The organism is Microbacterium hanjuni, assembly GCF_043556395.1.
In the GTDB taxonomy this organism is placed as follows: Bacteria; Actinomycetota; Actinomycetes; order Actinomycetales; family Microbacteriaceae; genus Microbacterium.
Window position 1 is genome coordinate 225,216 of sequence record NZ_JBIGIK010000002.1, and the last position, 57,671, is coordinate 282,886.

A 57,671-nucleotide genomic window follows, 5' to 3' on the forward strand; every position below is an offset into this window, starting at 1 on the left:
GGATCTCCTCTGTTTTCGTCGCGCGCGGGGGCGGGGCGCAGCATCCACCCCCTCCACCCCCGGTGCACAGGGGAGGAGATGTGCATTCGGGAGGGCGGATTCAGCCCAACAGCCCTCCCGAGCGCACATCCCCTCCCGAACGCACGGGGCAGGGGGCGGGGCGGATGCTAGGACGCTCAGCCGCGCTCAGCCGCCCTCACGCCCGCCAGACCAGGCCGCCCGCGCCGATCAGGGGCGCATCGCCGCCGAGCGAGGAGCGGTGCACGGTGATGCGGGTGGTGTGCTCGAGTACGTTGTAGCGGGCGAGGGCTGCGGAGACCTCCTCGATGTAGCGGGGATAGCCGAGGGCGAATCCGCCGGCGATGCTCACGGCCTCGATGTCGACGAGCGCGCCCACGGAGGCGATCGCCTCGGCGAGACCGTTCACCGACCGCTGGATCGCGGCGACGGCGGTCGGGTGGCCGCGCAAAGAGTCGGCGACGAGCTCTTCGCCCGTCGTCCCCTCCCACCCGTTCGCCCGCGCCCAGGCGACCGAGCCGGTGCCCGAGGAGATGCGCTCGACGCTGGCTTCGTCGGGATCCTGGCCCGCCGCGACCTCGCGGATGAGCATCTGCCCGAGGTGCCCGGCGTTGCCGGTGCCACCGGAGAGGAGTCGGCCGTCGACGATCAACCCGCTGCCGACCCCGGTGGACACGACCAGAGCCATCGCGTTCCGCGTGCCGACCAGGTTGCCGACCCACGCTTCGGCCAGGGCGAGGCACTGCCCGTCGAGCCGCACCACGGTGGGCAGGCCGGTCAGTGCGGTGACCCGCTCCGCGATGCGGTGACGCCGCCACTGCGGCAGATTCAGCGGCGAGATCTCCCCGTCCGGCGAGAACACCGGACCGGCGGAGCCGACGCCCGCGCCGAGGAGGCGCTGGCGCGGCTGCACCGCGGCGAGCGCGGATTCCACGACGGTGCGCACCGAGGCGTCGAGCTCCTCGGCGGAACGCTCGCGCCCGGTCGGCGCGCGATGGCGGCTGCCCGCGACGAGCTGCCCGTTCGCCGTGACGAGCGCCGCTTCGACCTTGGTGCCGCCGATGTCGACGGCGAGAGCGATGTCGCTATCGAGGAGGGGATCAGTCACCCCGCCATTGTTGCGCAGAGGGCCCGCCGCACCGGCAGGCGCGACGCAGCCGGCCCGCCGCACGGGGCAGGCGCGAAGCGGCCGACCTCACCCCATGTGGAAGAGCGGGACGACGAGGTAGATCCCGTAGAGCGTGGCCACGATCCCGATCGCGAAGCAGACCCCGGCGCCGAGCGTCGCCGCCATCGGACGTGCCTGCGTGCGCGTGTGCACGACGGCGGCCGAGCCCTCGGGATCGTCACCGTCGGCCATCTCGATGTCGGGCGCGCCGACCGAGAGCAGCCGCACGCCCAGGGAGTACGACCCCACCACCACGACCGTCGCGACGAGGGCGACGATCGCCACGAGCAGGATCGACCCCCAGTCGACGCCCAGCCACTGCCCGCTTCCGCCTGCCGCGTGCACGATCATGCGCGCTCACCCGCCTTCTCGGTCTCTGCGTCCTGGGCGCCCTTGTCGGCGTCCGTCGCGTGGTCATTGACGTTCTCGGCGGTCACCGGGCGGCGCCGCGCGAGCAGGTAGAGCCCGACGCATCCTGCCGCCCCGACCACCGCGACGATCAGGAGTCCGATGAGGCTCGTGCTGGCGAGCCACGCGGCGAGCCCGCCCACGAGGGCCGCCGCCGGCAGCGTCACCACCCAGGCGATCACGATGCGACCGACGACGCCCCAGTGCACGGTCGCGAGGCGCTTGCCGATGCCCGCTCCCACGACCGCTCCCGAGGTGACCTGGGTGGTCGACAGGGGGAACCCGAGCGAGGAGGAGACGAGGATCGTCGCGGCCGCGCTGGTCTCGGCCGCGAAGCCCTGCGGCGGCTTGACGTCGGTGATGCGCTTGCCGACGGTGCGCATGATGCGCCACCCCCCGAGGTAGGTGCCGAGGGCGATCGCCGTGCCCGCGCCCAGGATCACCCAGAACTGCGGGCCGGTGCCGGTCTCCTGATACCCCGCCACGATGAGGGTCAGGGTGATGACGCCCATCGTCTTCTGGGCGTCGTTCGTGCCGTGGGCGAGGGAGACGAGCGAGGCCGAGACCGTCTGGCCGTGGCGGAACGCGGCGCTCGATCCGGCGACGGTGGCCATCTTCGTGACCCGGTAGGCGAGGTAGGTCGCCACGATCGCGATGCCGCTCGCGATGAAGGGGGAGAGCAGGGCCGGCAGGACGATCTTCGAGACGACGCCCGCCCAGTTCACCGAGTTGAGCCCGGCACCGATGACGGCAGCGCCGATGAGGCCGCCGAACAGGGCGTGGGTGGAGCTGGACGGCAGGCCCAGCCACCAGGTCCCGAGGTTCCAGAGCACCGCCCCCATCAGGCCGGCGAAGATCATCGGCACGGTGATGCCGGGCAGCCCCTGGTCGTTCTGGTTGAGGATGCCGTCCGAGACGGTCTTGGCCACAGCGGTCGACAGGAACGCCCCGACGAGGTTCAGGACGGCCGAGATGAGCACCGCGACTTTGGGCTTCAAGGCCCCGGTCGCCACGGAGGTCGCCATGGCGTTGGCGGTGTCGTGGAAGCCGTTGGTGAAGTCGAAGAAGAACGCGAGGGCGACGACGAGCAGAACGGGGATGAGCACGTCCATGGGGGCCTCCAAACAGGTCGGCTCAACGTTAGAAGTGCCGTGTCCGCGGCGTGCAGGAACGGCAGGAGAATCCGAGGTGAACACTCCCCCTCGCGGTGCCGACGCCGCGACGATCGCACTCGCTAGGATCCGAAGGCGGTCAGGGCGGCACAGGGGGATACATGGCGGTACCGGGGGAACGTCGTCGCGCGCGTCGACGCGTCGATCGACGATCGCGGCGAGCGCTGGTCGTCGCGCTGGCGGTCGGCGCGGCTCTCGTCGCCGCCGCGGCCGTGGTGAGCGTCGTGGCGGTCAGGGGCAGTTCAGCGGATGCTTCGTCCCCGGCAGCATCCGTTCCCCCTCCTCCTTCGTCCGCGACACCCTCCCCCACCCCACTTTCGGCCGCCCGGGCCCTCCTCGCCACGAGCGCGGACGACAACTCGTGCGCGGTCTCCTTCGCCGGCGCCGGCGTCGTGGTGAAGCCGATGCTGCAGACACGGGGAGCGCTCTACTCCGCGCTTCCGCTCCCCCACCTCGACGGAGAGGTCTTCGCCGGGTGGTACGCGACGTCGGCGGATGCTGCGTCACGGGCGACCGCGGGTCGGGTGAACGGGTCCGACCTCGTCACGTGCACGGATCGCGAGCGCACGCTGTTCGCGGGGTGGACCACGTCCGCCGATAACGCCGCGGAAGCGACCGCTGTGCCGGTGCTGATGTACCACCAGTTCACGACGAAGCCCGAGGGGGAGAGCAACGCGCTGCGTGGCAACTACGCCTACATCGGCGACTTCGCCGCGCACATCGCGTACATCGCCGACACCGGCTTCTACCTGCCGACGTGGGACGAGCTCAGCGCCTTCATCGACGGCGACCTGTACCTGCCGAAGCGCTCGGTGATCGTCACCGACGATGACGCGGACAGCACGTGGCTCGAGCTGGCCGCGCCCGTCGTCGCCGAGCACCACGTGCTGACGACCTCGTTCGTGATCACGAAATGGCGCACCGAAGGGGCGCCCAACCCCTTCGTGCTGCAGCGCTCGCACACGAACGACATGCACGAGGCGGGTGCCGACGGCCGAGGCCGCATGGTCAACTGGTCGGCCGCCGACATCGCCGCCGACCTCGAGACCTCCGCGGCGATCCTCGGAGCGAAGGAGGTCGTGGCCTATCCCTTCGGTCACTACGACGACACCGCGAAGGCGGGGGTGGCCGCGGCCGGGTTCGCGATGGCCCGCACGATCGACCAGGGCTCCGTGCGCATCGGCAGCGACAAACTGGCCCTCCCGTGCGTGCGCGTGGACTACGGCATGACGCTCGACGATCTCGTTCCGCTCATCGGCTGAGCCGGGCCGGCGCCCCATCGCTTTCATAACGATCAACGGCGCGTGCTGTGCAAGTGGTGGACATCAGCAGATCCGCAGGATTCGCTTGTGATCGGCCGTTAGGCTGAAATCTCCCTGGCACCAGCAGATCGAGAGTCCTTCATGGATGTGTCCGTCATCGTTCCCACCTTCAACGAAGGTCCGAACGTCCGCGAACTCCTCCGCCGACTCGATTCGGCGTTGACCGGCACCGCGTACGAGGTCGTTTTCGTGGATGATTCCACCGACGACACCCCGGAGATCATCGCCGCGGCATCCGCCGTGAGCGAGGCTCCGGTGCGCCTCATCCACCGTGATCACCCCACCGGCGGCCTCGGCGGCGCCGTGGTCGAGGGCATGCAGGCCGCGACGGCATCGTGGTGCCTCATCATGGACGGCGACCTGCAGCATCCGCCCGAGGTCATCCCCGACATGCTGCGTCGTGCCGGACGCGGCGATGTCGACGTCGTGGTGGCCTCTCGCTACACCGATGGCGGCACCTCCGACGGCCTGGCCGGCGTGGTGCGCACCGGGGTGTCCAAGGTGTCGACCCTGCTGACCAAGGCGATGTTCCCCCGCAAGCTCAGCGGCTGCTCCGACCCGATGACGGGCTTCTTCCTCGTCAACCGCGATTCGCTCGAGGTCGACTCCCTCCGCCCCCGCGGCTTCAAGATCCTGCTCGAGATCCTCGCGCGTCGCCAGATGCGCGTCGCCGAGGTGCCGTTCGACTTCGCCGAGCGTTTCGCGGGCGAATCGAAGGCCTCGTTCACGCAGGGCATCCGCTTCCTCACCCAGCTGACCATGCTGCGGTTCGGCCGCATGTCGGCGTTCGCCGTCGTCGGCGGCGTCGGCGCCCTCGCGAACCTGGGCATCATGTGGCTGCTCATCGAGTTCGGGATGGAGTACGTCTGGGCCGCGATCCTCGCGAGCGCCGTCACGATCGTGGGCAACTTCCTGCTGCTCGAATACCTCGTGTTCGCCGACATGCGCGAAGACTCCGGGCTAATGCGGCACCGCTTCATCAAGTCGTTCGCGTTCAACGGACTCGAAGCGATCATCCGCATCCCGGTGCTCGCGATCATCGTCGAGCGCACGCACATCCCGAGCGTCCTGGCCGCCGGCCTCACCCTGATCGCCGCGTTCGTGGTGCGCTTCCTCTTCCACGCGCTCGTGGTCTACGCACCCCGTAAGCAGCGCGCCGCCGACCTCGTGGAGTCGCCGACCCCCCTCGCCGACGAGCTCGCCGGCTGACGACCCGACGCACTCACCCGGCGGCGTAACCTGGATCAATGACTTCCACAGACGCTCCCGTGAAGATGTTCGGCGCACAGTGGTGCATCGATTGTCGGCGCACCCAGAAGCAGCTGAACGACCTCGGCATCGCTTACGACTACGTCGACCTCGAGGCCGACCCGGCCGCCGCGGACGTGGCCCGGGAGATCTCCGGCCGCACCAGCATCCCGGTCGTGGTGTACCCCGACGCCACCCACCAGGTGGAGCCGTCGAACGCCGACGTGGAAGCCAAGCTGCGCGAGCTCGCGCTCATCTGAGCGATACCGCACATGCCGCGCCCGACGAAGAGCGCCGCACCCTCGAGCGCCACGCTCGAGGATGCCACCCTCGACCAGCATCTCGCCGCACTCGAGACGGGTGCCCGGTTGTGGTCGCAGTTCACCCTGGACCAGCGAGCGCGCCTGCTGACGCGGGTGCACACCACGGTCGGAGCGGTGGCCGCGGAATGGGCGGATGCTGCTGCCACCGCGAAAGGATTGGCGCCCGCCTCCCCCCTCCGCGGCGAGGAATGGCAGACCGGACCGTACGCGACGCTGGTCGGCCTCGACGCCGCGCGCACGACGCTCGATGAGCTCGCCGCCGGGAGGAGTCCCCTCGACGGGGTGCGCCTCGATGCCGCCCCGGGTGGACGCCTCCGTGCGCGGGTCTTCCCCGCCGACGCCTCCGACCGTCTCCTGCTGTCGGGCTTCAGCGGCGAGGTGTGGTTCGAGCCGGGCGTGACGGCCGCGAGCGCGCGCGCGAGCGCCGGTCTCGCGCAACTCACCCCCGGCACCTCGGGCGGCGTGGGCCTCGTGCTGGGCGCGGGCAACGTGAGCTCGATCCCCGTGCTCGATGTGCTCTACGAACTGCTGTCCGCCAACCGGGTCTCGCTGCTCAAGGTGAACCCGACGCAGGACCCCCTCGTGCCCGTGTTCGAGCGTGCATTCGCGCCTCTCATCGAACTCGGCTTCCTGCGGATCGTGCGCGGCGGCGGGGAGGTGGGCGCGTACCTGACGCAGCATCCCGCGTTCTCCCACGTGCACATCACGGGATCGGCCACGACCTTCGACGCGATCGTCTGGGGCACCGACCGCGATGCGCACACTCAGCCCCGCCTCGCGGTGCCGATCACCGCCGAGCTGGGCGGGGTGTCGCCGATCATCGTGGTGCCGGGGCGCTGGAGCGACGCCGACCTGCGCTTCCAGGCCGAGCACATCGCGACGATGCGCCTGAACAACAGCGGGCACAACTGCATCGCCGGCCAGGTCGTGCTCATCAGCGAGACGTGGCCACAGCGCGACGCGTTCGTCGGGGCCCTCCGCGCCGCGTACGAAGCCGCCCCCTCACGGCCGGTCTGGTACCCGCGCAGCGACGAGAAGCGGGCGGCCGCAGCATCCGATTACCCTGCCGCCGTCTCGAGCGCCGACGGCACCCGTCTGCTCGTCGAGCTCGGCTCCGAGGGCGACGCTCGCGCGCTGGAGACGACGGAGTACTTCGCGCCGGTGCTCGGCGTCGTGGCGCTGCCGGGGCTCGGCGAGGCCTTCCTCGACACCGCGGTCGCGCACGCGAACGAGCGCCTGAGCGGAACCCTCGGGGCCAATGTGCTCATCGACCCCTCGACTGAGGCGGCGCTGGGCGCCGGTTTCGAGCGCGCGATCGCCGAACTGCGCTACGGGGGCATCGCGATCAACGCGTGGACCGGGGTGTCATTCACCGTGCCGCAGCTGAGCTGGGGCGGCTTCCCCGGTGCAACACTCGAGGAGGTCGGCAGCGGCATCGGGGTCGTGCACAACGCCCTGCTGCTCGACCGGGTCGAGCGCTCGGTGCTGCGCGGACCCTTCCGTCCCTTCCCCCGCTCGATCGGCGCGTTGGCGTCACGGCGCGGCGTGTTCACGGTGCTGCCGAAGCCGCCGTGGTTCGTCACCGCGCGCACCGGCACCGCGGTCAGCGCGGGTCTGGCGCGCTTCCGCGCCCGCGGCAAGGTGCTGCCGCTGCTGGTCACGCTCGCCCGCGCCTTCCGCGCCTAGGCCGACCGCCGAATTCGGCTGCTCAGAGCTGGGCGCCCGGCACCGCGAAGGTGTCGCACGCGGTCTCGCCGTCCCGGTACCCGACGCCGAACCACCCCTGCCGCTGCTCGCTCGAGCCGTGCGTCCAGCTCTCGGGGTTCACGAGGCCGCCGGACTCCTGCTGGATGTGGTCGTCGCCCACCGCGGCCGCCGCGTTCAAGGCGTCGCGGATCTCGGTGTCGGTGGGTGGCTGCAGGAACGGCGTACCGTTCTCGTCCACGGCCTCCGTCATCCCGGCGACCCAGGCTCCCGCGAAGCAGTCGGCCTGCAGTTCGGTGCGCACGCCGTTGCTGTCGGGGCCGGTGCCGTTCTGCGGGTGCTGATCGAAGACGCCCGTGATGCCCTGCACGTGGTGGCCGTACTCGTGGGCGAGCACGTAGAGCTGCGCGAGCGGGCCGGCCGTGGCGTCGTACTGCGACCGCAGCAGCGAGAAGAAAGTGGGGTCGACGTAGACGGTCTCCTCCGGAGGGCAGTAGAACGGGCCCGTGGCGTTCGACGCCGTACCGCAGGCCGAGGATGTCGACACGTCCACGATGACCAGCTGCGCCGGCCGGTAGCCCGGCACCGCGTCGGACCAGAAATCGTCCAAGGCGAGGGAGGCCGACGCCAGGCGGCAATCGTCTCGGGCATTCGCATCCTGCCCCGTCTCGCAGTTCGCGATCTCCGAGCCACCCGAATCGGACGCCTGTGGCGACGACTCCCCGCCGAGCAGGGAGGAGAAGTCGCCCCCGGTGAACACGGCGAGCAGCAGCACGACGATCGCGCCGACACCCACGGTTCCGCCGCCGGCGATCACGGCACCTCGGCCGCGCCGGCGGGCCCGGTTGTCGCCGACCCGGGCGTTGTCGTTGAACGTCATGCCCTCACGCTAGCCGCGCAACCGCCCGACACACCTCTTAGGCTCGACTCGTGCTCGACACCATCCTCTTGGTCATCGCCGCGGTCGTGGTGATCAGTCTCGCGACCGCTTTCGGCCCGCGGGTGAAGGTGGCGGGCCCCCTCGTGCTGGTGGCGATCGGGCTGGGAGTCAGCCTCCTGCCGTTCGTTCCGGCCGTCGACGTCCCGCCCGATGTGATCCTCGTCGGCATCCTCCCGCCGCTGCTGTACTCCGCCGCCGTCCAGCTGCCCGCGGTCGAGTTCCGTCGCGATTTCGGACCCATCGGTGGCCTCTCCGTCCTGCTCGTCGTGGTCAGCTCGATCGTGCTGGGGGTCTTCTTCGCGTGGGTCATCCCGGGCCTCGGTCTGGCGCTCGGCATCGCGCTCGGAGCGATACTGAGTCCGACGGATGCTGTCGCCACCTCGATCGCGAGACGCCTGGGCCTCGCCCCGCGCGTGGTGACGCTGCTCGAGGGCGAGAGCCTGCTGAACGACGCCACGGCGCTGGTGCTCCTGCGCACCGCGATCGCGGCCGTCGCCGGCGGCTTCTCCTTCGCCGACACGGCCGGACAGTTCGGCTGGGCGGTGCTGCTCGCCCTCGTCGTCGGCGGCGCCGTCGGGTGGATCAACCTCCGTGTGCGCTCCTGGGTCGCCCACTCCGCGGCCAACACCGCCTTGAGCTTCACCGTGCCGTTCATCGCCTACCTGCCCACCGAGCACCTGGGCGGCTCCGGCCTAGTGGCCGCGGTCGTGGCCGGCATCGTCACCGGCCAAGGCGCCGCCCGGCGCTTCACGCCCGAGGAACGCATGTCGGATCGGCTGAATTGGCGCACGATCGAGTTGCTGCTCGAGGGCGCCGTCTTCCTCGTCATGGGGTTGGAGCTGAAGGAGATCGTCAGTCGCAACCTGGCGCGCGATCTCGGTCTGTGGCAGGGCGTCGGCCTCGCCCTCACCGCGCTGGGCATCGTGCTCGTGGTGCGCGGACTGTACGTCGCCGGACTCATCTGGCTGCAGGGCCGGCGTTCGCACGGCCGACATCGGGCGAGAGGGCGGGTGGAGGCGATGGACGGCCGGCTCGACCGCTTCGAAGCGCGCCTGGAGTCCGATCCCACCCTCGGCGGCCGCACCTCCGCCGACTCGCCGCATCCACGGCGGCGGCTCGAGGCGGGCCGCACCCGCCTGCGGCGGATGGTCGCCGATCTCGACTACTACCGCGATTCACCGCTCGGGTGGCGACACGGCACCGTGATCGTCTGGGCGGGGATGCGGGGCGTCGTCACCCTCGCGGCCGCCCAGACCCTGCCGAGGGAGACGGTCGAGCGACCGCTGCTCATCTTCGTTGCGTTCCTGGTCGCCGTCTTCAGCCTGCTGCTGCAGGGCCTCACCCTGCCCGCGCTCGTTCGCATCCTGGGCCTGCACCGCTCCTCGCACGAGGGGCCCAACGCCGCCGAGCAGCAAGAGCTGAGCAATGAGTTGCGCACGGCCGCCGGCGAGGCGGTCGCGTCCGGTCACCTGTCGCACCGCGACGGCAAGCCCTTCCCCGAGACCATGGTGCGTCTCGTCGGAGCGCGGATGACCGAGGCGCCCGACGATGAGACCGACGCCCGCACCCACGACATGCTCGAGCTGCGCCTCGCGATCATCGGCGTGATGCGCGAGCGCCTCAACGAGCTGACCCGGGACGGGCGGTACAGCACCGCCGCACTGCGCCACGCGCTCGCCGAACTCGACGCCGACCAGCTCAGCCTCGAGTTGCGGGTCGACCCAGAGGGCTGAGCACCTCGGGGTCGAGGGCAATACCGCAGCGTGGCGTGCTGTCCGCTCCGCCAGGCGGCAGAATAGAGCCGCGGAGGTTCTCATGACCGGAACGAAGGATGCTGCGGGGGTGCAGTTCGATCCTCCGACGAGCCCGCTGCACCTGCCGCACGCGGCAGCCGAGTGCCCGAAGTGCTTCACCGAACTGCAGCGCGATCGGGACTGGTGGCTCGCCCGCCCGGCGGGTTCCCGCCTCGTCGGCCTCGTCGTATCGCGCCCCGGGATGCCGTCCGTGACCGAGCAGCGCGACGACCTCTCCCGCTTCGGAGTGCCGATCGAAGGGTTTCGCCACCCGGCCCCCGAGATCCTCGAGGAGTGGTCAGGGCGCCTCGCCCGCTTCTTCGACACGCTGACCCGCGGCGACGTGCTCGTCGTGGCCAACGTGCACGCTCTCGGCACCTCCCTCGAGGACGAGACCCGCGCGGTGGCGGAACTGCACTCCCGCGGCGTCGTCGTGAAGGTGCTCGGTCACGGCGGACGTCACCTCTTCGACATCGGCCGCTGACGCAGCATCCGCTGTCCTGTCACTCCGCCCGCAGCCGCGCGTTGCCGGCCGAGACCTCGACATGAACGGTGCGCGGCGAGTCGGCAGAGGTCCGCAGAGCGTTGTCGACGTCGCCGGCTGAGACGTCGCTGGTAACGGCGTAGGTCTCATCGGGCAGGGTGATTTCGAGCGAACCCGCGCTGACCGACGCTTGGACGTCACGGGGCGCGCTGCCCGACAGCCGGGTGATGAGTTCGCCCGCGCCGAGCGACAGTCGCGCGGTCGCGACGCCGGTCAGCGCGATATCGCCGCGACCCGCGCTGACGTCCGCGCTGAGCGAGCGCGCCGAGGCGTCCACCGTCGCTTCGCCCGCGCCGAGATCGATCGCGAGATCGTCGTAGTCCCCGGCGACGTCGATCGAGCCACCGCCCACGCGGAGGTCGGCGTCCAGGCCGGCCAACCGCTCGGGCAGGATGAGGGTCGCGCGGCCGTTGTCGCCGCCGAACCAGGAGAGGAAGGCCTGGCGAGGCGTCTCGACCCGCAGCACGTCGCCGTCGCGTTCGAACGTCCACCCCCCACTGCCGGTGTTGCCCCGCACCTCGAGCGAGGCGCGGTCGACCTCGGCGAAGACGACCTCGAGCGACATGGCCGAGACGTCGACGTCGAGCGCGCTGACGCCGTCGACGGAGATCGCGCTCTCCTCGTCACGGGCGGCGGCCGTCGCGACGGTGGGGAGCACCCCTCCGGTCACGCTCACCGCGAGCACGCCGACGCCGAGCGCGGCGGTGAGCAGCGCGATCACCCGCGGCGCGGCACCGGGCCGGGGCGGAGCCGGCTGGGGAGGCTGCTCGGGGGCGGGGGGAGAGATGTCGGTGGTCATCGTGATGCTCCTGTCTGCGGCGCGGTGCCGCCGTGCTCGAGATGGACGAGGGCGGCCTGCACCCGACGGTTGCCGGAGAGGTCCTGCTCGAGTTCGAGCTTCTGGAAGATCGCGGTGATGTACTTCTCGACGCTCGCTTCCGAGACGAAGAGCGCGCGGGCGATCGCCTGGTTGGAGCGCCCTTCCGCGATGAGGGAGAGGACGGCGCGCTCGCGCTCGGTGAGGCGCTGCATCCGGGCGTCGCGGCTGCGGCGGCCCAGCAGCTGCGCCACGACCTCGGGGTCGAGCACCGTGGCACCCTCGGCGATGCGCTGCAGCGTCTCGAGGAAGTCCGAGACGTCGGCGACACGATCCTTGAGCAGGTAGCCGAAGGCTCCGTCGCCGCCCGCGATGAGGTCGCTCGCATAGCGTTCCTCGACGTACTGCGACAGCACGAGCACGGGGAGGGCCGGATGCTGGGTGCGCACCCGGAGGGCTGCGCGGATGCCCTCATCGGTGAAGGTGGGCGGGAGGCGGACGTCGAGGATGCACAGCTCGGGGGCGGTGGCAGCGACCGTCTCCTCGAGGGCATCGGCGTCGGGGAGGGCGGCGACCACCTCGTGGCCGGCGTCTTCGAGCAGGCGGACCAGACCCTCGCGCAGGAGCACGGAGTCCTCCACGATCAGGATGCGCACGGGACGCTCACCTCCAGGGCGGTGGGGCCGCCGTTCGGACTGTCGAGGCGGAAGGTGCCGCCCGCGGCGGCCACCCGGTTGGCGATGCCGTCGAGGCCGCCGCCGGCGAGGATGCGTGCCCCGCCGATACCGTCGTCCTCGACCCGGGCCCAGAGCGTGCCGTCGTCGCGGCGGCGGACCACGACGCGCACGCCGCTCGCCCGGGAGTGCTTCGCGGCGTTGGTCAACGATTCGGCGATGGCGAAGTAAGCGGCCGCTTCGGCCGTCCGTTCGCACCGGCCCTCGATCCGCACATCGAGGTGCACGGGAACATGGGATCGGGCCGCGAGCGCGGAGAGCGCAGCATCCAGTCCCCGGTCATCGAGCACGGAAGCGTGGATGCCCCGAGCGAGCTGGCGCAACTCGGTGATGGCCGCCTTCGTCGAGGTGTGCGCCTCTTCGACGAGCGCCTTCGCGGCCGCCGGGTCGTCGTCGATCTTCTGGCGGGCCAGGCCCAGGGTCATCCCTACCGAGACGAGGCGGGGCTGCACGCCGTCGTGAAGGTCGCGTTCGATGCGGGTGCGCTCGACCTCGGAGGCGCGGATGGCGCCCGCTCGCTGAGCGCCCGCTTCGCGCGCCTCGGTGGCGAGTTGGGCCTCGCGGGAGGGTACGAGGATGAGGCGCGAGAGCAGGCCGTGCAGCAGGCCGAGTCCGATGATCGCGGCGAGGGAGGCGAGCAGGAGCAGCACACCCACCACGGGCGCCCAGGCGAGAGCGACATCGATGCCGAAGATGTCGGCCGCGGCGGAGGAGGCGTAGAGCGGGGCGAAGGTGAGGGCGGCCGCTGATCCGACGACGCCGGCGAGGAAGACGACGAGTACGCCGAGGATGGTGGAGATCGCCAGGTTGGCGATGGCGCGCCAGACGGCCGGGTCGATCGCCTGCCGCCAGAACATCCGCATCATGCCGCCGAAGCCCGGGCGCAGCTGCCGTCGGATCGTCAGCCGGGGGATGCCGAAGCCGTAGAGTCCCTCGACGCGCGCGTTCTCCAGGAAGGCGAGGGCGAACAGCACGTACACCAGCGCGATGAGCACCAGCACACCGACGCCGATCAGGAACAGCAGGCCGAGGCCGGCGCCGAGCACGGAGAACAGCGCGGTGAAGACGAAGGGGCCGACGATACCGAGGGCGGCCAGCTGCGCCACGGCGCCCGCGACGTGCAGCGGCGAGGCGATCGAGGACACGCGGCGGCGCGCGGCGGGTGCCGGTGGGGCATCAGCGGTCTGGGTGGTCATGGTTCCACGGTAGGACCGCGGCCGTCGCGCGTCGCCCGAGGCACCCGTACGCGCGCTTCGGGATACCCCTAAAGCGGTGTCTCCGCGAGAGTCGGGCGGCGGGTCAGGGGACGCAGGCGGTGGCCGGCTCCGACGCCTGCCCGCTCTCGCGGCGGGTCAGCACTTGCACGCACGTCTCGCCCGAGGGGTCGGCCGGCACGGTCACGGTCGGATCCGTCACGCGCTCGAGCGCGGGCTCGCCGCCGCCCCGGGGGACGACCCCCCACAGGTACTGGTCGCCTTCGGCGGGGTCGGGGTTCGTCCAGGTGAAGACGATGCCGTCCGGCCCTGCGACGCCGGCGAGATCGGCGGGGCGGGGGGCGGACACCGGCACCACATCGATGGGCTCATCGGTCGGGGCGACCTCGGGCGTCGGCTCGGGGGCGCCGCCGAGCACCGCGGGCAGCGCGAAAGCGAGCACCAGGCCGATCAGCACGACGAACACCGCAGCGCCCACTCCGACCCAGAGGCCACGGCGCGAGCGGCGGGGCTCGGGGGGAAGGACAGCGGATGCCGGAGCCTCGGCCGCGCTCGCGGGAGCGACGGCTGCGGGCGCACCCGGGCGCGGCGGGGGCGGGGACGTGAAGGCGGGAACGCCCGGATCGATCGCCGAGACGCGCACCACGGTCTCATCGGAATCCGCCGGACGCGCCGAGCGCCGGGTCGCTTCGTCGGGTGCCCACGCCTCCGCGGGCGAGGTCGCCACGGGAGGGGCGAACCCCGGGTCGATGCTGACCACACCGCGCACGCGGGTGAGACCGTCGTCCTCGTCGTCGACGACATCGGCCGCGCCGCCGTCGTCGAGGATGTCGATCGGTGTCACCGAGTGCGCCAGCTCGATCTGCACCTTCTGCAGCGCCCGCGCGAACTCCAGCGCCGAGGGGAACCGGTCGACGGGCCGCTTCGCCATCGCCCGTTCGAGGGCGCGCTGCAGCGAAGCGGGCACATCGGTGCGGCCGATCGCGGGAAGCGGGAGGGTGGCGATGCGGTCGATCAGCTCGGCACCGGTGTTGCGCTGCCCGGGCAACTCGAACGGGGAGCGCCCCGACAGCAGGCTGTAGACCGTGGCGCCCAGCGACCAGACGTCGGAACGCGCGTCGCTGTCGGGCGACTCGGCGACGATCTCGGGCGGCGACCAGGGGATCGAGAGCCCGCCCGAGTCGCCGGCGCCCGTCGTCGAGGCGATGCCGAAGTCGGTGAGGGCCGGCCGGTTGTACTCGGTGACGAGGATGTTGGCGGGCTTGATGTCGCGGTGAAGCACCCCCGCGCGGTGGGCCGTCTCGACCGCCGCACCGACCTGCACGCCGACCCGCAGCGCTTCGGCGACACCGAACCGTTCCGAGCGGTACCGCACCTGCAGGTTCGGACGCGGGCAGTACTCCATGACGAGATACGGGCGCCCGTCCGCAGCGACGCCGGCCTGGTAGATCGTCACGATCGCCGGGTGCGTGGACAGCATCGCCATGACGTTCGCCTCGGCGGTGAACTCGGCGGAGGAGTCGCTGGCCATCCGCTCGGGCAGCAGGACTTTCACCGCCACCCGCCGGCGCGGCAGCTGCTGCTCGTACAGGAAGACGTCGGCGAAGCCCCCCGACCCGAGCAGCCCGACGACCTCGAATCCGGGCAGGGCGGGCGGCGTCTGCGGCTCGCGCCGAGCGCTCACGACCAGGCCTCGAGCACCACGGTCACACCGTCGCCGAGATCGAGCGCGTCACCGGGGACGAGCATCGTCGCCTCCCCCGGGTGCAGCTTCACCGCGGGCGATCCTTCACGCAGCAGGGTGGTGCCGTTCGTGGTCTGCAGATCGGTCGCGAGCACGCTGTCGCCTTCCGCCCGGATCTCGACGTGGTTGCGTGAGATGTCCTGCTGCGGGCTGTCGACGGCCACCAAGTGCGGGAGGTCGGCGCCCGAGGCGCGCACGGAACGCGGGCGGCGCCCGATGATGACCGAGCGGTCGAGCACGACGAGCTGCCCGGTCGAGAGTCGGAGTCGGCCGAGGACAGGTGGAAGCGGCGCGGGAACCGCGGGAGCGGCGGCCTCGACCGGGGCGCCCCCCGCAGCGGCACGCAGCCGCCGCGCTTCAGCGAGCGAAATGGTCTCGCCGTCGTGGTCGCCGACGGCGGTCTCTGCGGATGCGGCCGCCTCGCTCGCCGCCTGCCGATCGCGCGCCGATCGCCCGACGATCGTGGTGGCTTCGAGATCGTCGGCGTTGCCGGCCGCCGGAGCGGGGTCGGGCGTCGCGACGGGGACGGCGGCCGTCGGGGAGCCGGTGACCGACAGCGGGATGGAGTCGATGAGCCCCTCGGCGAGAGGCGCAGGTCGAGCCGCCGGTGGCGAGGCAGCGGGCTTCGACGGCGCCGGCGGCACCGAGACGAGGGGGGGAATCGGCGGCAGTACGGGAGGAACCGGCGGGATCACCGGCGGGACGACAGCCGCAACCGGCTCAGCTTCCGGCTCCGGCTCCGGCTCCGGCTCCGGCTCGGGCTCCGGCTCGGGCTCCGACTGCGGCTCGGGTTCCGGCTCGGGTTCCGGCTCCGGTTCGGGCTCCGGCTGGGGCTCAGGCGCGGGCTCCGGCTCCGGCTCGCGAACCTCCTCGACGCGGAGCGGTTGCACGGGCTCCGCGGGCGCGGCCTCGACAGGCGCGGGCTCCGCAGCGACGGGCTCGACAGCGTCCGGCACGACGGACTCCGCATCCAGTTCCATTGCCGAGACGAGCACAATCCCGTCCACGATCGGCAACGACGTCGTCGCCGGACCGCCGATCGTCAGCCGGATGACATCGCGGATGCTGCGCTCCACCCAGGTCGACGCATTCGCGCCGTCGATGGCCTCCGAACCGGAGGGGGTCGCCACCGTCGCGGAGAGGTCTCCACGGACGCTGATCCGCCATCCCTCGTTCTCATCCAGCGCGACGACGAAGGCGGGCACGGCGGACAGCGGTCCGCCGGCGGCCAGCACGTCGACGATCCCGCCGAATCCGTCCCCCGCGAGCAGCCGGTCGCGGACGGCGACGGCCTCAGCATCCGTCGCTCCTTCCCCGAGAACCACGACGCCACGCTCCGCGACGACGGCGCGCAAGGTTCCGCTCGCGTAGTGCACGGTCGTCATGAGTGGGCTCCTCGCGCGCGGGTTCGGGGCAGGGTGTCTTCCCTGACATCTTCGTTCATATCCGCCGAGGGGATCGTCTGCGCACTGTCGCGGCCGCCGCGCACCCGCACGTCGAGGGCGTCGATCACGAGCACCGTCACATTGTCGCGGCCGCCCGCGTCGACGGCCTCTCGGACGAGTCGGTCGGCCGCGGCCTGCGGATGCGTCTCGGTGCGCAGGATGAGGTCGATGCGTGCCTCGTCGATCTCGGTGGGGAGTCCGTCGGAGCACACCATGATGCGGTCGCCCTGCTCGGCCGGCAGCAGCCAGTAGTCGGCCTCGCCGTCGCTGCCCGCACCCAGCGCCCGGGTGATGACATTGCGTCGCGTGTCGCGGGCGGCCGAGGCCGCGTCGAGCTGGCCCGCGTCGATGAGTTCCTGCACCACCGAGTGATCGACGCTGATCTGCTCGAACACGTCCTCACTCAGGCGGTAGGTGCGGGAGTCGCCGACGTTCACGGCCAGCCAGTACCCCTCGCCGTCGATGTCGGCGACGATCACGCCCGCGAGCGTCGTTCCCGCGCCCGCTCCGGCACCGTCGGGGAGGGCGTCCACCCGCCGGCGCGCTTCGTGCAGGGTGGTCTGCACGAGCTCGACCGTCAGACTCGGCCGCCCGATCAGGCGGGCGAACTCGGCGATGACCGTGGCGCTCGCGATCTCGCCGGCCTGGTGGCCGCCCATCCCGTCGGCGACGAGGAAGAGCGGTGGAGCTGCGAGGTGGCTGTCCTCGTTCAGCGAGCGCTTGCGGCCGACGTCGGTGGCGGAACCCCATGCGACGGCCACGGGCACGGCGGTCACGAGTTCGGCCCGTCTGTCAGTTCGGCGGGCGGTTCCTGCGGCGCGGGAGCGGCAACCGGCTTCGACCGGCGCGGTCGGGGTGCCGGGAGCGCGAAGCGCGTGCCCGCGAGAAGGGTGCGCACGGCCAGTCGAGCGCGCAGCCGCTGCCAGAACGACGATTTCCGACGCATCCCGCCCACGATGCCGTCGACTTCGCGCCAGAACGCGTCCACCTCGTCGGGGGTCGGGTCGCTCGGCCCGAACACCTCGGCATCAGCGCGCCGCGCCAGTGTCGTCACCTCAGGTTCGGCGAACGCGGTGCCGACGACGCGTGCGTCCTCGGTGCGGGTGCCGCCCCGGCGCACTGGGGTGCCGTAGTCGGAAGCGCTGTCCACGAGCTCCTCCCACCCGCCGCTGATGCGGTCGGCTGCCCGTTCGGCCTCGCGGCGACGCTTGCGGCGCGCGGCCTTCAATCCCCCGACGACCACGAACGGTGCGAGCAGAAGAGCGAGGATCGCAAGGACGGCGAGGGCGATGAGCAGCACGAGGCCGATGATGCCGGCGAGGTTGTTCTGCTCGTCCTCCGACTCCCGCTCATCCGGCACGGTGGGCGGCAGATCGACGGGTTGCTGCTCGGGCGGCGGGGGCTGCAGCACCTGGGGCTTGGGATCGGCGCGCGGCTTCGTGCTCTGATCGTTGGGCACCTGATCCTCGGGAGGCGTGGGGTCGAAGGCGACCCATCCGGCGCCCTCGAACGCGACCTCCACCCACGCGTGCAGCGAATCGCCCGTCGCGGTGAAGACCGGTCCGCTCTCGTCCTCGGCCGGGTAGAAGCCCATGACCACGCGCGCCGGCATGCCCAGTTGCCCGGCCAAGAGGGCCATCGCGACGGCGTACTGCTCGTCGTCGCCGATCATCTGCTCGCCCCCGAGCAGGGCGGTGATGCGCTCGGCGCCGTGCCCGGCGCGCGAGAGCACCTGACCCTCGAGACCGTGGCTGAAGAAGCCGTCCTGCGCGAGCGCCTGCTGCAGCGCGCGCGCCTGTTCGATCGGCGTCGTCGCATCGGCGACCATGTCGGAGGCGATCTCGGCGAACTCGGTGGGCACTGCTTCCTGCTTCGGCATGCGCACCGAGGCGAACGGAACGTCGGCGAGCTGCTCGTCGCTCGGCACGGCCGGCAGGACGGCGTCGAAGGTGTAAGCAGCTCCCTGGCCGAGCCCGGAGGTCACGACTCCGGTGCCGGTGGTCTCGTTGTAATAGGCCGAGCGGCGCAACTGCTCCGCGTTGTCCCCCTCGAACCGCACCGAGGTGACCTCGCCCGTGTCGGGGAGCCAGACGGTGTTGAGCGCTCCCACCTCGACGTGCACGGTCACGGGCGTGCCAACGGCGTCCGGCGACATGCTGGTGCGCACCGGCGTGAACGCGCTCGAGGAGCCCGCGCCCTCGTCGGCGACGTTCAGCACGACGCCGTCGTACGCGTCCATCGTCGCCAGACGGATGCGTGCCCCTTCGGGGAGACCGGATGCGGTGAACAGCGGCTCGTCGGGGAAGTCGCGCACGTAGGCCCGGAACGACTGGAGGGGGCTGGGGTATTGGCGCAGATCGAACGGCGGCACGACGACGTCGCGCAGGACGTACCGCGGCTCGTTCGCCGCGGCGAGGGCGTTGGTGGCGATACCGGCGGTCGCAGCGATGGCGAGCACGATCGCGCCGGCGACGATCCGTCGGGTCGGCAGTCCGGTCGGGCGGGAGGATTCCCCGATCGACACGACAGCGCGGGCCGGCTGCCACGCCTGACGGACAGCGCTCCACACAATCGCGACGACCGCGAAAGCGAGTCCCTGAACGAGCGGCGCCGCGGGCTGCGCGGTTCCCAGCACGATCTGCACGCCGAGGAAGATCACCGCGGGCACGAGCGCCCACACCGGCGGGTTCACCCGCAGGGCGAGGCTCGCGGTCAGCACGGCCGCGACGAGGGTGAGCAGGAACGGCACGATCAGGTGCCCATCATCGGCGGAGACCGGCGCGACAGTGGTGAGAAGTTGCTTCCACGACGTCACGACCCCGGCCGCGAGCCGGGCAAGGGTGTCGAGGGTGGGCACGAATCCCGCGATCGCGGTGTGCGGGAGGGCCAGCACCGCTCCGAAGACGAAATAGGCGGCGATCGTGAGGGCGGCGAGCACGAGAACGCCCCAGCGGCGCCACGCGCCGACGACGGCGATACCGAGGCCCAGGACGAGTCCGCCGAGAGCGGCGACCAGGTAGGACGGACCATCGAACGTCGGCCAGAAACCGATGATCGGCACCGCCAGCAGGGCGGCGGATGCTGCCAGGTCGAGCGCCCAGCGACGTCGGGGCAGCACGGCGCTCACGCGAGCACCTTCCGCAGGGCTGCGGGCAGTTGTTCGAGCTCGCCGACCGTGATCACGTCGGCCTCGGCGATCCGGCGGAGGGACGGCGATGCCCCCCGCTCGGCGACCACGGCCAGTACCCGCGCCCCGAAGGGGAGTCTGCTGCACGCGACGCGCAACCGCGCAGCATCCACGGAACTGCCGCAGACGAGGATGACGATGCTGGCCAAGGGCATGGCGGCCGCGACCGCTCCGGCGAGTTCCACGATGTCGCCCTCGCGCGGTCGCGCGTAGACGAGTCCGGAGAGCGCGTCGAGGAACTGCTTGCCGGTCGCGGCCCTCAGCGGTCCGCCCTGCGAGCGCACCTCCACCCGCTGCGAATCGCGGAGGGCACGCAGACCGAGGGATCCCGCTGCTGAGACGGCGAGTTCGAACTCTTCGGGATCGCGGTAGTCGGCGGGGTGGCGCGACAATCCGATCACGAAGTGCGAGCGTCGGGTCTCTTCGTACTGGCGCACCATGAGCGAACCGGTGCGCGCCGTCGACTTCCAGTGCACGTGGCGGAGGTCATCGCCGGGCTGATACTCGCGCAGCGCGTGGAAGGACACATCGTCGCGCGAGAGGTCGGTGGCCGGCAGCCCCTCGAGGTCGCGGAGGAAGCCGAGGGACTGCCCGCCGAAGAGCACGGTGCGCGGATGCACGTAGAGGTCGACGGGCTCGTCGCGACGCTGGATGCGTTCGAACAGCCCGAGCGGATCGCCCCGAACGACGCTGACGGGTCCGACTTTCAGCACCGCACGCCGCTGGGTGGGGATCGCGAAGAGTTCCTCGGCCTCGGCTCCCGGGGCAAGACGGCCGACGGCGAACTCACCGCGTCCCGCGCCGACGGGCAGCACGATGCGCGAGGGCAGGATGGCACGGCTTCCGGTGTTCGACAGCGACAGGGCGCCGACGGCGCGTTCGCCGACGACCACGCGCGTGCGGGTGAGGTCGAGACCGACGGCGTAATCGGTACGGCCGATGAGGAACAGCAGACACAGTGCGAGGACGGCGAGCACGACGACCGCGACGATGACCAGCTCGCGCCAGCCGAGCATGCGCCCGGCGATGAACAGGGCGATCGCTCCCGCGAGCAGGACCCAGGCGAGCGGGCGCGCGACGGCGAGCACGGCTCGCGCACGCCGCAGCACGCGGGCGGCCACGGGGGCTGCCACCTCGCGCAGCGCGGTACGCGTCGTGCCGGCAGCGACCGTCGCGCCCGGCGTCTGGGTCGTCGTCATCAGGCGGCGGACCTCGCCTGCGGTGCCGCGATCGTGTCGAGCACCCGGGCGATGACGGTCTCAGCGCTGGTGCCGGCGAACTCCGCTTCGGGGTCGAGAACGATGCGGTGGGTCCAGACCGGGGCGATGAGCAGCTTGATGTCATCCGGGATGACGTAGTGACGGCCCTGCGAGGCCGCCCAGACCTTGGCGACGCGGATCATCGCGATCGCCCCGCGCACCGACACACCCACGCGGGTGGCGTCATCGGTACGCGTGGCCTCGGCCAGCTGAGCGGTGTAGCGCAGCACGGCGGGCTCGACGTGCACGGTCGCGGCGAGGTCGGCCATGTCGCCGACGGCACCGGTGGTGATGACCTCGGCGAGACTCGCGGAGGGGTTGCGGTCGGAGGCGCCGGCGAGGATGCGCTCGGTGATCGCCAGATCGGGATACCCGATCGAGGTCTTCACGAGGAAGCGGTCGAGCTGCGCTTCGGGGAGCTTGTAAGTACCGGCCTGCTCGATCGGGTTCTGCGTCGCGATCACGAGGAACGGCCGCCCCACCTCGTGGGTGACGCCGTCGACGGTGACGCGGGACTCCTCCATGACCTCCAGGAGCGCGGACTGCGTCTTCGGGGAGGCACGGTTGATCTCGTCGGCGAGCACGATCGAGGCGAAGATCGGCCCCCGGTGGAAGTCGAACTTGTGCGTCTCCTGGTCGTAGATCGTGACCCCGGTGACGTCGGAAGGCAGCAGGTCGGGGGTGAACTGGATGCGCTGGCTGGTGCCCTGCACGGTCGCGGCGAGCGCCTTCGCGAGGCTCGTCTTGCCCGTACCGGGCGCGTCCTCGAGCAGCACGTGTCCCTCGGCGAGCATCGCGGCGATGACGAGCCCGACGACCTCGCGCTTTCCCATCAGCGCATGGTCGACGTTGTCGACGAGGCGGGTGAAGGTGCCTTCGAACCAGGCGGCCTGTTCGGGGGTCATGGTCATGAGGGATCCTTCGTGGTGGAGGGGGACAGGGGCCTGCGGGCCGCTAGTACCAGGTCATGTGCTGGGACTGACCCCAGCCGTCGATGTCGATCCAGGCGTCGTAGCCCGGGTAACCCATGTAGCAGGTCAGTTCGACTTCACCGTTGGCAGGCACGTTGTACGCCTTCACGGAGAACCGCTGGTCGCCGGTGTGCGAGCAGGCGAGGTTGTAGGTGCCGGCCGGGAAGTTCGCGACGCGCAGCTTGAAGTACGCGCACGACGTGTTGTCGCAGTTGGGGAAATCGCCGCCGCTGGAGCCCTTGACCATCTGCGCGACCGCCACCGGCTGCGGGTCGGTGCGGGCGGAGGCCGAGGCTTCCGCGCTGACCTGGCCCGCTGTGTCGATGGCCTTCACCCAGATGGTGTGGTCCTGGTCGTAGCCGTTGCCCACCAGGCGGGAGTTTCCGCCGACCCCGACGTTCTCCCATCCCCCGTTGTCGACCCGGATCTCGAGGTGGTCGATCGGACGACCGTTCTCGCTCGGCATGCTCCAGGACACGCGAACCTGCGTACCCTCGCGCGTCGCGCCGGCACCGGGCGGGTTCACCGGGCCGAAGGGTCGCACCGAGTTGGACGGCTGCGAGGGATCGGAGGAATAACCCGATCCGTCCACTTGCGAGACGGCCTGCACCCGAATCGTGTGCGAGCCGGCGTTGGACACGCCACTGATCGGCCCGCGGTTCCATGCCTGCCAGGCGCCGCCGTCGACGGAGTACTGGTAGCGCACCTCGCTCGCGGATGCCCCGTTGAGCGGGCCCTCGGTGAAGGTCACGTCGATGGTGTTGTCGGGGCGCGGCGTCGAAGCGGTCACGCCGGTCGGCGCGCCCGGTGCGTTCACCGCTCGGCGAGGCGCCGAGGCGGGGCTATCGGCTCCCCATCCGGCCTTGTTCCTGGCGGCGACCGTGAAGGTGTAGTTCGTGGTCGACGTCGGCAGGGTGACTGCTTGCGAGGTCTGACCGGCCGGCACCGAGATGGTGCGGGATTGCTCTCCGCGAACGGTGAGAAGGTATTCCGCGATGGGGTCACCGTTGGCGCTGGGCGCATTCCAATTGACTTGGATCTGTGCCTGCTGCCCGACGGACTGCACCCGCTGGGTGGTGGGCGCGGCGGCGGCGGCCGGTGGCCCGGCGGGAACCTGGCCGGCGGAGTACCCGCTCCAGCTCGACGGCTCGGGAGCGCGGTTCCGTGCCTGCACGCGCACCTGGTAGTTGACGCCGTTCTCGAGGCCCTCCCAGACGACCGAGTTGCCGGTCGCCGTCTTCTGCGTCATCCCCGAGGGAGGGGCGGGCGAGATCTCGAGCGTGTACGACTCCACCGGCGAGCCGGGGGTGGACGGCGTCGTCCACGCGACGTCGAGGCCCTTGTCGCGGAACTTGAGCGTCGGGGGCTGCGGGGTGTCAGGACGGGCGTCGGGGCGGGCGACGGCCGAGGGCGCCGACGGGTCGGACTCCCCGACGCGGTTCGTCGCCGTCACCAGGAACGTGTACTCGACGTTGTTGGTCAGCCCATCGAGGGTGCACGTGGTGGAGGCGCACTGCTTCGTGTAGGCGCCGGAGGCGGCACGTACGGTGTAGCCGGTGATGTCGGCGCCGTTGTTGGCGGGCGGGGTCCACGACAGCACGACCGTTCGGTCCTGGACGCTCGACACCGAGGGCGTGCCCGGCGCGTTCGGCTTGCCCTGCACGGTGAGACGGATGCGGCCCTCCACCTCGCGGTCGGGGTCGCCCGTCGCATCCTGCACCCGGTAGCGCACGACCATCGTGCCGAAGAAGTCAGCCGCCGGGGAGACGGACACCTGGTCGCCCGCGACCTGGGCTTGCCCACTACCGGTCTCGGTCACGGCGGTCGTGACCTTCAGAGCGGTCTCGGGGAAGGGGTTGAAGTCGTTGGCGAGGACGGGCACCGAGATCGTCTTGCCCTGGTCGGCCTGCGGCACGACGTCGTCGTTGGCGGTCGGCAACGGACGCGTGGAGGCGGTGACCCGCACGGTCACGGACCCTTCGATCGCGTCGGTCTCGCCGTCGTCTATGCGCAGCGCGAGCGTGATCGCCGACCCCTTGGGGGTGCCCGAGTCGGCGCTGACCTGCAGCGACTGACCGTCGATCGAGGCGCTGTAGCCGGAGGGTGCTCCCCCGACGATCTCGTACTGCATGCTGTCGAGGTCGCCCTCGTCGGGATCGGTCGTGAGCGCGCGCAGGTCGAGGTTCGTCGCGTCCTCGCCCGGGGCGACATCCATCTGCCCGTTGACGAAGGTCGGCTGCTGGTTCTCGGGCGGCAGCACGGTGATCGGAATGGTCAGCGTGGCCTTGCGCCCCGCGGGGTCATCGGGCCCGGTGCCGTCGGTGACTTCGAACGTGAGCGCGTCCTGACCGAAGAAGCCGTCGGCCGAGGTGTAGCTGAGCGTCTCCCGGTCTTTCACGAGGTCGGCGCCGTTCGCGTGCGAGGCCGCGACCTTCGATGCTTCCGTGATGCCCACCGTGAGTCCGCCGGCGGCCCGCACGTAGTCGGCCAGGGGCAGGTCGATGGTCTCACCGCTCTGCACCTCGACCGACTCGGTCGAGATCAGCGTCGGCGGCAGGTCGCCGAGCGCGGGCACGAAGATGAACGCCGAGGCGGTCAGGGCGTCCTGGTCGGTGATCGTGTACCGCAGCAACTGGGCCTGCTCGAGCAGGGGGATGCGCACGATGCCCTCGTCCTGCACGGTCGCCCCACCGTCGACGGTGATGGTCAAAGCATCCGTCGTGCCGTCGGGATCCTCGTCGTTGGCGAGCACGTCGAGGTCGACGAACGCGTCGTCCTGCACGTCCTGCGGGCGCACGCGGTCGTCGCGGGCGATCGGCCGCTGCAAGGGCACGTCCTCGGCCACGGTCACCTGCAGCACCGCGCGGGCCTCCGCGCCTCGGGCATCGCTGATCGTGTACTGCAGCGAGGTCTCGACCGGCTCGGCGGGCGAGGTGACGACGACGCGATCGCCCACGACGCGGGCGTCGAGGCCGTCCACCTCGGGCAGGATCAGGCCGTTCGACTGGAGGGAGATGCTGTCACCCTCGGGGTCGGAGTCGTTCGCGAGCACGGGGACGGCGACCTCGCGACCCGGGCGCATGATCACGGAGTCCTTCACCGCGTACGGTGCCTGGTTGGCGGCCTCGGCGGGGGCGATGCCGACACGGATGGATGCTGTCGCCTCGGCGCCCGCGCGGTCGCGGACGCGATAGGTGAAGGCGTCGACGCCCGCGGCGTCGTCGAAGGCGTCGTAGACGAGGAAGTTGGCGCCCACCTCGGTGACCTGACCCTTGGTCGGGGCGGAATCGATGCCGATGAGTTCGACGGAATCGCCGTCCGCGTCGAGGCCGTCGAGGGGCACTGCGATCCGCACCTCGGAGCCGCCGAGCACACGGGAGGTGATGTCGCGGGGGCGCGGCGCCTGGTTCGTCTCGGGATTGGCGGGCAGCACCTGGATGGTGACGTACGCGGCGTCCTTCTGCCCGGTCGAATCGACGGCCTCGTAGGTCGCGTAGACGGTTCCGGGCTCGCCGCTCGCTCGGAAGCGCACGGTGTCCTGCGAGACGAAGATCTCGCCGTCCTCGGGCTGCGGGAGGGGCGCCACCAGCTCGGGGGCGACGTGCATCGTGTCGCCATTGGGGTGGGTGTCGTTGTCGAGCACCGGGATGGTGACCACATCGCCGACGCGCACGACCGCCTGGTCGTCGTTGGCGACCGGGGGCTCCAGCTGTTCGGGCGCGGGCACCGGGATGACGATGACCTCGCCCTCGGCGGTCTGCGCGCCGTTGGAGATGCGGTAGCCGATGCGGGTCTGCTCGGCGAGAGCCGCTTGATCGGTGATGCGCAGTGTCTCGTGGTTGAGCACGGCGACGGAGATTCCGCTGTTCGGATCGACCGTCACCGACTGCACGACGAGGATGCCGCCCGAGGGGTCGATGTCGTTCGCGAGCACGTTGACGAGCACGTCGCCACCGCTCGTCAGCAACGCCACGTCGCGAACGGCGATCGGGGGGAGGTCGGTGTCGGCGTCGGGCACCACGTCGATGCGCACCAGACCCGGCACGGCGTTGGCGCCGGAGGACACGAGGTACTGCACGTAGTAGACGGCGGGTGCGTCGGAGCGGAACGAGAAGGTCTTGTTCGCGAAGTCGGGGGTGATCGTTGCGCCGGCGACCTCGTCGACGCGGGTGAGGCGCAGCGGGTCACGGCCCGAGCTGGTGTCGTTGGTCAGCGGGGCGACCGTCGCGGTCTGGCCCACCCGCACCACGACGTGATCGGCGTTGGTGACGGGAACGGTCGAACCGGGCGGGCGGATGTCGACCCGCAGCACCCCGTCGCTGATATCGGTGCCGTCCGACACCACGATCGGCACATCCTTGCGCCCCTGAGCACCACCGATGGCCCGGTAGGAGATGCGCCCGTCGGAGGTGAAGTCGGCTTCGTCTCCGCCGTCGGGGGTGACCGCCCGCAAGAAGACGTCGTCGCCGTCGGGGTCGATCCAATCGGGGAGCACGTTGTTCGAGACCGTCGCGCCGGCCTCGACGACGGAAGCGGTGACGCGTTTCTGCACCGGCGGGGCATTCACGTCCCACCCGTGCACGCTCAGCCGCACGGTCGCGGTGTCGGTGCCGCCCCGGCCGTCGTCGATCTGGTACGTGAACGTGTCGGAGCCCGAGCCGTCTTCGGGAACGGCGATCTGGAGGGCCGCTCCATTGTTGATCGCCTGCACGGCTCCCAGGCCCGGATCGCCGTCGGGCAGGGTCACCGTCAGCACATCGCCGTCGGCGTCGGTGTCGTTGTCGAGCACCGGGAGTACGGTGGTGCGACCCGGGCGCACTCCGAAGTCGTCGTCGGTCGCCACCGGCACCGTGTTGACCTCGGTGCGTTCGGGCAGCGTCGTCTCGACGGTCTGCTCGGTGGTCTGCTCGTCCTCTTCGGAGTCGCCCTCGGGAGGGGTGATGTCTTCCCAGTTGTCGACACGCTGCATGCTGTCGCTGGCCATCCAGGCGGCGCCGCCCACGATGTCGTTGAGCACGACCACGTCGCGGTTCTGGCGGAACTGCAGCTGGGCGGTGGGATCGATGTCGTCGATGTCGACGGCGAGGTCATTCGCGTCGCCCGAGCAGTCGCGCACGAAGCGCGCCGACCCGCCCCAGGCCCCGTACGTGCAGCCTCCGAGGGCGACCGGAGCGGCAGCATCCCCCTCGCCCCCTGACGAGGTCTCGACGATCTCGGAGCCGTCGAGCGGCACGCTGATGAGGTCGGACGTCGTGGCGAGCATGACGGCGCCGGTTTCGGGCGAGGGCTGTTGCAGAACGGCGGTGTCACCGCGCGGCACCTCGGCGCGTACGCCGGTGCTGGTCTGCACGGTGCCCGTCTGGGCGTCGAGCACGGCCGCGGTGGTGCCGACCACCGTGATCGACAGCTCGGCGGTGTCGTCGACGCTCTCGAGTGCGCGGGTGGAAGGATCCTCGGGCTCACCGTTCTCGTCCACCGCGATCGTGGTGATCTCGCCCGTTCCGACCGACACGCCGTAGACGGTGCCGTCGCGACCCACCGTGACGTCGGCGTCCTCGCCGAGCTCGGCCGTGGGGTCGGTTCCTTCGACGGTGAAGCCCGACATGGCCCGTGCGGGAACGACCCAGAGGCTGCCCGCCGACGGCTCGAGCACCGCGACCGTCGGGCCGCCGAGCGCGATCTTCGCGCCGGCGGGGATGTCGGCGGAGTCGCCGAGCACCACCATGGCGGGGTCGACGGTGGTGACGGTCGCGTCCGTGGAGTCGGTCACCAGGACGGTCGCTGAGTCCTGCACGATGTCGTAGTCGTCGCTCGCGGCGCGGAGCCCGCCGTCGAGAACACGCGATTCATGGTTGAAGTGGCCCACCATGAGGGAGGACTGCTTCGTGATCCACACGCCGCCGTCGTTGAGGTCGACCTCGGTGGTCGGGTTGCCTTCGTACACGAACGCGAGGGTCGCGATCGCGACCGCGGACACCGTCACGATGCCGACCGAAGCCAGCGTGCGACGACGCCGACGAAACCATGTGAACGACCTCATGGCAACCTCCCCCCCGGGTGTGGAAACCAGTCACCGTGTCCGCTGCTGGTCGCGGCGCACGGAGTGGTGCCCGGTCAGCTTAGATGCGCCTCGCACCCTCCTGCTAATCGCCGTTGGTCTTTGCTGGGCGCGGGTGCGCTCCGGCGACGCTCAGAGCACACCGAGCCCGGCCAATTGCCACCGCAGCACCGGCGCGATGTGCTCGGAGTAGGCGACGGTGAAGTGGCTCTCGTCGTAGCGCAGCGGCAGCCCGCCCGCGAAGGCAGGGCACGCCTCCTCCCAACAGGTGAAGGGTCTCGAGTCGATGACGTAGTCGCCCGTGGGTGCGGCGAACGTCTGGGCCACCGACGCCATCTGGTGCCAGGTGTCGTCGACCCCGGTCAGACAGTCGGCGGGTGAGGACAGCGGCGAGTAGCAGTTCGCGAGCGCTCCCCCGCGGGGAGGGGGTGCGAGGTACACGGTGCGACCCGTCACCCCGAACGCGGCCATCTCGGCGCGGGACGCGGAGATGAGGTCGCTCGCGGAGAGCGCGCGGCCGTCGGCGGAACGCGCGAGGGTGTAGGCGTTGGAGAGCACCACGAGGTCGGCCGGGTCGGCGGCGATCATCGCGGCGACATCGCTCTTGCGCCCGGGGCACGCCGCCATGACGCCCGCGCCGGAATTCTCCACCAACACGTCGGTGAAGCGGCAGCCGTAGAGCCCCACCGTGGTGATGCGCCACGCTCCCCCGCTCTCTTCGGCGAGCTTCTTGAACGCCGGCGCGTACGCCATGGCCGTCGAATCGCCCACGAGGTACATGTGCCGCGGAGCGTTCGCGCTGCCCCACGTGCAGCGCGAGAGTTCGGCGGCCACGTCGGGAGAGAAGCAGTCGTGGGCGGGATTGTCGCTCGACGACGTCGCGATGACCTGGTCGAGCGAGGGGCGCAGGTCGGGCCACGCGGTCGCGGAGACCGCCGCGGCCAATTCCGCCTGCACGGCGCCGGTCGGATCCGTGACCTCGACGGGGCCACCGGCGACCGGCGCGCCGGGAGCGGGGAAGACCGAAGGCGAACCGAACGCGATGAGCACGAGCAGCACCACGACACCCGCGCCGATGCCGAGCGTCGCCGCGGACAGACCCCACTGGGCGGCGTACCGCGCGCGCCAGGCGGCCCACGCGGACGTGGCGCTCTGGGAGTCGGCCGGGGTGGCGTCGCGCGCGGGGGTGGTGACGGGCTGCGGGCGCTCGGGGGTGGTCACGGGCTGCGGGCGCTCGGGGGTGGTGACGGGCGGATGCTGCGCGGCCGGGCTCGTGGGGGCGGCAACGGCCTCGTGGACAGGGGCCGCCTCGACAGGGGCGGACGTGGGGAGTGCGCTCGGGTCGGCGGGGCGGGGACGCGACCCCGGGTAGTACCGCGAGCCGGGGACCCATCCCGCCGGGCGGGTCGCGATCGTGCGGGCAGGCGCGGCCGCCGAGGCGCTCGCGACGCGCATCGGCGGGTGAGGTGCGAGCGCGCGGGGCGCGCCCGCATCCGTATCCCCCGATGCGGGGTGCGGTGTCTCGACGGCAGGCGCCGCGCCGGCCGGTGCGGCAACGCCGCGCCGCCGCAGCCACGGTGAGCGGTGGAGCGGCTGCTCGAGCCCGAAGTAGGTGGCGAGGGTGAGGACGCCGATCGTGACGAACACGATCGGCAGGGTCAGCTCGCCCTCGGGCAGCAGCACAGCGGCGAAGACGATCACCGGGAAGTGCCAGAGGTACAGGGAGTACGAGATGTCGCCGATGAAGACGCTCACCGGGTTGGTGAGGGGGAACAGGTGGCGGACGCGGGGGTCGCCCCCGATACCACCGGCCAGGACGAGGGCCGCGGCACCGACGGGAAGCGCCGCCCACGGTGCGGGGAACGGCATGGTCTCGGGGTCGATCACGAGGAACGACCACACGACGCCGGCGAGGCCGACCCAGCCCAGCAGCCCGCGCAGCAGCGCGGGGATGCGGGCGAGCACGGGCGCGGCGACCGCGACGAGCGCCCCGACGCCCAGTTCCCAGGCCCGCGTCGCGGTGGAGAAGTAAGCGACCGTGGGATCGGCCGCCGTCTGCGTAGCCGCCCACCCGGCCGAGGCGACCACCACGACGAGGGCAGCGAGACCCACCAGCGCGGCCGACCGCCTGCCCTTACGGGCGGCGGCGGGCACGCAGAGCACCAACAGCAGCAGGAGGGCCGGCCACACGAGGTAGTACTGCTCCTCGACCGAGAGCGACCAGAAGTGCTGCAGGGGTGACAGCGCCTCGCCGGCGTGGAAGTAGTCGGTGCCCTCGGCGGCGAAGCGCCAGTTCGACACCAGCAGCGCTGCGGCGATCGCGTCGCCGAGGGTCTGGTCGGCGCGCACCCGGTTGAAGACAAGGAACGCCGCCCCCACCACCGCGAGCAGCACGAGCAGGGCAGCGGGCAGGATGCGACGGATGCGACGCGCGAAGAAGTCGGCCAGCGAGATCGTGCCGGTGGCGGCGATCTCGCGCAGCAGCAGCCCGGTGATGAGGAACCCGGAGACGACGAAGAACACGTCGACGCCGGCGAAGCCGCCGCGCGGCCACCCGATCGCGTGGGCGAGCACGACGCCGATGACGGCGAGCGCGCGAAGACCTTGGACGTCGCGCCGGGAAGGCGTGCGCGGAGAAGGGTCTGTCACGTTTCGGAGGTGCTCACTCGTGGAGGGGAATGCCGATGCCACTGTAGTGGAACCGGTCCCACCGGAACCGCCCGCGCCCGCCGGGGCCTGTTCCGCCTACGCGCCGACGTAGCGCCGGAGATGCTGGGCGGTCAGGGTGTCGGCCGAGGCGACCAGGTCGGCGGGCGTCCCCTCGAATACCACGGCCCCACCGTCGCGTCCCGCGCCCGGGCCGATGTCGATGATCCAGTCGGCGTGGGCCATGACGGCTTGATGGTGCTCGATCACGATGACGCTGTTGCCGGCGTCGACGAGCCGATCCAGCATCCCGAGCATGTTGTCGACGTCGGCGAGGTGCAGGCCCGTCGTCGGCTCGTCGAGCACGTAGACCGCGCCCTTCTTGGCCATGTTGATCGCGAGCTTCAGCCGCTGCCGCTCGCCGCCCGACAGGGTATTGAGGGCCTGACCGAGCGTGATGTAGCCGAGTCCGACATCGATCAGGCGCGCGAGCGTGGTCTGCGACGGCCCCTTGGGGAAGAAGTCCGACGCCTCGCTCACCGACATCGCGAGCACCTCGGAGATGTTCTTGCCGTCGAGCTGGTACTCCAGCACCGCGTCGGAGAACCCGGTGCCCTCGCAGACCTCGCACACCGTCTCGACGGTGGATTGGAAGCCCAGGTCGGTGATGATCACGCCGAGGCCCTTGCACGCGGGGCACGCACCCTCGGAGTTGGCGGAGAAGAGCCCCGGTTTCACCCCGTTGGCCTTGGCGAAGGCGGAGCGGATGGTGTCGAGCAGGCCCGTGTAGGTGGCGGGGCTGCTGCGGCGGGACCCCTTGATCGAGGACTGATCCACGACCACCACGTCGTCGAACCGCGGCAGGTTGCCGTGGATGAGCGAGGACTTGCCGGAACCGGCGACGCCGGTGATCACGGTCAGCATGCCCAGCGGCACGTCGACGTCGACGTCCTTCAGGTTGTGCTGCACCGCCCCGCGGATCTCGAGGGCGCCGCGCGCCGGCCTCGTCGAGGACTTGAGCTGGGCGCGGTGGTCGAAGTGCCGACCGGTCAGTGTGTCGGAGGCGCGGAGCGCGGCGACGTCGCCGGTGAAGCGGATCTCTCCCCCGGCACGACCCGCACCCGGACCCAGGTCGACGACGTGGTCGGCGATCGCGATGACCTCGGGCTTGTGCTCGACGACCAGCACCGTGTTGCCCTTGTCGCGCAGCTGCAGCAGGAGCTGGTTCATCCGCTGGATGTCGTGCGGGTGCAGCCCCGCGGTGGGTTCGTCGAAGACGTAGGTGACATCGGTGAGGCTGGAACCGAGGTGGCGGATCATCTTCGTCCGCTGGGCCTCACCCCCCGACAGGGTGCCGCTGGAACGGTCGAGGGAGAGATATCCGAGCCCGATCTCGACGAAGGAGTCGACGGTTTCGCGCAGGCCCGCGATCAGCGGCGCGACCTCCGGGTCGTCGATGGTGCGCAGCCACTCGGCGAGGTCGGTGATCTGCATGGCCGCAGCATCCGCGATGTTCACCCCACCGATCCGCGACGACCGCGCCCCCTCGTTGAGCCGGGTCCCTTGGCACGCCGGGCAGGCGGTGAACTTGACCGCCCGCTCGACGAAGGCGCGGATGTGCGGCTGCAGGGCGTCGCGGTCTTTCTGCAGCATGCTCTTGGTGATCTTCGGGACGAGTCCCTCGTAGGTCATCGAGAAATCGCGCAGCTTGACCTTGGTGGGCTCCTTGTAGAGGAAGTCCTGCCGTTCCTCGGGGGTGAAGTCCTTGATCGGCTTGTCGGCGTCGAGGAAGCCCGACTCGGTGTAGCCCTTCACCATCCAGCCGTCGACGTTGTAGCCCGGGATGGTGATCGCCCCCTCGGCGAGCGATTTGTCCTCGTCGAACAGCTCGGCGAGATCGATGTCGTTCGCCTCACCCAGGCCCTCGCACGTGGGGCACATGCCGCCCGTGATCTCGAAGGACCGACGCTCTTTCACGGCCTTCCCACCACGCTCGAGGGTCACCGCGCCCGCACCTTTGACCGAGGGCACGTTGAACGAGAAGGCCTGCGGCGACCCCACGTGGGGCACGCCTAGGCGGGAGAAGAGGATGCGCAGCATCGCGTGCACGTCGGTGGCGGTGCCCACGGTGGAGCGGGCGTTCGCGCCCATGCGCTCCTGATCCACCCGGATCGTGGCGCTCAGGTTCTCGAGCGCGTCGACCTCGGGCCGCGACAACTGCCCCATGAACTGCTGTACGAAAGTCGGGTAGGTCTCGTTGATCAGGCGCTGCGACTCGGCGGCGATCGTGCCGAAGACGAGGGAGGACTTTCCCGAGCCGCTGACGCCGGTGAAGACGGTGAGACGGCGTTTGGGGATCTCGACGCTGACGTTCTTCAGGTTGTTCTCGCGCGCCCCGACGACCCGGATCGTGTCGTGGGCATCGGCGATCGAGGCGGCGGATGCTTCGGCGGCGGCCATGGCGACTCCTCAGGTGCGGTTCCCCCAGTGTGCCGCACCCCTCGGACACCGCGCTTCTTCGTTCCGGACCGGGCGCGCCGGGTGTGGAAACGGCGATCCCGCCCGCACCCGACCGAAGTCGTGAGTGCGGGCGGGATCGCCGTTTCGTGTGTACGCGCGGGATCAGCCCTGCGAGCGACGGTTGGTGCGGGGGCTGCGGCTGCCCACGACCATGCCGGTCGTCGGTGCGCCACCCGCGGTGCGGCCCGCGGCCGGGCGCGAGGCGCCGGCGCCGGAGCGACCCGCTCCGCTGCGCGCGCCACCGGTCGATCCGCCGCGGCCGGCGTGACCGGCCGAGGAGTCGGAGCGCGGCGAGCGCGGGGCGTCCGAGGCTGCAGCGCGCGAGGCGTCGGCGCCGCGGCCGCGCCGGGCCCGGCCGCCGCCCTGACCTGCGCTGGCATCCTGACCCGAACGGACAGCGCGCTTGCGCTGGGCGTTCGCACCCTGCGAGCGTCCGCCGCCGCCCTGCTGCTGCGGTTCCGGGCGGACCGAGGGCTTGACGTACTCCGCGACGTCACCGACGAGCGCGGTCACCTCGGGCGAGGTGGACGTGACGGCGGTCGGGGTCACCTTGATGGCGGCCTTGCGCAGGATGTCCTGCGTGTCGCGGCGCTGCTCGGGGAGCATCACCGTGACGACGTCACCGGCGCTGCCGGCACGGGCGGTACGGCCCGAACGGTGCAGGTACGCCTTGTGCTCGACCGGCGGGTCGACGTGAACGACTAGCGCGATGTCGTCGACGTGCACGCCGCGAGCGGCGACGTCGGTGGCCACGAGCACGCGGGCCGTGCCCGCGCTGAAGGCGGCGAGGTTGCGGTCGCGCTGCGGCTGCGAGAGGTTGCCGTGCAGGTCGACCGACGGGATACCCGCGTCGGTCAGCATGCGGGCGAGCTTCTTGGCCTGGTGCTTGGTGCGCGTGAACAGGATGCGGCGGCTCGACCCGGAGGCGAGCGTCTTGACGAGCTGCTTCTTGGCATCGGCGTCAGCGGCCTCGAAGACGTGGTGCGTCATCGCGGCGACGTGCGAGGTGGCCTCGTCGACCGAGTGCAGCACCTCGTTCTGCAGGAACCGGCGCACGATCTTGTCCACGCCGTTGTCGAGCGTGGCGGAGAACAGCAGCCGCTGCCCGTTCTTCGGGGTCTTGTCGAGGATGCGGGTGACGACCGGCAGGAAGCCGAGGTCGGCCATGTGGTCGGCCTCGTCGAGCACGGTGATCTCGATGTCCTCGAGAGTCACGAACCGCTGGTTCATGAGGTCTTCGAGGCGACCCGGGCACGCGACGAGGATGTCGACGCCGGCGTTGAGGGCGTCGACCTGACGCTTCTGGGTCACGCCGCCGTAGACGGTGGTGGTGTTCATGCCGTACGCCGCCGCGAGCGGGGCGATGACGGCGTCGATCTGGTTCGCGAGCTCGCGGGTGGGGGCGAGCACCAGGGCGCGGGGGCGGCGGGCCTTGCGGGGCGTCTTGTTCTCGCCGAGGCGGGCGACGAGCGGAAGCGCGAAGGCGAGGGTCTTGCCCGAGCCCGTCTTTCCGCGACCGAGCACGTCGCGACCCGAGAGGGTGTCGACGAGGGTGTCGGTCTGGATGGGGAACGGTTCGTTCTTGCCCTGCTCGGCGAGCACGCGCACGAGGGGCGCGGGAAGACCGAGGTCGGCGAAGGTGGCGGAAGGCGTGGTCATAGAAAAGCTCCTTGCGGCGCACGCACGACAGTGCGGGCCGGCATCAGCTCGCGACGGGGCGAGCGAGTGGCGAAGGCGTCGGGTCGACGCATCCGTTCGCCGTAGAAAGTCAAAGGCTCGAGGCCGGTGCGTTCAACGACGCAGGGAGCGAGATTCGCTCCGCAGTGCTTCCAGTCTACCGGAACGAAGACGTCAGGCCGCGCGCCAGCATCCGACGACGTGATCGTCGACCATTCCCCCCGACTGCATGAGGGCGTACATCGTGGTCGGACCGACGAAGCGGAAGCCGCGTTTGCGGAGGGTCTTGCTCATCGCCTCGGACTGCGGGGTCGTGGTGGGGATCTCGGCGAATGAGCGGGGCGAGGAGCGCGGATGCTGCGGCGCGAACGACCACATCAGCTCGTCGAATTCCCCCGGCGCCATCGCCGTGACGAGGGCGGCGTTGGAGATGGTCGCGTCGATCTTCGCGCGATTGCGCACGATCCCGGCGTCACCCATCAGCCGTTCGACGTCGCGCTCGTCGAAGTCGGCGACCGCCGCGGGCTCGAAGTTCGCGAACGCCTCGCGGAAGCGAGGGCGCTTGCGCAGGATCGTGATCCAGCTCAGCCCCGCCTGGAACCCCTCGAGGCTCATCTTCTCGAACAGGGCGCGGTCGCCGTGAAGCGGCGTGCCCCATTCCTCGTCGTGGTAGCGCTGGTATTCGGCGTCGACGCCCGCCCAGGCGCAGCGCGCGACGCCGTCGGCGCCGATGAGGATGTCGGGGTTCACGACGCCACGCTAGCGAACGGCACGCGGAGCGCGGTGGGCTGGTTGCGCCGTGTGGTCGTCATCCCGCAGGAATCTTCGACCACACGACGCAACTCGCAGCAGGGATGACTCAGCTGTGGCGTCGACGAGCCGTCACGCGGGTGGCGAGACCCGCCGCGAGAAGCAGACCCGCGGTCAGCATCCACGCCCACGGGGCCTCCTCGGAACCGGTCGCCGGCAGCTGCCGGACCGTCGGACCCGCGGCCGGCTGGCCGTCGGCGAGGGGGAGCCCGAAGCCGGGGTCCGCAGCCGGGGGCGTGGTACCGACGGGCGCCGTGGGCGCGACCTGCACGGCCCAGACGACCGCGCCGAACGGCCCGCCGACCTGCTGCGGGGCGACCCGGTACTCGGTTCCGGCCGCGAAGAGCGCCAACCGAGCGCGGGTCTCGGCGGAGGACTCGGTGACCTCGAGCACGGTGCCGGTCAGCGCGCTGACCGCCGTGACGGCGACGATCTCATAACCCTCGGGGGCCGTCGGGCGGATCCCGTACTCGGCCGCACCGAACACGGCGAGTTCGTCGTCCTCCTGGGCCGCGAAAGCGCCACTCCCCTCGAGCAGTTCGACGCCGTCGGCCGATTCGGTGTTCGCGAGGAACTCGATCTCGGCGCCCATCACCGGCTCCTCCGCAACCGGACCGACGAACGCGGCGAGCTGGAAGATGCTGGCCGCACCGATCCGGCGGGCCTGGTCGCCTTCCGCGAGGGTGGCCGGGATCACTCCGACGAGCTGGTCGTCGACGCTCAGCGGCGACGTGGCGCCCGTGGCGGGATCGATGAACGTGCCGCCCTCGAACGAGATGGTCTCGGTCTCAGCGCGCACCGTGTCGGTGTAGGACACCAGGTCGGTCGCATCCCAGATGGCCAGGGATGCTTCCGGCAGCTCGAGCTCGGGCAGCTCGGGCATCTCCGGGGCATCGGTGGTCTCGGGGATCTCCGCGTAGATGGTCGCGGCACCCGGAGCGACACCCGAGAAGGTGTAGTCGCCGTCGAGCGACGTCGTCGCCCACCACTCGCCCGCAGCATCCTGAAGGTAGATCTCAGCGCCCGGGATCGTCTCGTCGGTTCCGGACTCATAGACACCGTCGAGCGCGACGTCGGCGAAGTAGGTCACGTCGACCGTCGAGGTCGGCACCTCTTCGAGGGTGACCACGAAGTTGTCGTAGGAGATGTAGGAGAACGAGTCGGTCGTGTCGATCCAGTACCCACCGTCGCTCGCCGTCACGTCCAGGGCCGGATCGTCGGAGACGACCTCGTCGACCGCGTAGCCCTCGGGCACCGCGAACCGAACGCCGATCTCGGCGGGGAGGTGGCGCACCGAACCCGAAGCGTCGAACGCCTCGTGGGTGCCGGGGGTCCACTCGGTAGCGGGGAACCACTGACCGCCCGAGCCCAACTCGACCGCCGTCACGCCCGGGACGATCGCGCCGTCCTCATCCTCGAACTTCACCGAGGACCGCAGGGCGGTCATGCCGATGAGCAGGTCCTCACCGTCGGCGTCGATCGTGACCGCGGCCTCTCCGCCGGCCCATCCTCCCGCGCGGGAGGCGGGGAGGCGTTCGATGTCCTCGGCGGTGGTGGCGCCGGTCGCGTCGAAGAAGACCTCCATCGCGGGGTCGTTCGGAGTCTGCAGGTAGACCTTCGCGGGGCCCTGGGGCACGTCATCGAAGGCGAAATCGCCGGCGGTGGTCACCGCACCGTTGTGCCACGAGCCATCCGAGGCGAGCAGACGCACCTGCAGGTCGGTGCGCTTCTCGTCGGTACGTCCGTCACGCGCGGTCTTCGAGGTATCGAACAGCCCGTCCGCGTAGCGGTCGTCGAAGCGCGTGACGGTGAGGTCGCCGGTCGGAAGCGCCTTGAGCTTGACGGTGAACGTCGGGTTGGAGAAGTAGCTGGAGGCCGCGGCGGCGTCGATCCAGTACCCGCCGTCACGCGCGGTCACCGGGATGTCGACACCATCGGCGGCGGTCACCGTTGCGACCTCGAAGCCCGCGGGCGGGCTGAGGCGCATACCGAGCTGGCCGGGGAGGTGTCGGTAATACCCTCCGCCGGAACGCAACGCCTCGTAGGTGCCGGAGTAGTCGCCCGAATCGGCGTACGCCACACCGTCGTACCAACCGCCGACCGAGCCGAACTCGATGTCGAGCCCGGTCACGGGCGAGCCGTCGGGATACGTGACAGAGGCCGCGGATCGGAGCGCGGTCAGACCCACGACGAGCTTCTCGCCGTCCTCGTCGACCGTGACGGTCGCGAGGCCGGCGGGCGTGCCCTGCGCGCTGCCGTTGGGGAGCTTCTCGATGTCGGCCGCGGTCGTGGCTCCGGTCGCGTCGAAGAACAGGGAGTCGTCGGCGGAGTTGGGGTGAAGGAAGAAGATCGTGGTCTCGCCGACCGGGAGATCCTCGAAGCGGCAGTCGCCGTTCGCGTCGACCGTGGCGAACGCACGCTCGCCGGTCGAGGTGCGTGCCTCGTACAGGCGCGAGTTCCTCTGGTCGGTCATGCCGTCCCGGGCGGTCTTGGACGGGTCGTAGACCCCGTCGGCGTACCGATCGTCGAACGAGGTCACGACGAGGTCCCCGACGGCCGCTGCAGCGATCGCCACGCGTTCGCGCTGCGCGCGCTCCTCGATCAGGGGCGCCTCAGCCTCGTCGGCCGGGGTCGCCTCCGGCGCGGTGCTCTGTACGGGGGCCGGTTCCTGCTCCGCCGGGGCGGTCTGCACGGGCGACGCGCTCAGCTCAGGCGACGGGGCCGAGACGTCGACGGACGCGGGCGTCTCGTCGTTCGTGAGAGCGGCCGCCGGACTGGCGGTGGCGATGAGGACGACGGCGACGGCCGCTGCACCCCACCCGGTCATACCTTGTGCGGTGCGCACCGATGGACTCCTGAGCTCGTCGTCGAAAAGAAACGCCGCTGGCACGCGACGTCCCCAATCTATGAATCACCTCTCAGCTGCGCCACGATCACACCAGGTGTTCACCTCAGCGCCGCACCTCCTTCACGCCTCGCCACCTCGCCCACCCGCGCGCGTTCGGACACCGGGCGCATCTCACGGCAGAGTGGGAGCACCATGACGAGCGATGAAGCATCCACCACCCCCGCGGGCGAGGTGCTGGAGGCCCGCCTCGAAGACGCCCGGATGAGCATCGGCAGACGGCGTGCCCGCAAGGCGCTCGCCTACCTGCTGTCGAGCGTGAGCCTCGGCGCGGGCGACGACGTGGCCCCGGGCCTCGACCTCGTGGTCAATCGGATGGACACCGGCGCCCAGGTGCTGCGGGTGCGCGCCGGGCATTTCGAGGAGGCCGGCTTCCTGCTCGAGCAGACCCGGCGTGATCTCGCGGCCATGTCGGTGGAGGAGTTCCTGCGCTCGTGGAGCACGTTCGACGACGACCCGCCACCCGAATCCATCACCTGACGCGCGGATCCATGCTCGGGCGCAGCTCTCCGAGGTGGATTCACGCGGCAGGGTGTTGATTCGGCGGCGCGGAAACGGAGAAGGGATGCTGCCGCCGCAGCATCCCTTCTCCGTTCAGCGCTACTTCTTCGCGGGCTTCTTCTCCGGCACCGGAGCCTTGCCCGACGCCTCGAGGTCGGCGTAGTACGCGGCGGCCTCCTCCTGGCGCTCAGCCTCGGCGCCGGATGCGATGGGAGCGCGCAGGTGCTCGGGGGCGTAGCCGAACGCGTCGACGAGATCCTGCGCGTGCGGGCGGAGGCGGGTGCACAGCCGCGCGATGTAGCTAGACACGGCGGCGGCGCGCTGCGTGGAGAGGCGGCCGTTGATCAGGTACCAGGCGAGGTGCTTCTCGATCAGGTGGAGGCCGAACAGGTCGCGCAGCCACGTCAGCACCTGAACGGTGCCGGGGTCTTCGAGCTGGTCGACGACGTCGGTGAACGCCTCCCACTGCAGCAGCTCGCCGTGGGCGCGCGCCGCCTCGATGAGGTCGGACTGGTTCTCGTTGAACAGGGCGGCGGCCCGCTCGGGCGACAACTGGGAGGCGGCACGAAGGCGACCGGCGACGTCGGCGACCATCTGCTGCACGCGTCCGGCGAGCAGCTCGTGCTGCTGGTCGGCGCGAAGGCCACGCTCGACCGCGCGCGCGGTGGAGCCGAAGTCGGTCACGGTCTGGCCGAGTCGACGCAGCCCCGCGCCGTGGAAGAGCCGACCGGCGGTCTGGCCGACGGCGAAGGCGGCGAGCGCCCGCGCATCCTTGCCCTTGAACTGCCGGGCGTAGTCGGCGAGCAGACGCTTGCCGACGAGCTGCAGCAGCACGTTGTTGTCACCCTCGAAGGTGGCGTAGATGTCGAGGTCGGAGCGAAGCCCCACGAGACGGTTCTCGGCGAGGAAGCCGGCCCCACCGCACGCTTCGCGCGCCTCCTGCAGGGTGTCCAGCGCGTGCCAGGTCGACAGCGGCTTCAACGCAGCCGCCAGGGTCTCGAGGTCCTCGCGGTCGGCGTCGGTGTCGGTGCGGCCGCTGAAGACCCCGTCGAACTTCTGCAGGAACACGTCGTGCGCGAAGATCTCGGCGTACGTCGTAGCGAGACGCGGCAGCAGGCGGCGCTGGTGCTTGCCGTAGTCGAGCAGAACGACCTCGGGCGTGCCGCGGCCGGAATCGAACTGACGGCGCTGGTTGCCGTAGGTGATGGCGATGTCGAGCCCGATGGCCGAGGCCCACGCCGCTGAACCGTCGAGGGAGATCCGCCCCTGCACAAGGGTGCCCAGCATCGTGAAGAACCGACGACCGGGGCTGGAGATCTCGCTCGAGTAGGTGCCGTCCGCAGCGACGTCGCCGTAGCGGTTCAACAGGTTGGTGCGAGGAACCCGCACCCGATCGAAGTGCAGACGACCGTTGTCGATGCCGTTGAGCCCGCCCTTGACGCCGTCGTCCTCGCCTCCGATGCCATCGAGGAACGCGCCGTTCTCGTCGCGGATCGGCACGAAGAAGCAGTGCACGCCGTGGTTGACGCCCTTCGTGATGAGCTGGGCGAACACCGTCGCGGCCTTGCCGTGCAGCGCGGCGTTGCCGAGGTAGTCCTTCCAAGCGCCGCGGAACGGCGTGTGGATCACGAACTCCTCGGTGTCGGGGTCGTAGGTCGCGGTCGTGCCGATGGCCGCGACGTCTGAGCCGTGGCCGGTCTCGGTCATCGCGAACGCGCCGGGGATCTCGAGGTTCATCGCGCCCGGGAGCCACTTCTCGTGATGCTCCTCGGTGCCGAGCTGGTAGATCGCCGCACCGAACAGTCCCCACTGCACGCCCGACTTGATCTGCAGGCTGGGGTCGGCCGCGACGAGTTCCTCGAAGCCGGCGATGTTGCCGCCCTGGTCGTCGCTGCCGCCGAAGCGCGTCGGGAAGGCGCGGTGCACCGCCTTGTTCTCCACCAGCAGGTGCAGCTGCGCGAGCACGCGTTCCCGGTGCTCGGCGACGCTCTGGCCGTCGATCCGCCAGAAGGCGGGGTCCTTGATCATCTCGCGCGCCTGGCGGCGAACGTGCCCCCAGCTGCCGAGAAGCAGGTCGGTGACAGCATCCACGTCCATCCGGGACTCGGATGCCTCGGCCGCCGTGTGCGCCGCGGTCGGGGCACCACCGGCCGGTGTGCTCTTCTCGGCTGCGGGGGTTTCTGGACGAACGGCGGCGTCGGTCATGTCAAGCACCTTCTTCGGTGAAACGGGAATGCCTCAACGGTAGGACTCCCACAACGAGACGCCAAGGCGCTTGGACCTGTTCGACAACGCCAGAGGAGGGTGTCGGACGGGGGCATTGTGCGGTCTCGACAGAGCGGCCGTCTACGCCGCCTCACCGGCCGCCCGGTGCCGGGTGAAGGTCGACGGCGTGACACCCAGCACCCGTCGGAAATGTCGGCCGAGGTGCGCCTGGTCGTGGAAGCCCGCCTGCGCCGCCGCGGCCGCCGGCGTCGCGCCCGCGAGCAGCAGTCTGCGCGCGAGATCCACGCGCCGCCCCGTGACATAGCGGTGCGGGGCGATGCCGTAGGCGCGGGAGAAGCTGCGCACGAGATGGCTGGGGTGCGCCCCGAGGAGCGCTCCCGCCTCGCGCAGGGTGAAGGAGGCGTCGAGGCGCTCGTCGAGCAGGCTGCGCAGCCGCCGGGCGAGCGGGTCGTCGCGCACGGTGACGCTCGAGCCGTCGCCGAAGAAGCGCGAGATGTGCTCCCGCAGCGCGAGCACGCCCGACTCGGCGAGCAGCTCCTCGCCGGGGATCGAACTCGCCGCGTGCACGGCGCGCGCGATGGCGGCAGCATCCGCCCCCTCGATGCTCGGGCGATGCACCGCCGCCCCGACCGCCGCAGCCGGAAGCCAAGCGGCGTCGAGGTACAGCACCCGCTTGCGGTACGGCCGACCGGGCTCGACCGACCGCCCGTCGTGGGCGACGCCGGGCGGGAGCAGCGTCAGCACCTCGGGCGAGGTCACGTGCGCGGACCGCTCGAGGTCGTAGCGCACCGCTCCCCGCTCGACGAGCAGCACGGTCCAGGCATCGTGGGTGTGGGCGGGGTAGGCGTGGTCGCGGAACGTGGCGTGCAGCGCCTCGTGCACGCCGGGCACGGCGGGGCGCCACGCGCGCACCACATCGTTCATGCAAGAAACGTACAAGACGGATGCTGCGGCGCCGGGCGATGCTGAAACCATGACCGACCCGAACCTCACCGACGCCGCCCCGACCTTCGACACCAAGGTGGCCGTGGTGCTGCGCGAGGGGCTGCTGCCCTGGCAGGAGTTGAACGTGACCGCGTTCCTCTTGTCGGCCATCGCGACGAGCGGGGCCGACCTCGTCGGGGAGCCCTACGAGGACGCCGACGGCCGGACGTATCTGCCCATGCTGCGGCAGCCCGTGCTGGTGTTCTCGGCCGACGCGGCGACGATCACCGCCGCCCACGCGAAGGCCCTCGGACGCGGCATGCCCCTCGCGATCTACACGCGCGAGCTGTTCAGCACCGGCCACGATGCCGCCAATCGAGCGGCAGTGCGAGCGGTGGCGACCGCCGACCTCGACCTCGTCGGGATCGCGGTGCGCGGGGCGCGCAATGCCGTGGATCGGGTGATCAAGGGCGCACGCATGCACGACTGAGGGCCGGTGGCGACAGTGCCACCCAGCGCGGCGAGCGCAACCCCCTCCGAACGGCTCGGGCGTGGGCGCACGATGGCAGTCCTGCTACCGACGAGGAGATGTCATGAGCGACCCGATGGACAAGCCCAGCCAGGCCGAAGGTGCCGACGACGAGGGCGTCGAAGCAGAAGCGACGACCGGACCCGCCGGCGGCGAGTACGACCCGATGGACAAGCCCAGCCAGGCCGAGGGCGAGGACGACGCTTCGGCCGAGTGAGACGCGGCGGGGGCGTCAGTGCGCGGCGACGACCGCCAGCACGCCCTCGCCGTACGCCTCGCGCTTCTTGGCGCCGATGCCGGTGACGCCGTCGAGGTCGGCGAGAGACGCCGGGCGTGCTTCGGCGAGCGCGCGCAGCGTGGCGTCGCCGAACACGATGTACGCGGGTACGCCCTGTTCGCGGGCCTGCTCGGCGCGCCACGCTCGCAGCGCCTCGAACAGCTCGCGGTCGCCGGCGCTCACCGACTCGGCGGCGGCGGACTTGCGCACCCGCGCGTTGCCGCTGCTGGCCGCGCGGCCGAGCGTGTCCCGTCGAAGCGGCACCGGCGTCTCACCGCGCAGCACCCCCGTGCCGGCCTCGCCGAGCGCGAGCGTGCCGTACTCGCCCTGGGCCACCAGCACCCCGCGCGCGAGCAGCTGCCGGATGACGCTGCGCCAGTCCTGGTCGGACAGATCGGCGCCGATCCCGTACGTGGTCAGGGCGTCGTGGCCCTGCTGCGAGATGCGTTCGGTGCGGGCGCCGCGCAGGATGTCGATGAGGTGGCCGGCACCGAACGCCTGACCGCGTTCGCGCTGCAGCCGCACGATCGTGGAGAGCAGCTTCTGCGCCGCGATCTGGCCGTCCCAGGTCTCGGGCGGTTCGAGGCAGGTGTCGCAGTTGCCGCAGGGCTCGGACGGCTCGCCGAAGTAGCCCAGCAGGTTCTGCCGCCGGCACGCCACGGTCTCGCAGAGGGCGAGCATCGCGTCGAGGTGCTGGCCCAGCCGCACCTTGTAGGTGCGGTCGCCCGGTGACTGGTCGATCATGCGGCGCTGCTGCACGACGTCGCCCAGGCCGTAGGCCATCCACACGATCGAGGGGTCGCCGTCGCGACCGGCGCGACCCGTCTCCTGGTAGTAGCCCTCGACCGATTTGGGCAGGTCGATGTGGGCGACGAAGCGCACGTCGGGTTTGTCGATGCCCATGCCGAACGCGATCGTGGCGACCATGACCACGCCGTCCTCGCGCAGGAAGCGCGACTGGTTGGCCGCGCGCACCGAGGAGTCGAGACCGGCGTGGTACGGCAGCGCGTCGATGCCCTGGGTGCTCAGGTACGCGGCCGTCTGCTCGACGCTCTTGCGGCTAAGGGCGTAGACGATCCCCGCGGGGGCGCCCGCCTCGGGGGGCATCGTCTGGGCGAGTCCGCGGATGAACGAGACCAGCTGTCGGCGCTGGTCGACCTTCGGCTCGATGCGGTACTGGATGTTCGGCCGGTCGAAGCTGGCCGTGAACTGACGGGCATCGGGCAGCTGCAGCCGCTCGACGATCTCGCGGGCGGTCGCGGGCGTCGCCGTCGCGGTGAGCGCCATGCGCGGCACCCCGGGGAAACGTTCGGCGAGGTCGCCGAGCGCGAGGTAGTCGGGGCGGAAGTCGTGACCCCACTGCGACACGCAGTGGGCTTCGTCGATCGCGATCACGCTGAGCCTGCCGCGCTGCAGCAGCTGCGAGGCGGAGGCGGTGTTGAGGCGCTCGGGGGCGACGTAGAGCAGGTCGAGCTCGCCCGCGAGGAACGCCTGTTCGGTCGCCCGGCGCTCATCGGCGCCCTGCGTGGAGTTGAGGAAGGCCGCGCGCACACCGTTGGCGACGAGGGCTTCGACCTGGTCGTGCATGAGCGCGATGAGCGGACTCACGACCAGCCCGGTGCCCGGGCGCACGAGGGCGGGCACCTGGTAGGTGACGCTCTTGCCGCCGCCGGTCGGCATCAGCACGACCGCGTCGCCGCCGCCGATCACCTGGTCGACGATGTCGCCCTGGTCGCCGCGGAAGGCGTCGTAGCCGTAGACCTCGTGCAGCACCTCGCGCGGGTCGCGCCCGGTGAAGTCACGGCGCGGGGTCGATGAGACGGCGGGGGTGGGGGTGGATGCTGCGCCGGATGCGCCGCGGTATCCGGTCGATCGGGGTGCGGCGGCAGCATCCATCGGCGGCGGCGGCGCGTCGAGGTCGTCGGGCGGTGCGAAGGAATCGGGATCCCACTCGTAACCGTCGTAGGGATCGGCCGCGACCGCCGCGAACGGTTCGGAGGCGGAGTCGGGAGTCACCCGCCTACGATAGCCCGCGGCGCCGACACCGGCCCCGCCCCCGTCCTCCCCCGCGCCGACCTGCCCCGTCACCGACCCTCCCCGTCGCCGAGTACACACGTTCTCGCCGAGACGCCACGCTATCGACGCCGCTACCGTGTCGGTTCGACGAGAACGTGTGTACTCGACGGGACCGGACGCTGCGGCGGCGAGAACGTACGTACTCGACGGGGCCGGACGCTGCGTCGGCGAGAACGTGTCTACTCGACGGGACCGGATGCTGCGCGACGAGCCCGCGCGTCAGCCGGCGGTCGGCGGCGAGAACGCCAGCTGCGCGGTGAGGAACCCGTGGTCGCGGCTGACGATCTGGGCACGGCCCGCCACCGAACGCACGGGCTTCACGCGGCCGATGAGCGCACCCTCCTCGGGGTTACCGCCGAGCAGGATGCCGGTCACGCCGAGGTCGGTGAAGCGCTGGATGATCGGGTCGTACGCCGCCCGGCTGGCGCCGCCGGTGCGGCGGGTCAGGATGACGTGCAGACCGAGGTCGGAGGCCTGGGCGAGCAGCGGCTGCAGCACCGCGAGCGGGTTGCCCTGGCTGGTGGCGACGAGGTCGTAGTCGTCGACGATGATGAAGCCGTCGGCACCCTTCCACCAGCTGCGCTCGCGCAACTGGTCGGCCGTCACGTCGGGTCCGGGCACGCGCCCGCCGAAGTAGGCAGCCAGCTCCTGGAGGCCGCCGGTGGCGAGGTCGTGCGAGCTGAGATACGCACCCAGGTAATCGGCCGGCACTTCGCCCAGCAGGGCCCGGCGGTAGTCGACGACGAAGATCTTCGCCTCCGCCGGGGTGTACGCCCGCGTGATCTCCTGCACGATGCCCCGCAGGAACGAGGACTTGCCCATCCCGGCGTCGCCGTACAGGTACAGGTGCGGTTCGCTGCGCGGGTCGATGCCGAAGGGGGCGAGCTGGGCCTCGTCGATGCCCAGCAGCAGCCGGCGGTCGCCGGGCTCGGCCAGCGAGCGCAGGTCATCGAGTTCGATGCGCTCGGGCAACAGGCGCAGCTTCGGTCCCGCGGGCCCCTGCCAGGCGGCCGAGACACGGGCGATCATGGCCTGCACGCCGTCACCGAGGGTCGCGGCGTCGTTCGCACCGTCGATGCGCGGGATCGCCCCGAGCATCTGCAGTTTCGCCGAGCTGAGGCCGCGTCCGGGCTGGCTCATCGGCACGTTGGCCGCCTGCTTGCGGTCGATCTCGGAGTCGGTGGGATCTCCGAGGCGCAACTCGAGCCGGGTCTGAATGAGGTCCTTCAGGCTGGCCCGGATCTCCAGCCAGCGGTTCGCGGTGATCACCACGTGCACCCCGAAGCTCAGGCCCCGCGCCGCGATGGTCTGCACGCGGGCCTCGAGGGCTTCGTACTCCGTGCGCAGTGTCGCCCAACCGTCGACGACGAGGAACACGTCGCCGTAGCCGTCGCCGACCTCGCCGCGCTCGCGCCGCTGCCGGTACGTGTCCATCGAGTCGACACCGTTGCGGCGGAAGAACAGCTCCCGGGCGTCGATGATCGATTCCACCTCGGCCACCGTCCGGCGGACGGCCTCGGCCTCGGTGCGGGTCGCCACCCCGGCCACGTGCGGGTGGCGCTGGAGGCCCGTGAAGCTGCCGCCGCCGAAGTCGAGCACGTAGAACTGCAGCTCCTGCGGGGTGCCGGTCAACGCCAGCGCCGACACGAGGGTGCGGGCGAGCGTGGACTTTCCGCTCAGCGGCGAGCCCACGATGGCCACGTGGCCGGCGGCGCCGCCGAGCGACACGGTCAGGCGGTCGCGGCGCTGCTCAAGCGGCACGTCGACGATCGCGAGCGGCACCGTGAGGGCACCGGCCGCACGCCAGCCCGGCGAGACGAGGCCGAGCCGGGGGTCTTCGACCAGGTCGGGCATGAGTTCGTCGAGCGACGCCGGCTCCTCGAGGGGCGGCAGCCAGACCTGGTGGGCGGCCGGGCCGTGGCCCTGCATCCGCTCGACTGCGATGCGGAAGGTCGATCGCTCTTCTTTCGGCTGCAGAACGGGCCCCGCCGCGGCGTTGAACTCCGCGGAGTCCTCGACGTCGGATTCGGGCTGCGCGGCCGCGGTGAACAGCTCGATGCGGGCGGGCTCGCGCGAGAAGTCGTCGGTCGCTGCGGTCGGCGTGCTGAGCACGGTCTTGGGCCGGCCCGATACATACGCCGCACGGAATTGAACGAGGTTCTCGGTGTCGCTCTTCAAGAACCCGACGCCCGGCTCCTGCGGCAACGTGTAGGCGTCAGGGGTGCCGATGATCGTGCGCGACTCGGCGGCCGAGAAGGTGCGCAGACCGATCCGATACGACAGGTAGGTGTCGAGTCCGCGCAGTCGCCCCTCTTCCAGACGCTGCGAAGCCAGCAGCAGGTGCACCTGCAGCGAGCGGCCCACGCGGCCGATGTTGAGGAAGCTCTCCACGAACTCCGGCTTGGCGGTCAGCAGTTCGGAGAACTCATCGACGACGACCATCAGGGCGGGCAACGGGGCGAGCTCGCTCCGGCCCCCCTTGCGGGCCTTCTCGTAGTCCGACACGTTGGCGAAGTTGCCGGCAGCGCGCAGCAATTCCTGACGACGCACGATCTCGCCCTGCAGAGCGTCCTGGAACCGGTCGACCAGGGCGAGCTCGCTGCCGAGGTTCGTGATGACGGCAGAGACGTGCGGCATCTCGGCCATGCCGGCGAAGGTCGCACCACCCTTGAAGTCGACCAGCACGAAGTTCAGCTGCTCGGGCGAGTGGGTGAGCGCGAGGGCGAGCACGAGGGTGCGCAGCACCTCGGACTTTCCCGAACCGGTGGCGCCCACCATCACGCCGTGCGGGCCCATGCCCTGCTGCGCCGACTCCTTCAGGTCGAGCACGAGCGGGGTACCGTCCGGCTCCTGTCCGATGGGCACGCGCAGGCGGTCGCGCTCGAGACGGCCGGCCCAGGCGCGGTCGAAGTCGATCTCGCGCACATCGGGGAGCGACAGCAGCTCGACCAGCTCGAGTTGGGCCTGGCTGGCGGTGGTGTCGCTGACGACCGTCGGCGAGGAGCGCAGCGGCATCAACCGGCGGGCCGTGGCCTCCGCCTCGGCGATCGTCATCGCGTCGGCCGTGAACGAGCGCGAACCGTCCGCGAGGTCGATGAGCTCGGCGAGGACGGGGACGGATGCTGCGGGCGCAGCCAGGCGGGCACGCAACCCCGAGGCGGCCTCGGGGCGGTTCGCCTCACCGGGCAGCGCGATCCGCACGACGGCGGGGTCTTCGAGTTCCGCCCACCGGGTCGGCAGGTCCACCACGGTGACGGCCAGCATCCCCTCGGCGCTCACGATCGGGTTGCCCGGAGGCAGATCGACCCCGTCGACGACGATCACCACGTGCGGGGTGATGCCGCCGCCGGCCGCGAAGCGCGGACGCTCGCGCAACTGCACCGGCAGCATGTCTTCGAGGTCATCGAGCGATGAGGCGATCATGCGTGCCGGGCCGAGCTTGTCCTGTTCGCGCGACGACATGGCGTGCGGCAGCCACTTGACCCATTCCCAGGACGGCAGCTGACGGGGCCCGGCGAGGATCGCGATCACGACATCCTCTGGATCGTGCAGAGTCGCGATCCCCGCGATGACCGCCCGTGCGAGCGACCGCGCCGCTTCCTCGTCGGGGCCGACGATCTCGACCCGCGCGTAGTCGGTGAGGCGGATGCCGAGGGGAAGCGCCGGCTGCACCTCGTGGGTCAGCATGAATCGGTGCGCCGCCGAGGCGGCGACCGGGTCGAGCTGGGCGAGCGGGGGCAATTCGGGCGCTTCGAGGGTGAGGCTCAGCGGCTGATCGGCCGTGCCGACCCGCGTGAGCAGGAACGTCTCGTCGTTAGGCTCGCGTTCCCAGACCCGCGAGCGCTCCTCGGCGATGAACGGCAGGGCGGAGGGGGCGGGGATGACCCATCCGCCATGCCGACGTTGCTTGCGGGCGGCCACGCGCACCGTCTCGCGCAGGTCGCCGAGATAGGCGAGGTACTCGCGCCGGTTGCCGAGCACCTGCGAATTGCGCTGCGAGCGCTGGCGCCACCCGTTGACGGCGACGAAGCCGAGCGAGGACAGCAGGAACATGCCGCCGATCAGAAAACCCGTCGGGCCCGCGTTCGAGATGGTCACCATCACGATCGCCCCGACGCTGCCGAGCATCGGCAGGAGAGAGGTCAGGATGCCGCTGCCACCCTCGCTCGGCACGAGTTCGGGCGGGGGCTGCAGCACGATGCGGCCGCTGGGCACCGACGGGGGTGCGATACGAGGACCCTTGGTCACGGGGTGCCTCCGATCAGGCGGCTGACGGTGAAGATGCGCTCGCCCAGACGCACGCGCACGCCGTCGTCGAGGCGCGTGCGCACCCCCGCCGCGAGCACCCTGCCCCGCCCGTCGTCGTCGACGAGCTCGGACCCGTTGGTCGATCCGGCGTCGGTCACCCACGCGCTCTCACCGTCGTGCTCGAGACGCAGGTGGGTCTTGGAGATGAGGCGGTCGGGGTCGGTCACGACGATCAGGGCGTCTCCGGGTTCGGTGGCGACGGGGTTGCGCCCGAGGTTGACGGTGACCGGGAGCGGCAGCTGCTCCCGCTGACCCGTGTCGAAGGCGAGAAGCAGCTGACCGCCGGGAATCTGCGCGCCCGGGAGCGACGGGGACGCCGTCTCGGCCGCAGCGGGGAGGCCGGCCGCATCCGCGGGCGCGGGGAGGGCCGTGCTCGGCTGCGGCGCCGGTGCGGAGAGCGGGAGGGGCGGCGGGGGCGAACCCCACGCCGGCGCGATGGGCGGGGACGGAGCGAGCGCCTGCTGCCGGCCGACGTCGGCGGCGCGCCCGCTCTCGATGGACGAGCGACCCAGAACCGTGGGGGTGGCGAGCGCGTAGGCCCCGTCGGCGGCCTGCGCCACGCGATCGCGGCGCGGCACGGCGACGACGATCGTCTGCGCGGCCTTGTCCGCCCAGGAACGTCGGCGGCCCGTGCGGTCCCAGACTGCGGATGCCTGCACCACCCAGGCGCCGATGAGGAAGACCAACCCGCCGATGCCCACGATCGAGCCGCGCACGAAGGCGCGTCCTGCTCCCGGAGAGAACGGGGCGTCGGTGCGGGAGACGCGCAAGCGCAGCAGGGCCGCGCCCGGTCCGACCCCCCACCGTGCCTGCACGATCCACAGGGCGAGCACCACCTCCGCGGCGACGAAGGCCGCCAGGACCGCGGAGGACCACAGCAGACCGGCAACCGTCGCGAGCACGGCGACGACGGCGACGTCGATCGTGAACGCGGCCAGCCGCGCGCCGATCGTGGCGGGCGTGCCGATCGGCGGCGTCGGCATACTCATGCGGCCATCATTCCACGCACGGCATCTACGGCATCGGCGGCCAGCAGTCCGGCCGGCAGCGACAGGGCGATCGCGATCCACTCGAACGCGTCGCCTGCCCGCGACCACCGCAGCGAACTCACGCCCCGCCCGGCTGGGATGACCAGGAGGGCCGTCGCCGCGCCCACGACGAGGCACCCGCCCGCGAGGAGCGAGAGCATTCCCGCGTCGACGGTCGGCACGATCGCGCGCAGCACCGCGACCACGATGGCCGCGGCACCGATGCGCAGCATCCATCTCGTCGCCGGAACGGTCGACTTGCGAGCGCCGAGCATGAAAGCGAGGACAACGGTGACGGCGAGGGCGATGCGCCCCGACATCACCAGCGGGTCATCGCTCGCGAAGGACGGCAACGCCACGGGGGCGGCGGCGGCCGCCGCGACGACGAGAGCGAAGGTGCCGGCCGTCAACCGCGCGGTCGAGCGCGCGACGAGGGCGTCGGCGTCGTCGGCGTCGATGGTGAGCACCTCCTCCGGCAGGGTCTGGCGAACGCTCCATCGTGTGGTCTGGAACCGCGCGTAGTCGATGAAGGTGCCGGGGGCGACATCGACCAGGCTCGACACGAGCACGCGGTGCGCGACCGGGGCGAGGCCCACCGTCACCGCCGCGGCGGAGACGGCGTCGAGGTGCAGGGCGAGAGCTCCGCCCCAGACCGCGGCCAGCACGAGCAGCACGATCATCACGGCGCGCACTTCCGCGCTCACCGAGGGGGCGCGACTCACGACCCCCATCACCCCGGCCACAGCGGCGGCGAGCAACAAGCCGACGAACACCGAGAGCGTGATCCCCCCCGCGGGCAACGCGGGGACGCACGCGGTGCCGGCGCTGAAGGCGAGGATCAGGATGCTGATCACCGCCGCCGACGGTTGCTGTCGGCCCTGGTCGGCGCGCGCGGCGAACACCGTGCCCGCAGCGACGGCCGCGGCCGCGGTGACGATGCCCGCGGTCTGACGCGACGCCGCGTCGAGCGCGCCGGGGGCGGCGAGGGCGAGGACGGCCAGGAGAGCACCCGCTCCGCCGAGGAACCACCAGGCACCGCTCGGAAGCTTCTCCCGGCGCATCACCGCGCGGCGGCGCTTCGGGGCGGTCCGGGTCAGATCGACCACGGCCAGCACGGCGCCGTCGCGCAGCGTGTCGACGCGGCTCGCCGGGTCGATCTCCCGGCCGTCGGTTTCCAGCAGCACGTCGCGACCGGGCTGCAGGCGCAGTCCGACCGCGGAGAGCGCATCGACGACGACGGTGACGGCGGGGACGACGACGTCGTGCCGACGGGATCCGTCGACGATCACCACGCGGCGGCGCTCTGCCGTGTCGATCGTCACGCATCCCCCCTACACCCCCGACGCGAACGTCGTTGGTGGGCTCCACAGTATCCGCCTCCGGGGCCGGCTCCGTGACCATCCCGCAACGCCGCCGACCGCTCGATTCGCCGGCGAAATGTAGTGGCGACAAAAGAATCGTGTCAAGACTTTGCAGAATGCTAGGTACAGGGCGCATGCACCCGTACGTTTTTGTATGAGCACGCTCGGCCGTCATGGTCGAGCGCACCGGGGGCGCTCGTCCCCGATCCATGCTGGAACGAATCGCCCGCGCGTCGGGCGGATCAGAAAAGGGGATGAACGTGGCAGATCTCATTTCCGCCGAAGAAGGCGCCCTACGTCAGGGCGCCGAGGCGGTCAACACGGCCAAGAGCGGCATCGATCAGCAGGTCCGCAAGGTACGCGGCGAGATCGAGCAGGTCTCCGGTTTCTGGACCGGCGCGGCAGCGGGTGGCTACACCCAGCTCATGCAGCGCTGGAACGAGGAGACCACCAAGCTCAACGAGGTGCTCGTCACGCTCGAGGACGCTCTGCGCGGCACCGACCGCGACCAGGCGGCATCCGAAGAGTCGCACCAGCAGACCATCGGCAACCTCGGCTCCCTTCTCGGCTCCTGAGCCGTTCGACTTCGTAGAGAAAGAGGTTTCGTCATGCAGTCAATGTCTGTACGCCCCGAGCAGGTCATCGCCCTCGCGGGCCAGATCCGTACCGGCTCCGCGGGTATCCGCACGCGTCTCGAAGAACTCGAGTCCCAGGTCGGCAAGCTCCGCGCATCCTGGGACGGCGAGGCGCAGACCGCCTACGACCAGGCCCAGGCCCAGTGGACGCAGTCGCTCGGTCGCCTGAACGAGCTGCTCCAGCAGATCGCCGGCAAGACCGAAGAGATCGCTCAGGGATACGTCTCGACCGACAAGTCGGCCGCCGGACGCTTCGTCTGACAACCACCGTTGCGGGCCGACGGCCGGGGCGCCCTGCACCCCGCTGTCGGCCCGCAACAACGTCGGCAGGTGGCGAAACGCGCCTGCTCACGCACCGCTGACCGAAGGGGAGATGTTCACTGATGGCCGACATCATCAATCTGGACGGCGACATCGCCATCCAGAACGCCAGCACGCTGCACGACACGGCCGCGGACCTGCCCGCGTCCGCGACGGTCGCCGAGGTGCTCGGGAACCGCAAGGAACCGGCGGCCATCGACTTCACCAGCCGTCTGGAGAGCGCCGCAGGAAAGCTCGGCGACTCGATCGAGAACCTCCGGGAGTTCGTGGCGCTCAATGCCGACGCCCTCGCGAATGCCGTCCAAGCTCTCCTGGACACCGACCGCATGAACGCGGACGCCGCGGGCGATGCCACCGAACTGATCAACGACATGGCGGCGATGCCGCCCGCGGGCGGCACCGGCGCCGCTCCGAACACCTCCGTGCAGTCAAGCACCCGCCGCGACTTCGGCGGCGCGTTCTGACGCGGTGCTCACGATGACACAGGAACGCAGATCGATGACGAGCACCAGGTTGCGGGCAAGCACCCGCGCGTGGGCGGTCGTCACGCTCGTCTGCGCGCTCGTGACGTCCTCGGCGGTGGGGGCCTCGGCCGAGGCCGCAAGCTCTCCCGACTGGGCCTTCGACCTCTACGACGTCCAATCGGTGCAGGATCAAGGGTGGACCGGTGAAGGGGTCAAGGTCGCCGTCATCGGTTCGCAGATCAACCCCGACCTTCCGGTGTTCGCGGGTCAGAATCTGACGCTCGCCGAGGGAGCCCTGTGCGCCGACGGCGGACCCGTCGCCTCCACCGAGGCGACGGCATCCATCACGCACGACACGACCGTCGTCGCCTACATCAACGGGAACGGCACCGGAAACGGCAGCATCCGCGGTATCGCCCCCGGCGCGGACGTCACCTTCTACGGGAACGGCCCCGCCTCGGACGCCGGATGCTATTCCGCCGGCCCCGAGGACGTGACCACCTTCGGTTGGGGTGTGCAGCGCGCTGTCGACGACGGCGCTCGCATCGTCATCACCAGCAGAAGCAGCGCCGACTGGGACGGCGATGCGGAAGCGGTCGCCAACGCCGTGGCAAAGGGAGTTGTTGTGGTCGTCGCGACACCCAACCCCTCATCCACCTCGGACTCGGGCTACCCCCACGGGTACAACGGCGTCGTCGCCGCGAGCGGCGTCGACCGCGAAGGAATGCTGCAGACACGAGATGACGGCCAGCCTCAGGCTATCGCCGACACCACGGTGGTCGCCGCGGGCGACAGCCTGGCCGTGATCGGCTCCTCCACCGGCGGCTGGGACGCGCCCACCACGGGAACGGGCTCGTCATTCGCCGCACCCATCGTGGCGGGAATGCTCGCCGTCGTGGCGCAGCGCTACCCCGACGCCAGTGGGAACCAGCTGATCCAGACGCTCATCCACAACACGGGGCGGGAGGATCACGCCCTGGCCCGCGACGAGAGCGGCGGCTACGGCTATGGGGCGGCGTGGCTCACGCACATGCTGCAGGTGGACCCCGCGCAGTATCCCGACGAGAACCCGCTGATGACCAAGAGCACCGGGGTCCCGAGCGTGGAGCAGGTCGATGCGGCTGCCGCCCGAGGGTTCACCCTCCCCGAGGCTGTGGAGACCGCGGCTCCGCCGCCTGCCCCGGCGGAGGGAGCGAACGACTCCCCCGACATCGGTGCCGCCTCGGCATCGCCGATGTCGACACTCGTCCCCGTCGTTCTGACGATCGCGGCCATTGTGGTCGGGCTGATCGTGATCGGCGTCATCATCCTCGTCATCTTCATGACGAACGCCCGCAAGAAGAGAAAGCTGCAGGGAGGCCCCGCATGACCGGACCGTGGGAACAGAGCCTGATCAACTTCGCCGAGAGCGAGGAGTGGGAGCTTACGAGCGAGGAACAGCTGATCACCAAGCTCGCTCGGCTTCGGTTCGTCATGGACAAGGTCGCCGGCGAACCCGGTCTGACCGGGGAGTCGGGAATGACGGCGACCGAGACCTTCAGCGAGGCCAGCGGGCGCATCACGGACATCATCATCTACCTCGAGGAGCAGTTGAGCCATCACGTGGCGAGCGCGAACGCCGAACGCTCTCGTGCTCAAGGTGCCTTGGCGCAGTTGTCGGGAGGAAGCCTGACCCCCGAGCAGGAAGCGATGGTGCGGGGAGCAGCGGTCGGTGCCACGATCGTCTTCGGCCCCCTGTCGATTCTGGCCGGTGAGGGCGCGGTGGGCGCATTGAACGCTCACCTCGGCGCGCAACGCGAGGCAGACGCGCGCGACACCGTGGAGCTCATCAGCACGAACCTCAATGCCACCCCGGTTCCCACGCCACCGAGGTTCCCGAAGCCGGGGGAGACACCGGGACCCGAGGACAATCTGTTCGACTCCGAACCCGGCTTCGAGGGTGGGAGCGGCGGAGGAACGAATCGGCCGGGGTTCCAGGACTACCCGAATTTCGACGTGCGCCCGACCGGTCCGTCGGACAGCGGCGTGCTCATCACTCCGAACCCGACCGACTCGACCCCGACGGGACCCTTGCCCCCCGGGCCGAGAGGGCCCATCGTCGACATCGGCCACTTCCCTCCCGGGCCTGAGACCGTGACGCCGACGCCGGACGGTCCGATCGACGGCGGCTACTCGACGCTCCCCGGGACGGTGAACGGGCCATCGTCCGGCATCGGCGGCGGATCGGCTATCGGCGGCGGTTCGAGTGCGGGCGGTGGCTTGGGTGTCGGCCTTGCCGCGGGGGCAGGCGGAGCGGCCGCCCTCGCCCGGGCGGGGAAGCTGGGCGCGGGCGGTATCGGCGGATCCAAGCTCGCGGGCGGGGCCGGCGGCAAACTCGGTGGCGGAACCGTCGGGGCCGGCCGAGGTGCCGGATTGTCGGGCGGCCTGCTCGGGAAATCCGCCGGCCCGGCCGGCGGCGCGGGGACGGCCGCGGCGGGCACGCGCGGCGGCATGATGGGCGGCGGCGGCGGATCGGGAGCGCCCGCGGCCGGCGGCGGCGGGCGCGGCGGCGGGAAGGCCGGAGGCCTCGGCGGCGCTGGCGGCGCCGGCGGACGCTCTCGCGATGACAAGAAGAATCAGGGGCGCGGCTTGGGTGGCCCCATCGCACCGCACCTCGATGACGACGAGGACTTCGGTCCCCGTTCCGAGAATGCCGGAGCGGGTGGACGCGAGTGACCACGCTGTCGCGCTTCGGCCGATCACACACCGAACTCGGGAGCAACCATGAGTGAACGCATCTCCGCCACCGAGGGGGCACTCGCGCGTGGCGCGGAGGCCGTCTCGGGAACGCACGTCACCATCCACGACAGCACCCGCCGGGTGCTCGACGAGCTCGACGAGCTCTCGGGGCACTGGTCGGGAGAAGCTGCCCAGTCCTACTCGCAGCTGGTATCGGAATGGGCTGCGGGGGCGGACAAGCTCAACACCGTTCTCGTGCGTCTCGAGGAGGCCCTGCGAGCGACCGAACGAGCGCAGGCCGCGAACGAGCAGGAGCACCGCGCCACCATCGGTGGACTCGGCGCTCTTCTGGGAGGGGAATGACCATGGGTGATCTGAGAGTCAGGCCCGAGGCCCTCCACTCCGCCGCCGCGCGTCTTCGCGACGAGAGTGCACGCATCGAATCGGCGCTGCGCGCCCTCGAGCAGGAGGCGGGCCGGTTGCGAGCCAACTGGGACGGCACCGCCCGCGTCGCCTACGACAACGCCCAAGCTCAGTGGAGCGCCACTCAGGAGCAGATGAAGGACGTTCTGGCTCGAATCGCCACCGCCACGTCGCAGATCGCCGTCGACTACGTCGAAACCGATCGCCGTTCGGCGAAGAACTTCGGCTAGAAGACCGGGGCGTCGCCCAGCATCCTTCTCCACCGTCCAGAAAGGCCGTCATGACCTTCCAACCGACTCCGCCGGAAACGCCCGTCGTGCCACCCGTTCTCTACCTCCCGTTGAGTGCGCAGTCGACCGCAGAGGCGCAGTCCGTCGAGATCCGAGAGCTCCGGGACGGCCGCAAGGCGCTTCTCGCGTACACCGCACTCGACCGCCTGCTCGCCCTTGCCGGGGATCGGCAGCCGTGGACGCTCCTGCGCACGGAGGACCTGCAGCGCATCAAAGAAGTCCAGGCGTACGACGTCGTGATCTTCGATCTCGAGGTGCCGACGCAGTACCGCAGGAACGGGGCCATCGCATGACGAAGATCGCCATGGACCCGGAGGTCATGGCGGTCCATGCCTCGACACACGAAGAGGTGGTGACCTACCTCGAGGGTCAGTTGAACGCCATCCCCGCTTCGGTCGACGGCGGTCTGGCCTCGGACAGCATCGCGGCGATCCTGACGCGCGTCGGCGACGGCGTCGACGCGCTTTATCGGGTGCACGGCACGCTGGGCGAGATCGTGCGTTCCATCGCCGACGACGCCGCCACCCTCGAAGAGGACATCGTCGAACAACTCGGCCCGGTCGCCGCGGAGGTCGGCGGATAGTGACGATCGACACGACCGTCCCGGGTTCCCCCTCATCGGTGCGCGCTGCCGCTGAATGGTTGGATCCGGGTCTGAAGGACGCCGCCAAGGCCTCCCAAGACGCCAGCACGCTCATCCCGGTCGGCGTCCGCTCGCACTGGTTCGGCGAATCCGCCGACGAGTACGTGACGATCCTCCTCAAACTCGGTGATGCCTCCGGCGAGGTGGCGACGCAGGCATCCGACGCCGCTGAAAAGCTGCGCTCCTATGCGGGCCAGTTGGAGCGGATGCAGGGAGACTTCGCCACGCACCGCGACAATGCCCGCAACGAGGGGCTCCCCGTGACGGGGATGATCATCGGGCGCCCGGTCACCCTCATCGCGGAGCCGCCGACCTCGCGC

General features: G+C 70.9%; 44 protein-coding genes (1 of these 44 only partly in view). 19 read left to right on the plus strand and 25 right to left on the minus strand.

From position 1 onward, the window contains the following. Positions 1–196: 196 nt before the first annotated feature. From ACFXP5_RS08795 to ACFXP5_RS08805, 3 genes are all read right to left on the minus strand, one after another. On the minus strand, positions 197–1,126 hold the full coding sequence (locus tag ACFXP5_RS08795; RefSeq protein ID WP_394544341.1) for an ROK family protein: 930 nt from the start codon (positions 1,124–1,126) through the stop codon (positions 197–199). Between the two features lie 87 nt (positions 1,127–1,213). Next, a complete protein-coding gene (locus ACFXP5_RS08800) occupies positions 1,214–1,537 on the minus strand; it encodes a hypothetical protein (RefSeq protein WP_394527809.1) in 324 nt (107 codons plus the stop codon). Next, positions 1,534–2,706, minus strand: a complete 1,173-nt coding sequence (locus ACFXP5_RS08805) for an inorganic phosphate transporter (protein WP_394527810.1) — start codon at positions 2,704–2,706, stop codon at positions 1,534–1,536. Before ACFXP5_RS08805 ends, ACFXP5_RS08800 begins: the two co-directional genes overlap by 4 nt. Positions 2,707–2,867: 161 nt before the next feature. On the opposite strand from ACFXP5_RS08805, the gene ACFXP5_RS08810 reads away from it, so the two are divergent. From ACFXP5_RS08810 to ACFXP5_RS08825, 4 genes are all read left to right on the plus strand, one after another. Next, entirely contained in the window at positions 2,868–4,028 is a 1,161-nt protein-coding gene (locus tag ACFXP5_RS08810; RefSeq protein WP_394544342.1) for a polysaccharide deacetylase family protein, read from the plus strand. Positions 4,029–4,169: 141 nt separating this feature from the next. Continuing rightward, complete coding sequence (locus tag ACFXP5_RS08815; RefSeq protein WP_394527812.1) at positions 4,170–5,297, plus strand: glycosyltransferase; 1,128 nt, start codon at positions 4,170–4,172, stop codon at positions 5,295–5,297. Between the two features lie 38 nt (positions 5,298–5,335). Further along, positions 5,336–5,596 (plus strand): glutaredoxin family protein, encoded by a 261-nt coding sequence (locus tag ACFXP5_RS08820; RefSeq protein ID WP_394527813.1) that lies wholly within the window; start codon positions 5,336–5,338, stop codon positions 5,594–5,596. 12 nt (positions 5,597–5,608) lie between these two features. Further along, a complete protein-coding gene (locus ACFXP5_RS08825; RefSeq protein ID WP_394544343.1) occupies positions 5,609–7,345 on the plus strand; it encodes an aldehyde dehydrogenase family protein in 1,737 nt (578 codons plus the stop codon). A gap of 22 nt (positions 7,346–7,367) precedes the next feature. On the opposite strand, the gene ypfJ is transcribed toward ACFXP5_RS08825, so the two are convergent. Beyond that, positions 7,368–8,243, minus strand: coding sequence for a KPN_02809 family neutral zinc metallopeptidase (gene ypfJ, locus ACFXP5_RS08830; protein WP_394544344.1), 876 nt, complete (start codon positions 8,241–8,243; stop codon positions 7,368–7,370). Between the two features lie 50 nt (positions 8,244–8,293). On the opposite strand from ypfJ, the gene ACFXP5_RS08835 reads away from it, so the two are divergent. Continuing rightward, positions 8,294–10,036: a cation:proton antiporter gene (locus ACFXP5_RS08835; protein ID WP_394544345.1), complete on the plus strand. Its 1,743-nt coding sequence runs from the start codon at positions 8,294–8,296 to the stop codon at positions 10,034–10,036. An 82-nt stretch (positions 10,037–10,118) separates the two neighbouring features. Then, positions 10,119–10,580 carry a recombinase family protein gene (locus tag ACFXP5_RS08840; RefSeq protein WP_394527817.1) on the plus strand — a complete coding sequence of 154 codons (462 nt, stop codon included), beginning with the start codon at positions 10,119–10,121 and terminating at the stop codon, positions 10,578–10,580. A 19-nt stretch (positions 10,581–10,599) separates the two neighbouring features. Here the strand turns inward: ACFXP5_RS08840 and ACFXP5_RS08845 are convergent, their stop codons facing one another. From ACFXP5_RS08845 to ACFXP5_RS08915, 15 genes are all read right to left on the minus strand, one after another. Then, on the minus strand, positions 10,600–11,439 hold the full coding sequence (locus ACFXP5_RS08845; RefSeq protein ID WP_394544346.1) for a DUF4097 family beta strand repeat-containing protein: 840 nt from the start codon (positions 11,437–11,439) through the stop codon (positions 10,600–10,602). Continuing rightward, positions 11,436–12,113 carry a response regulator gene (locus ACFXP5_RS08850; protein ID WP_394544347.1) on the minus strand — a complete coding sequence of 226 codons (678 nt, stop codon included), beginning with the start codon at positions 12,111–12,113 and terminating at the stop codon, positions 11,436–11,438. Before ACFXP5_RS08850 ends, ACFXP5_RS08845 begins: the two co-directional genes overlap by 4 nt. Next, positions 12,101–13,387, minus strand: a complete 1,287-nt coding sequence (locus tag ACFXP5_RS08855; protein WP_394544348.1) for a sensor histidine kinase — start codon at positions 13,385–13,387, stop codon at positions 12,101–12,103. The genes ACFXP5_RS08850 and ACFXP5_RS08855 overlap by 13 nt, the downstream gene beginning before the upstream one ends. 103 nt (positions 13,388–13,490) lie before the next feature. Beyond that, positions 13,491–15,089, minus strand: coding sequence for a serine/threonine-protein kinase (locus ACFXP5_RS08860; RefSeq protein ID WP_394544349.1), 1,599 nt, complete (start codon positions 15,087–15,089; stop codon positions 13,491–13,493). Beyond that, complete coding sequence (locus ACFXP5_RS08865) at positions 15,086–16,534, minus strand: FHA domain-containing protein (protein WP_394544350.1); 1,449 nt, start codon at positions 16,532–16,534, stop codon at positions 15,086–15,088. Before ACFXP5_RS08865 ends, ACFXP5_RS08860 begins: the two co-directional genes overlap by 4 nt. Next, a complete protein-coding gene (locus ACFXP5_RS08870; RefSeq protein ID WP_394544351.1) occupies positions 16,531–17,370 on the minus strand; it encodes a PP2C family protein-serine/threonine phosphatase in 840 nt (279 codons plus the stop codon). The genes ACFXP5_RS08865 and ACFXP5_RS08870 overlap by 4 nt, the downstream gene beginning before the upstream one ends. Continuing rightward, positions 17,367–19,721 (minus strand): transglutaminase TgpA family protein, encoded by a 2,355-nt coding sequence (locus tag ACFXP5_RS08875; protein WP_394544352.1) that lies wholly within the window; start codon positions 19,719–19,721, stop codon positions 17,367–17,369. The genes ACFXP5_RS08870 and ACFXP5_RS08875 overlap by 4 nt, the downstream gene beginning before the upstream one ends. Beyond that, complete coding sequence (locus tag ACFXP5_RS08880; RefSeq protein ID WP_394544353.1) at positions 19,718–20,980, minus strand: DUF58 domain-containing protein; 1,263 nt, start codon at positions 20,978–20,980, stop codon at positions 19,718–19,720. The genes ACFXP5_RS08875 and ACFXP5_RS08880 overlap by 4 nt, the downstream gene beginning before the upstream one ends. Beyond that, positions 20,980–21,951, minus strand: coding sequence for an AAA family ATPase (locus tag ACFXP5_RS08885; RefSeq protein WP_394527826.1), 972 nt, complete (start codon positions 21,949–21,951; stop codon positions 20,980–20,982). Before ACFXP5_RS08885 ends, ACFXP5_RS08880 begins: the two co-directional genes overlap by 1 nt. A 43-nt stretch (positions 21,952–21,994) precedes the next feature. Beyond that, entirely contained in the window at positions 21,995–28,051 is a 6,057-nt protein-coding gene (locus tag ACFXP5_RS08890; protein ID WP_394544354.1) for an Ig-like domain-containing protein, read from the minus strand. A gap of 150 nt (positions 28,052–28,201) precedes the next feature. Continuing rightward, positions 28,202–30,718: an acyltransferase family protein gene (locus ACFXP5_RS08895; protein WP_394544355.1), complete on the minus strand. Its 2,517-nt coding sequence runs from the start codon at positions 30,716–30,718 to the stop codon at positions 28,202–28,204. 96 nt (positions 30,719–30,814) lie between these two features. Continuing rightward, on the minus strand, positions 30,815–33,175 hold the full coding sequence (locus ACFXP5_RS08900) for an ATP-binding cassette domain-containing protein (RefSeq protein WP_394527829.1): 2,361 nt from the start codon (positions 33,173–33,175) through the stop codon (positions 30,815–30,817). Between the two features lie 162 nt (positions 33,176–33,337). Next, positions 33,338–34,894: a DEAD/DEAH box helicase gene (locus ACFXP5_RS08905; protein ID WP_394544356.1), complete on the minus strand. Its 1,557-nt coding sequence runs from the start codon at positions 34,892–34,894 to the stop codon at positions 33,338–33,340. 192 nt (positions 34,895–35,086) lie between these two features. After that, the gene (locus ACFXP5_RS08910) at positions 35,087–35,662 is read right to left on the minus strand and encodes a DNA-3-methyladenine glycosylase I (RefSeq protein ID WP_394544357.1); all 576 of its coding nucleotides are present in this window, start codon (positions 35,660–35,662) and stop codon (positions 35,087–35,089) included. Between the two features lie 109 nt (positions 35,663–35,771). Beyond that, positions 35,772–38,567 carry a hypothetical protein gene (locus ACFXP5_RS08915; protein ID WP_394544358.1) on the minus strand — a complete coding sequence of 932 codons (2,796 nt, stop codon included), beginning with the start codon at positions 38,565–38,567 and terminating at the stop codon, positions 35,772–35,774. A 195-nt stretch (positions 38,568–38,762) separates the two neighbouring features. Between ACFXP5_RS08915 and ACFXP5_RS08920 the strand changes: the two genes are divergently transcribed. Continuing rightward, complete coding sequence (locus ACFXP5_RS08920; protein ID WP_394544359.1) at positions 38,763–39,107, plus strand: hypothetical protein; 345 nt, start codon at positions 38,763–38,765, stop codon at positions 39,105–39,107. Positions 39,108–39,227: 120 nt separating this feature from the next. On the opposite strand, the gene ACFXP5_RS08925 is transcribed toward ACFXP5_RS08920, so the two are convergent. Then, complete coding sequence (locus ACFXP5_RS08925; RefSeq protein WP_394544360.1) at positions 39,228–41,333, minus strand: acyl-CoA dehydrogenase family protein; 2,106 nt, start codon at positions 41,331–41,333, stop codon at positions 39,228–39,230. 141 nt (positions 41,334–41,474) lie between these two features. Next, entirely contained in the window at positions 41,475–42,278 is an 804-nt protein-coding gene (locus ACFXP5_RS08930) for an AraC family transcriptional regulator (RefSeq protein ID WP_394544361.1), read from the minus strand. On the opposite strand from ACFXP5_RS08930, the gene ACFXP5_RS08935 reads away from it, so the two are divergent. Both ACFXP5_RS08935 and ACFXP5_RS08940 read left to right on the plus strand, forming a co-directional pair. Beyond that, complete coding sequence (locus ACFXP5_RS08935) at positions 42,277–42,768, plus strand: DUF2000 family protein (RefSeq protein WP_394544362.1); 492 nt, start codon at positions 42,277–42,279, stop codon at positions 42,766–42,768. The two genes, ACFXP5_RS08930 and ACFXP5_RS08935, sit on opposite strands and share 2 nt — an antisense overlap. Before the next feature lie 103 nt (positions 42,769–42,871). Continuing rightward, positions 42,872–43,024, plus strand: a complete 153-nt coding sequence (locus ACFXP5_RS08940) for a hypothetical protein (protein ID WP_394544363.1) — start codon at positions 42,872–42,874, stop codon at positions 43,022–43,024. Between the two features lie 15 nt (positions 43,025–43,039). Here ACFXP5_RS08940 and recQ read toward each other — a convergent pair whose 3' ends face one another. The 4 genes from recQ to ACFXP5_RS08960 all read right to left on the minus strand — a co-directional run bounded on the left by recQ (position 43,040) and on the right by ACFXP5_RS08960 (position 51,818). Then, complete coding sequence (gene recQ / locus ACFXP5_RS08945) at positions 43,040–45,100, minus strand: DNA helicase RecQ (RefSeq protein WP_394544364.1); 2,061 nt, start codon at positions 45,098–45,100, stop codon at positions 43,040–43,042. A 279-nt stretch (positions 45,101–45,379) separates the two neighbouring features. Continuing rightward, entirely contained in the window at positions 45,380–49,408 is a 4,029-nt protein-coding gene (gene eccCa / locus ACFXP5_RS08950) for a type VII secretion protein EccCa (RefSeq protein ID WP_394544365.1), read from the minus strand. Further along, positions 49,405–50,457, minus strand: coding sequence for an FHA domain-containing protein (locus ACFXP5_RS08955; protein ID WP_394544366.1), 1,053 nt, complete (start codon positions 50,455–50,457; stop codon positions 49,405–49,407). The genes eccCa and ACFXP5_RS08955 overlap by 4 nt, the downstream gene beginning before the upstream one ends. Next, complete coding sequence (locus ACFXP5_RS08960) at positions 50,454–51,818, minus strand: hypothetical protein (RefSeq protein ID WP_394544367.1); 1,365 nt, start codon at positions 51,816–51,818, stop codon at positions 50,454–50,456. The genes ACFXP5_RS08955 and ACFXP5_RS08960 overlap by 4 nt, the downstream gene beginning before the upstream one ends. A gap of 293 nt (positions 51,819–52,111) precedes the next feature. Between ACFXP5_RS08960 and ACFXP5_RS08965 the strand changes: the two genes are divergently transcribed. The 10 genes from ACFXP5_RS08965 to ACFXP5_RS09010 form a co-directional block, all read left to right on the plus strand. After that, positions 52,112–52,432: a WXG100 family type VII secretion target gene (locus ACFXP5_RS08965; RefSeq protein WP_394527841.1), complete on the plus strand. Its 321-nt coding sequence runs from the start codon at positions 52,112–52,114 to the stop codon at positions 52,430–52,432. 33 nt (positions 52,433–52,465) lie between these two features. Continuing rightward, positions 52,466–52,753, plus strand: coding sequence for a WXG100 family type VII secretion target (locus ACFXP5_RS08970; RefSeq protein ID WP_394527842.1), 288 nt, complete (start codon positions 52,466–52,468; stop codon positions 52,751–52,753). Positions 52,754–52,875: 122 nt separating this feature from the next. Continuing rightward, positions 52,876–53,277: a hypothetical protein gene (locus tag ACFXP5_RS08975; protein ID WP_394544368.1), complete on the plus strand. Its 402-nt coding sequence runs from the start codon at positions 52,876–52,878 to the stop codon at positions 53,275–53,277. 34 nt (positions 53,278–53,311) lie between these two features. Then, on the plus strand, positions 53,312–54,646 hold the full coding sequence (locus ACFXP5_RS08980; protein ID WP_394544369.1) for a S8 family serine peptidase: 1,335 nt from the start codon (positions 53,312–53,314) through the stop codon (positions 54,644–54,646). After that, positions 54,643–55,992: a hypothetical protein gene (locus ACFXP5_RS08985; RefSeq protein ID WP_394544370.1), complete on the plus strand. Its 1,350-nt coding sequence runs from the start codon at positions 54,643–54,645 to the stop codon at positions 55,990–55,992. The genes ACFXP5_RS08980 and ACFXP5_RS08985 overlap by 4 nt, the downstream gene beginning before the upstream one ends. A gap of 48 nt (positions 55,993–56,040) precedes the next feature. After that, positions 56,041–56,358 carry a WXG100 family type VII secretion target gene (locus tag ACFXP5_RS08990; RefSeq protein WP_394527846.1) on the plus strand — a complete coding sequence of 106 codons (318 nt, stop codon included), beginning with the start codon at positions 56,041–56,043 and terminating at the stop codon, positions 56,356–56,358. Positions 56,359–56,360: 2 nt separating this feature from the next. After that, positions 56,361–56,648, plus strand: coding sequence for a WXG100 family type VII secretion target (locus tag ACFXP5_RS08995; protein ID WP_394527847.1), 288 nt, complete (start codon positions 56,361–56,363; stop codon positions 56,646–56,648). 50 nt (positions 56,649–56,698) lie between these two features. Continuing rightward, the gene (locus ACFXP5_RS09000) at positions 56,699–57,001 is read left to right on the plus strand and encodes an SAV_915 family protein (RefSeq protein ID WP_394544371.1); all 303 of its coding nucleotides are present in this window, start codon (positions 56,699–56,701) and stop codon (positions 56,999–57,001) included. Then, the gene (locus ACFXP5_RS09005) at positions 56,998–57,291 is read left to right on the plus strand and encodes a hypothetical protein (RefSeq protein ID WP_394527849.1); all 294 of its coding nucleotides are present in this window, start codon (positions 56,998–57,000) and stop codon (positions 57,289–57,291) included. Before ACFXP5_RS09000 ends, ACFXP5_RS09005 begins: the two co-directional genes overlap by 4 nt. Further along, positions 57,291–57,671, plus strand: partial view of a hypothetical protein gene (locus ACFXP5_RS09010; protein WP_394544372.1) — the 5' portion only. 831 nt of this gene lie beyond the right edge of the window; only the first 381 of its 1,212 coding nucleotides appear in the window; the start codon lies at positions 57,291–57,293; its stop codon lies beyond the right edge, outside the window. Before ACFXP5_RS09005 ends, ACFXP5_RS09010 begins: the two co-directional genes overlap by 1 nt.

Coding starts and splice junctions, on each gene's coding strand:
- ACFXP5_RS08995 (WP_394527847.1), top strand. CDS start 56,361: ATGGGTGATCTGAGAGTCAGGCCCGAGGCCCTCCACTCCGCCGCCGCG.
- ACFXP5_RS08985 (WP_394544370.1), top strand. CDS start 54,643: ATGACCGGACCGTGGGAACAGAGCCTGATCAACTTCGCCGAGAGCGAG.
- ACFXP5_RS08955 (WP_394544366.1), bottom strand. CDS start 50,457: ATGAGTATGCCGACGCCGCCGATCGGCACGCCCGCCACGATCGGCGCG.
- ACFXP5_RS08920 (WP_394544359.1), top strand. CDS start 38,763: ATGACGAGCGATGAAGCATCCACCACCCCCGCGGGCGAGGTGCTGGAG.
- ACFXP5_RS08815 (WP_394527812.1), top strand. CDS start 4,170: ATGGATGTGTCCGTCATCGTTCCCACCTTCAACGAAGGTCCGAACGTC.
- ACFXP5_RS08905 (WP_394544356.1), bottom strand. CDS start 34,894: ATGACCACGCCTTCCGCCACCTTCGCCGACCTCGGTCTTCCCGCGCCC.
- ACFXP5_RS08930 (WP_394544361.1), bottom strand. CDS start 42,278: ATGAACGATGTGGTGCGCGCGTGGCGCCCCGCCGTGCCCGGCGTGCAC.
- ACFXP5_RS08825 (WP_394544343.1), top strand. CDS start 5,609: ATGCCGCGCCCGACGAAGAGCGCCGCACCCTCGAGCGCCACGCTCGAG.
- ACFXP5_RS08805 (WP_394527810.1), bottom strand. CDS start 2,706: ATGGACGTGCTCATCCCCGTTCTGCTCGTCGTCGCCCTCGCGTTCTTC.
- ACFXP5_RS08840 (WP_394527817.1), top strand. CDS start 10,119: ATGACCGGAACGAAGGATGCTGCGGGGGTGCAGTTCGATCCTCCGACG.
- ACFXP5_RS08845 (WP_394544346.1), bottom strand. CDS start 11,439: ATGACCACCGACATCTCTCCCCCCGCCCCCGAGCAGCCTCCCCAGCCG.
- ACFXP5_RS08900 (WP_394527829.1), bottom strand. CDS start 33,175: ATGGCCGCCGCCGAAGCATCCGCCGCCTCGATCGCCGATGCCCACGAC.
- ACFXP5_RS08975 (WP_394544368.1), top strand. CDS start 52,876: ATGGCCGACATCATCAATCTGGACGGCGACATCGCCATCCAGAACGCC.
- ACFXP5_RS08890 (WP_394544354.1), bottom strand. CDS start 28,051: ATGAGGTCGTTCACATGGTTTCGTCGGCGTCGTCGCACGCTGGCTTCG.
- ACFXP5_RS08820 (WP_394527813.1), top strand. CDS start 5,336: ATGACTTCCACAGACGCTCCCGTGAAGATGTTCGGCGCACAGTGGTGC.
- ACFXP5_RS08925 (WP_394544360.1), bottom strand. CDS start 41,333: ATGACCGACGCCGCCGTTCGTCCAGAAACCCCCGCAGCCGAGAAGAGC.
- ACFXP5_RS08965 (WP_394527841.1), top strand. CDS start 52,112: ATGAACGTGGCAGATCTCATTTCCGCCGAAGAAGGCGCCCTACGTCAG.
- ACFXP5_RS08940 (WP_394544363.1), top strand. CDS start 42,872: ATGAGCGACCCGATGGACAAGCCCAGCCAGGCCGAAGGTGCCGACGAC.
- ACFXP5_RS09000 (WP_394544371.1), top strand. CDS start 56,699: ATGACCTTCCAACCGACTCCGCCGGAAACGCCCGTCGTGCCACCCGTT.
- ACFXP5_RS08885 (WP_394527826.1), bottom strand. CDS start 21,951: ATGACCATGACCCCCGAACAGGCCGCCTGGTTCGAAGGCACCTTCACC.
- ACFXP5_RS08810 (WP_394544342.1), top strand. CDS start 2,868: ATGGCGGTACCGGGGGAACGTCGTCGCGCGCGTCGACGCGTCGATCGA.
- ACFXP5_RS08865 (WP_394544350.1), bottom strand. CDS start 16,534: ATGACGACCGTGCACTACGCGAGCGGAACCTTGCGCGCCGTCGTCGCG.
- ACFXP5_RS08980 (WP_394544369.1), top strand. CDS start 53,312: ATGACGAGCACCAGGTTGCGGGCAAGCACCCGCGCGTGGGCGGTCGTC.
- ACFXP5_RS08855 (WP_394544348.1), bottom strand. CDS start 13,387: ATGACCACCCAGACCGCTGATGCCCCACCGGCACCCGCCGCGCGCCGC.
- ACFXP5_RS08935 (WP_394544362.1), top strand. CDS start 42,277: ATGCAAGAAACGTACAAGACGGATGCTGCGGCGCCGGGCGATGCTGAA.
- ACFXP5_RS08970 (WP_394527842.1), top strand. CDS start 52,466: ATGCAGTCAATGTCTGTACGCCCCGAGCAGGTCATCGCCCTCGCGGGC.
- ACFXP5_RS08990 (WP_394527846.1), top strand. CDS start 56,041: ATGAGTGAACGCATCTCCGCCACCGAGGGGGCACTCGCGCGTGGCGCG.
- ypfJ (WP_394544344.1), bottom strand. CDS start 8,243: ATGACGTTCAACGACAACGCCCGGGTCGGCGACAACCGGGCCCGCCGG.
- ACFXP5_RS09005 (WP_394527849.1), top strand. CDS start 56,998: ATGACGAAGATCGCCATGGACCCGGAGGTCATGGCGGTCCATGCCTCG.
- ACFXP5_RS08880 (WP_394544353.1), bottom strand. CDS start 20,980: ATGACGACGACCCAGACGCCGGGCGCGACGGTCGCTGCCGGCACGACG.
- ACFXP5_RS08800 (WP_394527809.1), bottom strand. CDS start 1,537: ATGATCGTGCACGCGGCAGGCGGAAGCGGGCAGTGGCTGGGCGTCGAC.